This window comes from Paraburkholderia elongata, assembly GCF_013177735.1.
Taxonomy (GTDB): domain Bacteria; phylum Pseudomonadota; class Gammaproteobacteria; order Burkholderiales; family Burkholderiaceae; genus Paraburkholderia; species Paraburkholderia elongata.
Genome location: NZ_WOEZ01000052.1, coordinates 1 through 57,671, shown reverse-complemented (window position 1 = coordinate 57,671; position 57,671 = coordinate 1). Strand labels below are relative to the sequence as shown.

Genomic DNA, 57,671 nt, shown 5'->3' with positions numbered 1-57,671 from the left:
ACCTGGTCCCCCTATCATGTCCACGAACTCATCCCAATCGAACGCTACGCCGATCGTGACCGAGCTGCGCGTCGTGCCCGTCGCCGGCCGTGACAGCATGCTGATGAACCTGAGCGGCGCGCATGGCCCGTTCTTCACGCGCAATATCGTCATTCTGCGCGACAGCGCCGGCCATACCGGCGTCGGCGAAGTGCCGGGCGGCGAGAGCATTCGTAAGACCATCGACGACGCGCGTCCTCTGGTTATCGGTCAGTCGATCGGCAATCTTCAAGCTATCCTGAACAAAGCGCGTACGCAGTTCGCCGACCGCGACGCTGGCGGCCGTGGTCTGCAGACATTCGATCTGCGCACCACGATTCACGCGGTGACGGCGCTCGAAGCCGCCTTGCTCGATCTGCTCGGCCAGCATCTGGGCGTGCCTGTCGCGGCACTGCTCGGCGAAGGCCAGCAACGCGACGAAGTGGAAATGCTCGGTTACCTGTTCTATATCGGCGACCGCAAGAAAACCGATCTGCCCTATGCTAGCGGCGCGCAAGGGCGCGACGATTGGGAGCGCGTGCGTACCGAAGAAGCGATGACGCCCGAGGCGGTGGTGCGACTTGCCGAGGCAGCGCAAGCGCGCTATGGCTTCAACGATTTCAAGCTCAAGGGTGGCGTGTTGCCCGGCGACGCCGAAATCGAAGCGGTCACGGCGCTCGCCGAGCGTTTCCCCAATGCCCGCGTCACGCTCGACCCGAACGGCGCATGGTCGCTCGCGGAAGCGGTGCGCCTGTGCCGCGACAAACACGACGTGCTGGCTTACGCGGAAGATCCGTGCGGTGCGGAAAACGGCTACTCGGGCCGCGAGGTGATGGCCGAATTCCGCCGCGCGACCGGTTTGCCGACGGCGACCAACATGATCGCTACCGACTGGCGTCAGATGGGTCACGCGATCCAGTTGCAGTCGGTGGATATCCCGCTTGCCGATCCGCACTTCTGGACCATGCAGGGCTCGGTGCGTGTCGCGCAGATGTGTAACGAGTGGGGGCTCACCTGGGGCTCGCACTCGAACAATCACTTCGACATTTCGCTCGCGATGTTCACGCATGTCGCGGCTGCGGCACCCGGCAAGATCACGGCGATCGACACGCACTGGATCTGGCAGGACGGTCAGCGCTTGACGCGTGAGCCGCTGCAGATCGTCGGCGGCAAGGTGAAGGTGCCTCAGGCCGCCGGCCTTGGTGTCGAGTTGGATATGGACGAGATCGAGAAGGCGCACGCGCTGTATCAGCAGCATGGTCTTGGCGCACGCGACGACGGCGTGGCCATGCAGTACCTGATTCCGAACTGGAAGTTCGATAACAAGCGCCCGTGTCTGGTGCGCTAAGTCTCCCATGATCCGGGCGGCGGTCCGTGGGGCCGCCGCAAGCTGCTGCGATCAACTACCGCAGTTCCGCCACACTCAACTCCGGCGAAACACAACGTGCGAGATGCGCTGCACGAGCAACGCGGCCGCAAGTGCCGCCACCGCCGTCAGCCACACACCGATATGAATTGACTGCACCAGTGCATCGCGTGCCGTGTCGATCAGCGCCAACGTATTGAGCCCCGACGGCTTCATATCCGCAATCAGTTTCAGACGCAATGCTTCGTCGATCAGGATGCGCAGATCGACGAAGCGCGGCTGCCACTGTGATACGGCCGGCTCGCCGAGCACGCTCATCGTGCGCGTGACCACACTGCGGTAATGGTGCGAAACCACCGTTGCCACAATGCTCGTGCCCAGCATCCCACCCACCATCCGCGTGGACTGCAGCAGCGCGGTCGTGATGCCGAAGCGCTCACGCCCGGCAATCTCCTGGCCGAACACATTCAGATTGTTCAGGATGAAACCCAGGCCGATGCCGACGGCCGCCATCGGCAATTCGATCCATACGTGCGGCGTCTCCGGATTGGCGAACGCCAACGCGATCGATGCGAACAGCAGCAGCGCGAACCCAATCGAGAGAATCCGCGTGGGCTTCTTCATGTGAATGACGATGCGCGTATTCAGCAGGCTGCCGAGCGCGATGCAGGCGGCGATCGGCGTAGCGAGCAGACCGGCTTGTTGCGGCGACAGTCCGAAGCCGCCTTGCAACAGCAGCGGCGCGAAGAAGATCAGCGAAAACATCACAAAGCCGGACAGGAAGCCGAGTATGAACAACGTGACGAGCTGCGCATCCTTGAACAGGTCGAGCGGAATGATCGGATGCGTGGCGCGTTTCTCGCACACCAGCAACGCGATGGCGCCCACGATCACGAATGCTGCCAACGCCAGGGTGCCGGTCGTCAGACCGTCTTTAGGCACGGCTTCGATAAGAGCCTGCAGGCCGCCCAACACGGCGGCCACCAGCGCTGCGCCGAGCCAGTCGATCTTGACCTCGCCCTCGTGCGGCCGCTGGAAGTTGGGCAGATGCGCCCAGGTGAAATAGAGCGCTGCGGCGCAAACCGGCAGGTTGATCAGGAAGGTGGAGCGCCAGCCCCAATGCTCGCTCATCCAGCCACCCAGCGACGGGCCCGCCGCGGTGCCGATCCCGTAGGCGGCTGCCATCACCACCTGCCAGCGCACCCGTGCGCGCGGATCGGGGAAAAGGTCCGGGATCGACGCGAACGCCGTGCCCACCATCATTCCGCCGCCGACGCCTTGCAAGCCGCGTGCGATCACGAGGAACAGCATGTCGTTCGCGACGCCGCAGAGCACCGACGCCACCGTGAACGTGATGACCGCGGCGATCACGAAACGCTTGCGGCCGAAATAGTCGCCGAGACGGCCGAACACAGGAACGGTCACCACCGACGCCAGCAGGTACGCGCTGGCAATCCATGCGTAGTACTCGAAGCCGTGCAGCTCGGCGACGATCGAAGGCAGTGCAGTGCTGACGACAGTCTGGTCGAGTGCGACCAGCATATTGACGAGGCCGATGCCGAGCATCGCTAGCAGGGCGTTTCGGAAAGGCAGGGCAGTCGCGGTCGTAGTCGCAGTCGAGTTCACGGGTCTGGAAGAGAAGGGCTTTTCAGGGTGGGCGCCGCGCGGCAGAGCGCGGGCCAAGGTCTTAACCGCTATTGTGTCCTATAGATGTCTGACCTCTTGTTGCCAATTATACGGGTTTTCCCTTATTCGAGACTATTTTCCAGGCATTCAGCGCGAAAAAATGCCGTGCGCGCGGGCACGGCAGGGTGGATGCAATTCGATATGTGACGTCTGTTGACGACCACTTATTCAGCGTTTCAGTCCGTCGTGCCGGCGGCGAATGGGTCTGCGCACCCATATCCTGTGTCGGCACGCTGCAATATGCCGCCGGCGCTCAGATGTTGATCTGACCACCCATTTCCACCACGCGGTTAGCGGGCAGGCTGTAATACTCGGCCGCCTGCGCCGCGTTTCTTGCAAGAAACGCGAACAGCTTCTCGCGCCAGAGTGGCATCGTTTTGCTTTCACCGGTCGCCATGACGGTGTCGCGCGCGAGGAAGAACGACGTATCCGCAGGTTCGTACTTCCAGTTCGGCATCTGCTTTTGCGCCAGTTCGAGAATGAAGGGAACGTTCGGAATCTCCATGAAGCCATAGTGAACCGTGACGGCGTAGCATTCGTGCCCGAGGTCCACCACCGTCGCTTTGCGCTCGTCGGGAACATGCGGAACGTTGTCCGTCGTACCGGCAAGGAAGATGTTGGTCTGATGCATGACGCCGTTGTGTTTCAGGTTATGCAGAAACGCGGATGGCGCCATGTCGACAACCCCACCTGGAAAAACGGCCGTGCCGTTCACACGCGGCGGCGAGTGTGCGCCGTCGCACAGGGAGTGAATCAATGCCACCAGCGGCATATTGTCGGTTTTCATCTTGTCGACAATCGTTTCACGTCCCTTATGCCAGGTTGTCATCACGGTGAATAACACGCCGCCGGCGAGCAGCGGAAACCAGCCGCCTTCAAGTACTTTGCTAACGTTGCTCGACACGAACACCGCGTCGACCAGGGCGAGGGGGAGGATGACAGCCGCGGTTGCAAGCGGCTTCCAGCGCCACAGGCAGTGAGTGATGAAGTACATCAGCAAGGTGGTCAGCAGCATGGTCGATGCCACTGCGATACCGTAAGCCGCCGCCAGATTGTCGGAGGATTTGAAGAACACCACGAGAAAAACGACGGCCGCATAAAGCGTGACGTTGATGAACGGGACATACACCTGCCCGATCTCGTGCGTCGACGTGTGCACGACCGGAATGCGCGGCAGAAAGCCGAGTTGCACGGCCTGCTTGGTCATCGAAAAGGCGCCCGAGATGACGGCCTGCGACGCGATGATCGTGGCCGCCGTGGCGAGCAGCACCAGCGGCACGAGTGCCCAGTCAGGAGCAGACTGAAAAAATGGTTGAGCGATCGCCGAGGGCTTTTCCAGAACCAGCGCCGCCTGACCGAAATAGTTCAGCACCAGGCTGGGTAGCACGAGAAGCAGCCACGCGAGACGGATCGGTTTTTTGCCGAAATGGCCCATGTCGGCGTAAAGAGCCTCGCCGCCGGTCAGCGCCAGAAAGACCGAGCCCAGCACGACGAACGCGGTGGCCGGCGCCTGTGCGACGAATTTGACGGCATAGAGCGGCGACACGGCCTGCACAATGGCCGTATGCGTGACGATATGGGATACGCCAAGCGCCGCCAGTGTCACGAACCATACGATCATCACCGGCCCGAAAACCGTGCCGACCGCGCCCGTGCCGCGTTTCTGAAGTTTGAAAAGACCGGTGAGAATGACGAGCGAGATGGGGACAATCCATTCGGTCAGATGCGGGTCCACGAGTGTCACGCCTTCCACTGCGGATATCACCGAAATGGCCGGCGTGATCATCGAATCGCCGTAGAACATGGCCGCGCCGAATACCCCGAGCGTCAATAAAACGCCGCGCAATCGCACGGGCGCGACGCCGGATGCAAGTGCGGTGAGCGCCAGGATGCCGCCCTCACCTTCATTGTCCGCACGCATCACGAAACTGACATATTTCAGCGTGACGACAATGATGATCGACCACAGAATTAGCGACACAATGCCGAACACATTGGTTTGCGTGATACCGCCTGCCGCCTTCAGGCATTCGCGGAGCGTATAGAGCGGGCTGGTTCCGATATCACCGAACACAACCCCGATGGCGCCGAGCACAAGGCCGGGTGCAGCTTTCTTTGCAGAAGAGGCCGCGCTGAGAGCAGTGGAGGACATAGGGGGTTCTAAGTTGAGCGATACGTGATTGAAAGGAGGGTTCGTGAGATTGCCTCGTATGCTACCGACCCTACCTTTCAGAACAACTTTCAATGACTGCGGCATCGCATTGGCCACACCGGCAGAGAATTGTCTTCTTCCACCGCAGTGAAATGCGTACCCTTACAGTGTGGTCAATCGGTCAAAGTGGTCACGCCAACGCGTATATGCTCGCCGCTCGCCGATCCCTTTCACCCGTCTCGGGGAGACTTCATGATCACGTGGATACATGCAGGTCCATCCATCGTCGCGTCATTTCTCGCGTCCCTGGTGGAGTTCGTGGAAGCGTTGACCGTCATCCTTGCGGTTGGGTCGATACGAGGCTGGCGTTCAGCACTGACGGGTGCGGCGGCCGCCATGCTCGTACTTGTGGTGCTGGTCGTTGCGCTCGGCCAGTCGTTGCTACAGGCGCCGTTAGTCGCGGTGCGACTGCTCGTCGGCACGCTTGCGCTGCTGTTCGGTGCGCGCTGGCTGCGCAAAGCCATGCTGCGGGCAACAGGGGGAATACCGCTGCACGACGAGCAAGCTGCCTTCGAAAAGGAGACGGCAGCGCTGCGCAAGTTCGGCGGCACACGCCGCGCCAGGTGGGATGCCATTGCCCTCGCGACTTCGTTCAAGATTGTGATGCTCGAGGGCATGGAAGTCGTCTTCATCGTCATCGCGCTCGGCGCCAGCAGTCGTCAAATGGGTCCGGCGTCGGCCGGCGCGGCCGCCGCCCTTGTGCTCGTTTGCGGGCTGGGCGTCGTGTTGCATCGGCCGTTGGCGAACGTGCCCGAAAACACGTTGAAGTACGCGGTCGGCATCCTGCTCTGCGCATTCGGTACATTCTGGGCAGGCGAAGGCCTCGGCCTCGTGTGGCCCTCGGGCGATCTGGCTATCCTCGTCCTCGCTGGCGGTTACCTGCTCGTGTCGCAGGCGCTGATCTTCGCGTGCCGCCTGTACCGGGCACGTGTGCCCGCCAACACCCGGAGCCCGCGGGCAGCCGCGGTGACTCACCCACCGCGCCATGGGATCGTGCGAGTCTGGCAAGAAGTTCTGGGGCTATTTGTTGACGATGGCTTGTTGGCCGCCAGCGTGCTGGCCTGGATCGCAACAATGGCGGTGCTCACGCGCGCGGCTGTGGTCAATCACGCGTACACGCCCGGCCTCCTGTTCGTCGGCGTGGCCTTCATCCTTGTTCTGAGTGCGGGACGCGCTGCTGTACGTTAGCGGCGGCGCGTGTCGCAGCCACCGCCTTGATTTCAACAAAAAGCGTTGGCCTCGCCAATGCGGCCACGCCGAGGATGGTCCAGGCCGGGGCATCCACCTTGATATAGCGATCCTTGATCTCGCGAAATGCCGCGGCCACGGTAGTCTCGGATGAACTAGTCGTTCTGGTGAAACACCAACGTCTGGAAACGTCCCGATAAACAACGGAAAAATGTTGAGGTAGCATCAGCGAACGCAACAGGGGAGAAACCGGTGTTTCGGAGAATTAGATCTCGCATAAGTACGATCGGTGCTCCTCTCTCCAGTCTGCTTCTCAGCGATCTGCTGACGGTCCTGGCAGACATGATTGGCTTCATCACACTCCCTTGGTGGATCGTTCATCGGGGCGGCGCGCATGACCTGGCGATCTACAGCGCAAGCATTGCCATCACCACGATTTTTGCAATGCCCCTGCTTTCGCCACTTGGGGATCGCTATGCAAAGAGACCGCAGATTGTATGGGGTATCTGCGCCTTAACGGTCGTGGCCTTTACCTTTGCTACGCTCGCCTCGCTGTCCGACTATCGACTTACGCTCATCATCTGCATAGGCGTAGTCACCGTAGTGGCGAAAGCCTTCATCGATCCGGCCAGCTCCACAATTTCGGCTGAACTTGTTCCGGCGAATCGTTTGGCCGAGGCGCTTCGTCTTCGCAAGTCAACGCAAGCGGCTGGTCGTGCCTTGGGACCAGCCTTGGCTGGTGCAGCACTGGCCTTAGGCGGTATCGCTGCAACATTTTGGCTGAACGGCATCCTGCTCGGCTTGGCGGCCTATGTGACTTTGCAGCTTCCATCTGAGTTGCCGCATTGCGAACACCCGCGCGGGTTGGCGCAGTGGTGGGAAGATCTGCGCGCCGGACTGCATGCCAAATGGATCGTTCCACTGGAGCGTGGTTGGACACTTGTCAATTTCCTCGTCTGGATATTCCAGGGGCCTGCAGTCGGCATGCTGATCCCGCTTAAAGTTCAATCACTCGGGTTGTCGGGTCTCTGGTTGGGTGGTTGCGAAGCGGCCTTATCTATAGGTTTGCTGCTCGGCAGCTTTCGCGGTTCTGACGCACTGGTACGCCGGTTCGGCCGATTCAATGTCCGGGTTGGGGCCGCTATGTGCGAGGGACTGGCACTTGCCGCTTCGGGCTGGGCGCATTCACCCGTCATGCTGGTATTGGCGCTCACCTGTGTGGGTTTCGCCAATGCATCAATGGGACTCGTCGGCGCGACTCATCGCTCATTGGCTATCCCGCAGAATTTCCGCGTACGCATTCTCGCTGCCAGCATGATGACTACGCAGATTGCAGGCATTCTTGGACCCATGATCGCGGGCGTGGCCCTCACCCACTGGGCGGTGGGGGAAGTCTATACTTGCTTCGGTCTTGCCACTTGTCTGCTCGCTTTCGGCTTCGTCCTTATACCGCGATCGCGCGAATTCTTTGCGCTTAATCACGATCAAGTGAAGGATTGGTTTCGTCACGAATATCCCGACGCGTTCAAGCCTGCAGTGCCCGCATCGAAACAGATTACTTAGATCGTGACCTACGGTCGATCGCACCCGTCGAAAGCAGACGTTCGAGTCCTGTCGCGAAGCCGACATGACGCGATCTGAAGGGGCGATTTTTTTGAACGTCACGTTCAGCATGCGTTTTCACACGACCTCGCCGAAGAACTGCCTGTGAGCGCTTGGCACCGTTGGCCGTTGTCTGGACCCTGTTTGTTGCGCTTGTATATGCGCGCTTCAGTCGCCAAACATGGCTTTTATGTCGCGTCCCGTCTGCTCGGCTTCCTCAATTAGCCAGTCGAGAAATTGCCTGGTTGCAGGGGAGTCTGCCGCAGTTCGCTTCCAGCAAATGAAGTATGGGAACGGCATGGGTAGGGCGACCTTGAACGGCGCGACAAGTTCGTGTCGCTTGATGCTATCAATGGCAAAAAAGCCCTGTCCCAACGAAATGCATCTTCCCCGAATTGCCGCATCGATTGCCATGCCGGAAACGGAGTAAGTGAGTGGCGCCAACCCCTCGGGCAGAGGCACGCCAACCGCATGCAACCAGTGTCCCCACGTTGGTGGCGACATGTTTGCCCATCCCCACTCGACGTGAATCAGCGGGTAGCGCAAGATATCCGCCGGTTGCGAGATTGGTTTTTCCGCCTGCAACAGCGAGGGTGCAAACACGGGTGCAACCCTGTCCGTAAAGACGACGTGATAGGGCGTTCCGTCATTCGGTAGTGCCCCATACGTTAGCCGGACGTCGGCACTTCTCGCGCCGATACTGGTTTCGTGGTCGACGACCTCGACATGGACCTGCACGTGAGGGCAGATGGTGTGCCACGTGTCCAATCTGGAGGCAAGCCAATGGGTCGCGACTGACGGAAATGTCATCAGGGTGAGCCGGCGGCCCGTCTGTGCCTTGAGCGCCGCCTGGGCGCTATGAAAGCACTCGAACCCCCGGGAGATGTGCGAGTGGTACAGCTCGCAGAGCGGGGTCGGTCGCAGGCCCGTGTTTTCCCGCTCGAAAAGCGCGACCCCGAGAAAGTCTTCAAGGACGCGAATCTGCTGACTAATCGCACCGGGCGTCACGTGAAGCGCCTCGGCGGCGGCCACGACGCCCCCGTAACGAATGACGGCATCGAATATCTGCAAGGCTCGAAGAGGAGGAAGGCGGTTCATGTCGTTGACCTGGCAAATGCCATCGTGAAGCCAGTCTAGCAAAGACTGATCTCCGCCTCGACGTCCAACAGCGTCATGCAATGCCGCACGCTTACGGCTTCACATCGGTCTTGAACCACTTTTCCGACAACCGCGTCACGGTACCGTCTGCTAGTGCTGCCGTGATGGCTGCGTCAAATTTTGCTTTCAGATCCGTATCCTGTTTGCGAAACCCAAGACCTTCTCCCGGCCCCCAAACCGCGCCACCGATCGTTGGTCCGGCGATCCGGATTCGGGCGGTGTCTTTGTTGTCGGCGATTCCGGCGTAATAGGTTACGTCGTCGAAGGCCATGTCGACGCGTCCGTTGACCAGGTCGAGGTCACGTTCGGCCGAGGTCTTGTAGAGGCGTACGGAAGTGATGTCCTTGAAGTTGTCGGTGATGAACTTGGTGTACACCGTGCCGGATTGAATGCCGATCGATTTCCCTCTCAGTTGATCGCGCAGCGGGGCGATCATGGGGCTGTCGGTTTTGGGGTCGCCAGTCAGCTTGAGGGAAGAGGTTTTTCCTGTCGTGTTCGCCAATCCATGTCCATCTACCGTCGCGAATGCGGCCGGCGTCGCAGCGTAGGGCTTGGAGAAGGCAATGACCTGTTGACGTTCTGGTGTGATTGCAAGGGCATCCATCACAACATCGAATTTGCCGGCCTGCAGGCCGGTAATGAGGCCGTCAAAGTCCTGGGCGACTGTTTCGCATTGCAGGTTGACCCGCTTGCACAGATTGTCGATTAATTCCGGTTCGAATCCCGAGATTTTTCCGCTCGGCAAGGTCAGATTCCACGGAGCATAACTGCCTTCCAGGGCAACCTTCACGGTCTTCCATTCCTTTGCTTGAGCGCCGTTTCCTGCCAGTGCCAGCACGCCGAGAAAGGTGACGAGAGAAGTCTTCAGGACTCTTGTGGAAATCGTATTCACATTACACCTCCATAGTGTCGAATCAAGGTTGTGTTTGGATCGGAAATACTCGGATCGCCACACTCCGCGGCATTGCGGGCGCTACCGGCTTCAGCTGTGCAATGTGCCGGCGATGTTTTCCACGATGCTCAGCAAGTCGCCCTGTTCGACGAGCCGGTGGACTCCCATCATGTCCGGATAGAAGAACCGATCGCCTTCTGCTGTCGGGGCAACCTGTCGAATTCGCGCATACACCGCCGCGGTTGCGGGTGATGCGTCGGCTGGATCGAAGAAGTCCAGCGCCTGGGCGGCGGTGAGCAGTTCGATCGCCAGCACGTGCTGCAACTTCTGCGAAGTTGCGTAGGCTTTTCGTGCCGCGTGATAGGCGAAGCTCACGGGGTCTTCCTGGTTGCCGCACGTCGGCACGCTGTCGACGCTTGCTGGTTGAGCAAGGGTGCGCATCTCACCCAGCAATCCGGCCGCCGTGTACTGAATGATCATGTAACCGCTGTTCAGCCCCGGATCCTTCGCGAGGAACGCGGGCAGTTCGCTGAAGGACGGGTTGACGAGCCGGTCCGTCCGGCGCTCCGAGATCTTCGCGAGCGTTGTCATGGCGATGCAGAGGAGATCGCAAGCAATGCCGACGAACGTACCGTCGAAGTTGGCGCCGGATATCGCGGTACCATCCTCGCCGTCGGGATGGATGACAGGGTTGTCGCCGCACGACCCCACTTCATCGAGAATCGCGTCGTACGCGTCCTTGATCGCCCGCTTGGACGCCCCGTGTACCTGAGCAATGCCGCGAAGGCTGTAGGCGTCCTGCAGTCTGTAATCGGCAAAGCGATCGCATAGCGCACTTCCGGCCAGCAGCCGCCGGATGTTGTCGGCCGTGTTCCTCTGATCGACATGTTTCTTGACGGAGTGATACCGGGCATCCAACGAGCGCGTGGTTGCCTTGAGCGGCTGCAGGGACATCGATGCGGCAATGTCCGCAACCTTCGAAAGCTCGATCGCGTTGTAAAGCGCCAGCATCCCGATCGCGGTCACTGAGGTGGTGCCGTTGGTGAGCGAAAGCCCTTCCTTGCAGCGCAAGGAGTGCGGCTTCAGCCCCGCTCGCTCCAATGCTTCGGCGCCGCTCATGCGTTCACCGCGGCAGAAAGCTTCTCCTTCGCCAATCAGCACGAGCGCCATATGTGCCTCGGGCGCGAGATAACCGACCGATCCGTCGCCCGGCGCGAACGGCGTGATGTCGTTGTTCAGCAGCCCGGCGATTTGCTGCAGCAATTCGAGGCTTACGCCGGAATAACCCTTGCCGAGGCTGATCAACATCATCAGGAGCGTGGCTCGGACAACTTCGCGAGGCAGCGGTTCGCCGACCGAGACGGCATGGGAGCGCACGATATTTCGCTGAAGCTGCTCGGCGTCGTTCGGGCTGATGACGCGTGTCGAATTTGCGCCAAAGCCAGACGTCACGCCATAGACAAGCCGGTTCTGGCTCAGAAAAAGATCGACCAGGCGGCGCGAATTCAACACGCGCTCGCGATAGACTGGCGAGAACTTTATCTGTGCGCCATGTCGGGCTACGGCAATGAATTGCTCGATCGAAATATCGGATTCTCCGAGCTGAACTTCGGATATCTTGCTTGGTCGAGATTCGATGTGCGCCAAATTCATTCTGAATGTCCTCTGTCGAATGCATGAAATGAAGTGGGTGGAAAAATCAGCTTCAAAGCGCGATGTTTGCCGGAGATCATTGCAGGGCAGAGTAGCGTCGGCGGTGTTGGTGCACAAACGATTTGATTTGAGTTCCGCGTTTAGTTTTTCTAAAGTCGGATTTGTTGCGTCATGTTGAATTTGACTGTCTAAAGGATGAGTTCTGTTTAATTCGATAAAATAATTTTCTCGGATTTTGGACTGGTACCAGAAAATCTCGATATTTCGATTCAGTCGCTAGCCGATCTGATTGCGAACATAGACAGGATCAGCCGTAACACTGCTTAGATAACAGCGCTGTAATCAACCGGACGGTTTCTGGTAAGGACACGCGATTTATTCTACAGACCAGTGCGCCGGCGTTTGATTTTGCCCGGGCGCCCGTGCGATGCCAATGACTCGCACAGAGTTCGACAACTCGGCCGACGGAGTAGATATCCCGTGTCCTTTCGCCATTCCGCCCCTTCGTATTACCCCACCAGCCGGCCGTCCCGCGATCACCGGAAGATGCGATGAATCAGCTTGCGTCGATACGCGTCTTCACCAAAGTCGCGGAGTGCCTGAATTTTGCGGAAGCGGCCAAGCAATTGGGTATTTCCAATTCGGTCGTTACCCGCAGCGTGGCGGCGCTCGAGGAGCATTTGGGCGTGCGCCTGATCAATCGGACCACACGGCGTGTTTCGCTGACAAGCACCGGGCAATCCTATTGGGAGTGTTGCGTCGAATTGCTCAAACAACTCGACACGATGGACGAGTGCATTGCGTCCGCCGTGGGGCAGCCGGCCGGTTCGCTTAAGATCGCGGCGTCATCGCTCTATGCGACGACGGACCTGCCTGACGTGCTGGCAGCATACCGCCTGAAGGAGCCGCGCATGAACTTCGAGTTGACCGTGTTCGACAATATGAGCGACGTGGCGCCGCACGAGTTCGATGTATGTTTCAGCGCCGAGCGGCGCCTGCGCGATTCGTCGCTTATCTGCCGGCTGCTCGCGCAGACTCGCGACGTGATCGTTGCGAGCCCCGCATATCTGGCGAGGTGCAGGCCGCCGCGCACACCGGCCGAACTCGCGTCGCACGACGTACTGGTCGCCTCCGATGCGCCAAGCCGCTATTGGGAATTCCGCGATGCGCACGGCACACAGCGCGTCGTTGTGCGGCCGATTCTGAACATACAAAGCCCGTTGGTCGTTAAACGGGCTGTGCAGGCCGGGCTCGGGATCGCACGGCTTTCCCAATCCGTGGTGCAGCAAGAACTCGCGGACGGCAGTCTGCGCGCGCTGCTGAGCGACGCGACGCTCTGCGCCGACGAGCGTACCGTATGGCTGCTCTATTCCGGGCAGCCGCACATGGCGCTCGCGCTGCGCAGCTTCGTCGACTTCGTCGTCGAGCGCTATCGTCACACGCCAGCGGAAAGCAAGCGGCAGGGTGCGATAGCCGTCGGCTCGCTACAACACCAATCGGGCAATACTGAATTGCTGGGGAGCCGCATTTTGTAGGTCCTAAAGTGCGTGAACCTGACGCCGCATATCTGTGCCGCCGCGCTGTTGACGCGACGAAATACCGGCGAGGTCATCATACCCACAAGGATCTGCATTCATGAAAAAACTCCTGATTGCCGCGGCTGCTAACACGGCGCTCGGCTGCGCGCTTGTCCCGATGAGCGCGATGGCGCAAAGCAGCGTCACGCTGTACGGCTTGATCGACGAAGGTCTGAACTACACCAGCAACTCGGGCGGGCATTCGAACGTACAGTTGGAGAGCGGCTTTGCGCAGGGCAGCCGCTGGGGCTTGAAAGGCACCGAAGATCTGGGTGGCGGCACCAAGGCCATCTTCCAGTTGGAGAACGGCTTCGACGTCAACTCGGGCAAACTCGGCCAAGGTAGCCGGATGTTCGGCCGGCAGGCATACGTGGGTCTCAGTTCCGCGCAATTCGGCACGCTGACGATGGGCCGGCAATACGATTCCGTTGTCGACTTCCTCGCGCCGCTCACGGCGAACGGCAACTGGGCGGGCTATCTGATGTCGCATCCGTACGATAACGACAACACCGACAACTCATTCCGCCTGAACAACAGCGTCAAGTACACGAGCAACACTTATGGCGGCGTGACGTTCGGTGGCCTGTACGGTTTCAGCAACCAGGCCGGCGGCTTCGCGAACAACCGTTCATATAGCCTTGGCGCGCAATACGTCGGCAGCTCGGTGACCGTGGCGGCAGCGTACATGCAGATCAACAATCCGGGCGGTACGTCAGGCGGATCGCTTGCAGCCGACGACACAGACTTCTTTGCCGGACGCGAACAGGTTTGGGGTGCGGGCATCAACTATACGATCGGTCCGACGGTGCTTGGCTTCGTGTACAGCCATACGAGCCTGAACAACGCGACGGGGTCGGTGTATGTAGGAAACTTCGCGAACACGGCGAGCTCGTTGAAGTTCGACAACTTCGAACTCAACGCCAAGTATCAGTTCACGAAGAGTGCCTATGTCGGCGCCATGTACACCTACACGCTCGGGCATTTCGACAGCAACGCGGGTAACTCGAAGCCAAAATGGCAGCAATTCGGCTTGATGGCGGACTACAACCTGTCGCTGCGTACGGACGTCTATGTGCAAGGGCTTTATCAGCACGCTTCGGGCGGCAGCACGGTGGCGGCGCCGCTGAATACCGCCTACATCACCGGTGCTGATGCGCCCTCGACGAGCGCGAATCAATTCCTTGCGCGTGTCGGCATCCGGCACCAGTTCTAATGTCAACGTCACGTGTCGACCTTCCCGGAGATCCAGTGGTCATGAGTGGCACAGACTCGCCGCTTACAGTTGCGGGGGCAGCCGCAGACTCGGAGCATTGAATGCATTGATATAAATTACCGAGTACTTTCAGCGAGCTTTTGACGCAACGTCTTCGCGGCCTGAACCATATTGCTCAACGCGGCTTCCGTCTCGGGCCAGCCGCGTGTCTTCAGGCCACAGTCGGGATTGACCCAAAGCCGTTCGGCCGGCACCACTTCGCATGCTCGTTCGAGCAACTGCTGCATCGCATCGGCACTCGGCACGCGCGGCGAATGGGTGTCGAACACGCCCGGTCCAATACCATTCGGATAGGCGAACTCGACAAAACCGTCGAGCAGTTCCATCGAGGAGCGCGAGGTTTCGATCGTGATGACGTCCGCATCCAGATCGGCGATCGCGGGAAGAATGTCGTTGAACTCGGAATAGCACATGTGCGTATGAATCTGCGTGGCGTCGGATACGCCGCCCGCGGCAATCCTGAATGCGCGCGTTGCCCATTCCAGATACGCTGACCGGTCTTCTTTGTGTAGCGGCAAGCCCTCGCGGAAGGCGGGTTCGTCGATCTGAATGATCCGGATGCCGGCTTTTTCAAGGTCGATCACCTCGTCGCGAATCACGAGCGCCAACTGCAGCGCCGTGGTCGAGCGGGGCTGGTCGTCGCGAACAAATGACCACTCGAGCATCGTCACCGGTCCGGTCAGTACGCCTTTCACCAGGCGGTTAGTCAGATCGCGTGGCAGGCGGCGTCCACCATCATGGGTTCAGGACGATAGACGTCACCGTAGATGATCGGCGGCTTGACGCACCGCGAGCCGTAATTCTGGACCCAGCCGTTTTCCGTGAACGCGAAGCCCCAGAGCTTATCGGCAAAGAATTCAACCATGTCGTTGCGCTCCACTTCACCATGCACGAGCACATCGAGTCCCAGTTCTTCCTGCTTGCGAACCACGCTTGCCGTTTCGGCGCGCATCCGTTCAAGGTAGTCGAGTGCTCGCATCTCGCCGCGCTTGTACGCCGCGCGAGCTTGCCGGATTGCCGGTGTTTGCGGAAACGAACCGATCGTGGTGGTCGGCAGCAGGGGGAGTTTCAGTGAGTGCTGCTGCACGCGGCTGCGGACAATGAATGGGCTCTTGCGGCTAGCCATCGCATCGGCGATGCCCGCGACCTTTCTTTGAACGAGGACGTTCATGACCGAGCCCGAGGCACGTCGTGCGTCGAGCGCGGCATCCGCGGCAGCGAGCGCTGGTTCAGCGGCAACCGGGTCGCGGAGTGCGAGCGCAATCGTGCCGAGTTCATCGAGTTTCTCGGTCGCGAATGCGAGCCATAACTTGAGCTCGCCGCCGAGTTTCGTTTCGGAAGCGAGCGTGACCGGCACATGAATGAGCGAGCATGACGGTGCGATCCAGAGGCGCTCACCGCGTTCCGCGTGCAGCGCATCAAGCGAGCCGACGATTTCCCCCAAGTCTGCGCGCCAGATGTTCCGGCCGTCGATCACACCCGCCGACAGCACCTTGTCCGCGGGCAGCGCGGTTCGCCATACGTCGAGTTGTTGCGGCGCACGGATCAGATCGATGTGGACGCCGTGCACGGGAAGTTGCGAAACCATCGCTGCGTGGTCGGCCGCCGTGTCGAAGTAGGTCCCTAGCAAAACCTTGACGCCCGAGACCCCCAACACGTCATACGCTGCCGAGAATGCCTCAAGCCATTCCTCGTTGAGATCGAGGCACAGGGCCGGCTCGTCGAGTTGAACCCATTCGATACCGCGTTCTTTGAGTGTCTCGAGAATGCGCATGTAGCGGATCACCAGCTTCGGCAAAAGCGACAGACGGTCAAAGCCAGGAACAGGACTCTTGGACAGCCACAAGTAGGTGATCGGCCCGATCAACACCGGCTTGACCGGCAGATTCAACGCGAGCGCTTCGTCGATCTCATCAAAGAACCAGTCGACTCCGCCATTGAAGGTCGTATCAGGTCCCAGTTCCGGCACCAGTTAGTGGTAGTTGGTGTCGAACCACTTGGTCATTTCCATGGCCGGTTGTGCTTTGTTGCCCCGCGCGAGCTCGTAATACTGCGTCAGCGAAAGCGTCGCCGGCTCGAACCCGAAGCGCTCCGGCAACGCGCCGAGCAGCGCGCTCAGGTTCAGCATCTGATCGTAGTAAGCGAAGTCGCCGACCGCGACGAAGTCCAGCTTCGCCGCGCGCTGCAATTCCCAATGCCGGATGCGCAATTCCTTTGCGATGCCCTTCAGACAGGCATCGTCGGATTCGCCACGCCAGAACGATTCCTGTGCGAACTTCAATTCGCGCTGTGCGCCGATGCGCGGAAAACCAGAGATGTGGGTGCGGGCCATAGACATTACGCCGTTGCGCGCAGGGTTTGTGCCGCCGCGACCATATTCTTCAGCGCCGGGATCACCTCTTCCCATGTGCGCGTTTTCAGACCGCAATCCGGATTGACCCACAGGCGCTCCGCCGGGATACGCTCAGCCGCCTTGCGCATCAGTTGCACGATGTGCTCCTGGCCAGGAATGTTCGGCGAGTGAATGTCGTACACGCCCGGTCCGATTTCGTTTGGGTAGTTGAAGTTGTCGAACGCGTCCAGCAACTCCATATCCGAGCGCGACGTCTCGATGGTGATCACGTCCGCATCCATATCGGCGATCGACGCGATGATGTCGTTGAACTCCGAATAGCACATATGCGTGTGAATCTGCGTTTCGTCCTGCACGCCATTTGCCGTGATGCGGAAGGACTCCACCGCCCATTGCAGATAGTCGTTCCATTGCGATTTGCGCAGTGGCAGACCCTCACGCAGCGCTGCTTCATCGATCTGGATCACACGTACACCGGCTGTTTCCAGGTCCAGCACTTCTTCACGAATGGCGAGTGCCAACTGGTAGCACGACACCGAGCGCGGCTGGTCGTCGCGCACGAACGACCAGTTCAGGATCGTGACGGGGCCGGTCAGCATGCCTTTCATCGGCTTGGCCGTCAGCGATTGTGCATACGTGATCCACTCGACGGTCATGGCTTTCGGACGGCTGATATCGCCGAACAGAATGGGTGGTTTGACACAACGGGAACCATAGGACTGCACCCAGCCGAACTGGCTGAACGCGTAGCCGTCGAGCTGTTCGCCGAAATACTCGACCATATCGTTACGTTCTGCTTCGCCGTGCACGAGCACGTCGAGGCCCAACGCTTCCTGTTCACGCACGCTGCGGGCGATTTCTCGCTGCATCACCGTCTTGTAGCTGGCTTCGTCCAGTTCGCCGCTCTTGAACTGGCTGCGTGCCTGGCGAATTTCGGCGGTTTGCGGGAATGAGCCGATGGTGGTGGTCGGGTAGGCCGGCAGCTGCAACAAGGCGGACTGCTTCGCCGCGCGTTGCGGATAGGCGCTATCGCGACGGCCCAACGCCGCATCGATCTTTGCGATCGCGGCCTTGACCGACGGGTTGTGCACGCGCGGGGACTGGCGGCGGCTCTCAATAGCCGCGTGGTTTGCGGCGAGCGCAGCTTGTACGGATTCCCGGCTGCCGTTCAACGCCTGAGCGAGGATTTTCAGTTCATCGAGTTTTTGCAGTGCGAAGGCGAGCCACGTTTTAGTTTCCTGATCGAGCTTCTGTTCGCTGTTCAGGTCGACCGGTACATGCAGCAACGAGCACGTCGGCGCGATCCACAGCCGCGATTGCAACACGCGATGAATCGGCTCCAGCCAATCGAGTACGGCGTTGAGGTCGGCTTTCCAGATGTTGCGCCCATTGATCACGCCGAGCGACAACACCTTATCGGCCGACAAGAGCGCAACAGCTTGCTCGACTTCCGGTCGTGCATTGATCGCGTCGATGTGCAAACCCTGAACCGGCAACTTGCAGGCAAGCTCGAGGTTGTCCTGCAGTTGACCGAAGTAAGTCGCGAGCAACAGTTTGACCTTGTCGGTCTTCAGCGCGTCGTAGGCCGTGACGAAAGCCTTCTGCCAGTACGCATCCAGTTCCGTGACGAGCGCCGGCTCGTCGATCTGGATCCACTCCACGCCTTGTGCCGCCAACTGCTCAATCAAGGCCACATAGACGGGCAACAGGCGCGGCAATAGCGCGAGCTTGTCTGAATCGTCCTTCGGCTTGCCGAGCCATAGATACGTGACCGGGCCGATGATCACGGGCTTCGCCTTGACGCCGAGCGCGCGGGCTTGCGCGAGCTGATCGACGAGACGTGACGCGTCCAGCGAGAATTCCGTCGCCGCACTGAACTCTGGCACGATGTAGTGGTAGTTCGTATCGAACCATTTGGTCATCTCGCCCGCCTGCACGCCGCAGCTGCACGCTGAATCATGGGCGGAGCGGCCGCGCGCGACGCGGAAATAGTTGTCCAGCTGATCGCCTTCGAAGCCGCGGACACGTTCCGGGACATTGCCGAGCGTAAAGCTCATGTCGAGGACCTGATCGTAGAACGAGAAGTCGCCGACCGGCACCTGATCGAGTCCTGCCTGGTTTTCCCAGTGGCGTTGGCGCAGTTGCGCGCCCAGCGCCGTCAATTCGTCGCGTGACGATTGACCCTTCCAGTAGCCTTCCTGGCCAAATTTGAGTTCGCGTGTGGCGCCGATACGGGGGAAGCCCAGGTTATGTGTTGTCGCCATGATGATGAACCGCTCCTGATCCTGATTGGATGAACGGGTCGATCATAGGGGGAACGGGCCATGAAATATAATGGCATTATTTCATTGATCGATAAACTTTCTTCATGGATCCGCGATGCTGGAACGAACTCATCTGGCGATCATTCGGGAGGTGGACCGCCAGGGCTCCCTGACGGCCGCCGCCAATGTCCTGTGCGTGACTCAGTCGGCGCTGAGCCATACCGTCAAGAAGATGGAGCAACAGCTTGGAACCGCGGTATGGGATCGTGAAGGCCGCAGCTTGCGGCTGACCCAGGCCGGCCAGTACCTGCTCGCGCTGGCGAACCGCGTGCTGCCGCAGATGGAACACGCGGAAGACCGGATGAAGCAGTACGCGCAGGGCCAGCGAGGCACACTGCGTATCGGCATGGAATGCCATCCGTGCTATCAGTGGCTGCTCAAAGTCGTGTCGCCTTATTTGAAGCGCTGGCCCGACGTGGATGTCGACGTCAAACAAAGATTTCAGTTCGGCGGAATCGGCGCGCTTTTCGGATACGACATCGACGTGCTCGTCACACCGGACCCGTTGAAAAGGCCAGGATTGCGCTTTGAGCCGGTATTCGACTATGAGCAGGTGCTTGTCGTTAGCGAAGATCATCCACTGGCGAATGTGGCTTACGTTACGCCCGAACAGTTGGCAACCGAGGTGCTGATCACCTATCCGGTCGACACCGACCGGCTGGATATCTACACCCAGTTCCTGACGCCGGCTAACGTCGTGCCGAAGCGGCACAAGGTAATCGAAACGACCGACATCATGCTTCAGATGGTGGCGAGCGGGCGCGGTGTTGCTGCGCTACCGCGATGGCTGGCGGAGGAGTACGCGGACTCGATGCCGCTCGTGCCGCTTAAGCTCGGTAAAAAGGGTATTTCCAAGCAGATTTATCTCGGCATCCGCGATGCGGATGAGGCAATCGATTATCTGGCGGCGTTCGTCGCACTCGCTCGCGAGTCTGACTGGGGTGCCTCAAGACTTCGCATTTAGCGGACGCCGGCTTGCGGCAAGAAGTCGTAAGGGTGCTCTCAAGAACGAAAAAGTATTGTTGCTCTTGCGTACAGAGGTATTGCGAAAGAAAATCTTGCTTGCGCGCCGCACATCGGCGACACATTGAGTCAGGAAAATATGCCGGAATGTGTGATAAAAACCGGGTATTAATAGAAAAGCCTGACTGAACATGCCGTCGGATTGTGATGGCGGATAAGAATTTAACGAATTTAACCAGGCGTCGTTCCGCCGCGGAGGCGTTGTGATTCGAAACTGGCTTGGCGGGGTGTTGTTGGCAGTGTGTTTCGTAAGCAATGCCTTCGCGGGCGGACCGGATTGTTCCCGGCCGTTTACGCTTGGTTTGCACGATCACGGCCTGCTCTATTCGCTCGACACCGATAGCGGTATCGACAAAGACTTTGCCGATGAGTTGATCCGGCGTAGCGGTTGCCAGATCAAGGTCAGTCTGATGTCACGCGCACGTATCTGGACACTGATCGAGTCGGGCGCACTCGACTTCAGTCTTTCCGGAATTGCGAATGACGAACGCAATCAATACGCTTCGTTCGCGTGGTACTTCAGTAATAAATACTATCTGCTCGTGCGCAAGGATGCCGGCATCCATAACGTCGCGGATTTCGAACACAATGAACGCGCCCAGCTCGGCGTGATCCGCAGTTTTCGCTACAGCGCATCGGCTAACGAACTGGTCGACAGATTGACGTCGGAAAATCGGGTAAGCCTGGCAGGCGGGCTCGAGCCTCTCTACCAGGCGCTTATTCTTCGGCAGATCCAGGGCATGATTATCGAGCCCTTCGATTACCCCGCGCTGGATGAGAAAAAGATCCGCGACGTGACGACGATCGTTGAGTTCAACGATCCTTCGGTGCCGCACGGTCTGATCATGTCGAAGAAAGCGCTGCCGGCCGCCGAACGGGAGAAGTGGCGGGCGCTGGTAGATGAAATGCGTGCTGACGGTACGGTGCGCCGTATCTTCGAAAAGTACTTCAGGCCAGATCTGGCCGATTCCATGGTCAACTTCAAGGCGTCGCCGTGATCCGGGTACGCTCTGTCCTGTTGCCGTTGCTGGTTTTATCCGCTTCGCTCTGCGTGACCTGGATAGTGTGGAATCACGAACGGCAAGCGACTCGCAAAGAGCTTCGCACCCAGTTCAACTACACCATGAGTGATACGGTAGGCCGCGTCGAACAGCGCATGGCGACCTACGAACTGATGTTGCGAGGCGTGCAGAGCCTGTTTGCCGCGAATGGAACGATCGATCGCGACAGGTTCCGGCGCTATGTGAGCGCGCTCAATCTTGACGCGAACTTTTCCGGGGTTCACGGCGTAGGTGTGGTCGAATGGGTGCCCGCGGCGCGTAAAGCCTCCCATATAGCGGACACGCGCCAGGGCGGCATTCCAGACTACACGATTCATCCGGACGGGCTGCGCGAGGATTATGCCCCGATCATTCAGCGCGAGCCCTTTATTGGCCTCGCACGCAGCTCGCCCGGCTTTGACGCCTGGAACGAACCGGTGCGGCGCTCTGCGATGGAGAAGGCCCGCGACTCCGGCATGGCGGCACTCTCGGGAAAGGTGCGCCTTGCGGTCGACATGGGCGCAGACCCGCGGCCAGGTTTCATCATGTACCTTCCGATCTACGCTTCCGGAAAGGCGCAGGACAACCTTGTACAGCGTCGGGCGAACATTATCGGTTGGGTCTATGCGTCGTTCCGTATGCACGATGTGATGGCCAGTCTCTACGGCGAGCAGCCACCCGGCGTCTCGCTGGCCATTTACGATGGTGTAGAGCCATCGGAGGCAGCGCTGCTGCATCGCACTTCAGATGCAGACAACCGGCATGCGCCCGCACTCATCTCCGCAAACGAATATCTGGTTGTGGACGGGCACGACTGGATGCTCTCGATGAGCGCCTCGGACGAGTTCCGATCCCGGTTGGGACGTAATGCGGAGGCATTAATTGCCGGCACTGGCACGGGCTTGAGTCTTCTGCTGGCGCTTCTGACCTGGCTCATGATGACAGGGCGGGGGCGTGCCATGCGACTGGCCTCGGCGATGACGCGGGAGTTGCGCGAAAACGAGGAGAAATTTCGCGCCATTGCCGACTGCACGGTGAACCTGGAGATCTGGTGGGGACCGGACGGCAAACCTCGCTGGATCAATCCCTCGGTTGAGCACTACACGGGCTACACGGTCGCCGAATGTATGGCGATGCCCGACTTCGCCCGCACGCTCATCCATCCGGAGGACCTTTCGCGCGTTGCGCCGGAATTTAAAAAGGGGCTTCAGGGTTCTCGTGGCGACGATCTTGAGTTTCGTTGTGTGCGCAAGGATGGATCGCTGCTCTGGCTGTCGGTCTCCTGGGTTCCGATTAGCAATCAGAGAGGAGACTTCATTGGTTTTCGTACCAGCGGCCGCGATATTACAGAGCGTAAGAAGTCGGGGGAGAAAATCCGGGAACTTGCCTTCTACGACACGCTTACCCGTTTGCCCAATCGCGCGCTTCTTCTGGATCGGCTGAGGCAGTCGATGGTGGCCAGCCGGCAGAACAAGGTCTGCGGCGCCCTGATGTTCATCGATCTCGACCACTTCAAAACGCTGAACGATACGCTTGGGCACGACAAAGGCGATCTGCTCCTGCGACAGGTCGCGTATCGTCTGTCGAGTAGTGTCAATGAGGACGACACGGTCGCCCGGGTCGGCGGTGACGAGTTCGTCGTGGTGCTGGGAAATCTGAGTCTGGATCAAGCAGAGGCGACAATGGAAACCGCGGCGGTGGGGGAAAGAATTCTCGCCGTGTTGGGGGCCGCCTACGAGCTCAATGGTGTCCAGTTTCGCAGCACCGCGAGCATAGGCGTCACCGTATTCAATGGGGAGCAGACGTCTACCGACGAGCTTTTCAAGCAGGCCGATCTTGCCATGTATAAATCGAAGGAGCGCGGCCGCAATGCCATGTGCTTCTTCGACCCTGCGATGCAGACGGCGGTGCTGAGGCGAGCCGAGCTGGAGGTGGGGTTGCGCAACGCGATTGAGGAGAACCGGATTGTCCTTCACTATCAGGCGCAGGTCGTTGACGGTAATTACATAACCGGTGCGGAAGCGTTGGCGCGCTGGGAGCATCCTGAGCGCGGCCTGATACCCCCAGGTGAGTTTATCCCGCTCGCTGAGGAGTCGGGGCTGATTCTCGAGATGGGGCGAACGGTATTGGCGTCCGCATGCGCTCAGCTGGCCTTGTGGGCGACGCGGCCATCGATGGCGCATCTGTCTATCGCAGTGAACGTCAGCGCCCGGCAATTTCGCGAGCCTGACTTCGTAGACGGTGTGCTCGCAGTCATCAACCGGACTGGGGCGAGGGCGGACAGGCTGAAGCTCGAGCTAACCGAGAGTGTTCTCGTTGAGAACGTGCAGGACATTATCGAAAAGATGAGCGCCCTTCGCGCGCGAGGCGTGACTTTCGCTCTGGATGACTTCGGGACTGGCTACTCTTCGCTGTCTTACCTGAAAAGATTGCCGCTGGACCAGTTAAAGATTGACCGGTCGTTCGTGCGCGACATTCTGGTCGACCCCAACGACGCGGACATCGCGAGAACCATCGTAGCGCTTGCCCGAAGTTTTAACCTGGGTGTCATCGCCGAGGGCGTCGAAACCGAAGCGCAAAGAGATTTTCTTGCCGTAGCAGGATGTCATGCCTATCAAGGTTTCCTCTTTTGCAAGCCGCTTCCGATTCAGGGTTTTGAACAGTTTGTGAGCCAATTCAGCTCCCGGGACCGGACAGAAGATTGGTCGACGGGGAGTGATGAGAGAAACGTTGGTTCCGGTACTTTAGGCTGATCTGGCTAATGTAATGGCATGTTCGGGGCATGCAGTCACGCACAAGCCGCATGCACGGCACGCATCGGCGTTTGGCGTGTACGCGACTTTCATTCCGTGCACGCGTAGCTTGAACTTCTGCAGCCCTCCCAACTGCTGGTAGTCGGCCGTGTCGATCCTGCGGATTTCGAAAACGTCCTCGGGGCAGACCACTGCGCAATCGCCCTTGCCCTCGCACCGTTTCAAATTGACCACGGGAGCAATCACGCCTGCGGCCGGCTTGCATGTGGATGTCGACGCGTTGCTCACGCTCGGTCCTCCTGGCGCTTGCCATCAACTGACGATAGGTTCTTCTGAAAGTTTTCGCGCTCCTCCGGCGTCATCCGTTCCCACCGACGCCAATGCCGGCGTCCGTGGCAACCGCCGTGCCCTCGAAATCCGCCAAAGAGAATTCGGCTCAGGATCAACAGGCCCATTGCGTGCAGATAATCGATCGAACGGCCGCCAATGAATAGTGCAGGGACAACCCAATTCCATAGCGCCATCACCATCCATCCCAGCACAGCAATGCCCACCAGAACCAACAGTGCTTTGCCGAAGCATCTCAGTTTGAATCTCATCTATCTGCTCCTTTAGATATCCAGTTCGTCATACACGGCTTGCAAGCGAACGCGTAGATGCATTACTGCGTAACGCTTGCGTGCCAATAGCGTATTCACGCCGACGCCGCTCTCGGATGCCAGCTCCTTGAAGCTGCGCCCTTCGAGTTCGTGAGCGACGAAGACGTCGCGCTGATTCGTTGGCAATTCGTTGAGCGCGTCTTGCAGGGTTTCCAGCAGCACTGACCTTGCATAAACCGCTTCCGGGCCGGCGTCGGTTGCCGGCAGGGCGAGATCCAGTCGATAGTCTGGGTCGTCGGGGTCGTCGACCATGTCGGTCAGCGGTTGCTCCCGGCGCTTGCGAAAGCGGTCGATGATGCTGTTTCGCGCCACGCGAAACAGCCACGCGCTAACCTGTTCAATCGGGGCGGGGAGCCGGTAGGCTTGCACGAACTCGTGGAATACGTCCTGCAAGATGTCTTCAGCCTCGCCCTGGTCGTGCACCCGACGCCGGATGAAATTGCCGAGTTTCGACCGCTCGCGCAACACAGTTGCAGTGATGTCGTTATCTCGTTCGATCATCGAGTTCGGGGTGCGCGGCGGTTCCATACGTCTGTAGACGTTTCATGATTAGAATTATTGTCTGTGACGTGAAAATCTTCCGCGAGCGCCCGGGCATCCGAGCGCCAACAGTCAGCTTTACGAATTCGCTTGCCGACTTTGACGACAGGAGAACCAGCGCCGCGCCGCCGCGGGCTCTTGCACAACCTCGGCAACTTCGCGCCACCACTTTCCGCCGTGGTGCGGCGCGCCCAGATCCAACCGCTCACCCATACGAGGCGTCGAGAGCGGAATGCTGCGCGCGGCGGTGAGCCCGACCACGCGCTCGTAGGGTTCTTGCCAGCGATGCATCGCGAGATCGAACGTGCCGTTGTGAACCGGCACCAGCCAGCGCCCGCGCAGATCGACGTGTGCTTGTACGGTCTCGTCGGGCTGCATGTGGACGTACGGCCATTGGGCATCGTAGGCGCCCGTTTCGAGCAGCGTCACGTCGAATGGACCCAGCCGCTCGCCGATGGTCTTGAAGCCGTCGAAGTAGCCAGTGTCGCCGCTGAAGAACACGCGCAGAGCGTCATCGACGATCACCCACGAGGCCCACAAGGTGCTGTTGCCATCAAAGAGACTACGGCCGGAGAAATGCTGCGCCGGTGTTGCCGTGAACGCCAAGCCGTCGATCTCAACGCTCTGCCACCAGTCGAACTGCCGTACCTTCGAGGCCTCGATACCCCACTCGATCAGGCGGTCGCCGACACCCAGCGGCGTCAGAAACACGCCCGTCCTGGCTGCGAGTGCAAGCACTGTCTCGCGGTCCAGATGGTCGTAGTGGTCGTGCGACAGAATCACACCGGAGAGCGGTGGCAAGTCTTCGAGCGCAATGGGCGGTGCATGGAAGCGCTTCGGACCGAACCGCCGGAACGGCGAGGCACGTTCGGCGAAGACAGGGTCGGTCAGCCAGAACTGACCACGCAGCTTGAGCAGCATGGTCGAATGTCCGAGGCGGTAGAGGCTCCGGTCAGGCGCAGCGTCGAGCTGTTCACGCGATAGTGCATCGACGGGCAAGGCGCCCGCCGGCACCGTGCCGTCCGGTTTGTTGACCAATATATTCCATACGATGCTCAAGGCCTTGCCGATTCCTTCAACAGGACGCGGCTTGACGTTCCGAAAGCGCTCGCCGTCGTGCTGAGCCGACGTGTCGAACAATTCACGCCCGCGTCGCGCTGCCGTCAGACCCAAGGCGCGGCGAATAGAACCGGTGAACGATGTCATGCAAACCGCCTCGATACAGAAAGTAGACTGTCGAGTGTAGTTTATTTTTGAGAAAAGTAAACTGCCCGGTGTAAAATTTAACGATGAATGCCAGTGATACCCCTCTCCGCCTGACTGACCGCAAGCGTGCCGCCGTGATTGAGGCGGCCATCGAAGAATTTCTCGCGGCCGGCTTCGACGCGACCAGCATGGACCGTATCGCAGCGCGCGCGAACGTCTCGAAGCGTACGGTCTACAACCATTTTCCGAGCAAGGAAGCGCTATTCGCAGCGATCCTGCGGCAGCTGTGGGAGTCGAGTGACACGGGAGAGGCGCCGGCTTATTCCGCCGTGCATCCATTGCGGGCGCAGTTGCTCCAGCTTCTGTTGAAAAAGCTGAGCCTGTTGAATGACGAGGCGTTCCTGTCCCTCGCGCGCGTTGCGATCGGGGCGGGAATTCATTCACCGGAGCGCGCGCGCGATATGGTGGCTCGCATGGGCGAGCGCGAAGAAGACTTGACGGTGTGGATTCGCGCAGCCGCTGCCGATGGCCGCCTCAAGACGTCGGACCCGATGTTCGCCTCGCAGCAGTTGCAAGGCCTGGTAAAAGCGTTCGCTTTCTGGCCGCAGGTGACGATGGGCCAGCCACCTCTCAGCGTGGAGAAACAAAGGCAGGTCGCGGAATCTGCTGCCGATATGTTTCTTGCGCGCTATGCATGACTCGCTGGCGAAGAGAGGCTTTACGCGTCTTTCAGCCAGGGCATTTCCACAGGTGACACCACCAGACGCCGGGATTCCCGTTTCAGTTCGAAGATGAACCCGACCAGGATCATGGAGTCGGCATACGGGATCGGGAATACGTGAGGATTTTCCGCGGTGCGTAGCGGGTGCGCCGGAGTATCCGCTGTCGTCGCGGCGTTCTCGCGGACGCTTTCCAGCTCGTCAACCATGGCCTGCCCACTTACTTTCTGGACGCGGCTACGCAGGTCGCTGAAGGGTTCGATGCGCGCCCCGTCTTCGTTGTATTCGGGCACTTCATAGATGAACCAGGACATGTGCGTCTCCAAGGAAAAGGGCAAGTATTCTAGCAGCGGGCATAACGCCTCGAAGTATTCCTTACTCCAGAAATCGAGTCGCACTCAGTCCCCATAACAAAAAAACTGAGACAAAAGTCTCATCCGGTCCGATGCTGCACTGCGGTGTGATCTTCCGGAACCCGCATGCTAAAAGTCATCCTAAGCGTGCCACTCAGCGATACGCGCAGAGCCGACCGGAGACATTCATGCCCTATGTTCCGCAAGTGAGACACATCGACCGGATCCGCAGGTTGATCGAAGGCCGAACGCCTGATCGCGGCGGCGATGCAATGCGGCTGGCTTCGTCGTATTGGCGCTCGCTCGAGCAATATCATCTCGATCCTGGCCTGACAATGGGGCCGCGTATTCTGACCGCGCCGGAATTACGCGATGTACAACACCGGGAAGAATCGGTTTTACGGGCGTCCGGAGAGTGTCTTTCGCGTCTGCATGAGACGGTGCGCGAAGCGGACTACTGCGTGATGCTCACTGACGCGCAGGGCGTGACGATCGATTATCGCGTTGACCGGGATCGGCGCCACGACTTCAAACGAGCGGGACTTTATTGGGGCTCCTGCTGGTCCGAGCAGGAAGAGGGAACCTGCGGCATTGCAGCCGTGCTGCTCGATTCCCAACCGATCACGGTTCATAAGACAGATCATTTTCGCGCCGCGTTTACCACGTTGACCTGTAGCGCTTCGCCTATCTTCGGGCTGGAAGGCGAACTGATCGGCGTGCTGGATGCGTCGGCGATTCGCTCGCCCGACGAACGCGAAAGCCAGCGTCTGATCAACCACATCGTGCGTCACAGCGCGGTGTTGATTGAGGACAGTTTCTTTCTCAACGCGACCACGCATTGCTGGGTTTTGCTGGCGCATCGGAATCGCCACTACGTGGAAGCCCAGCCGGAGATTCTGATCGCCTTCGATGCGCGCGGCAATGCGGTCGCGGCAAATCGCCGGGCTAAGGAGTGCGTGCCGGGCCTTGATCGGCTGCCGCGACATGTCACCGAGCTATTCGATGTCCGTGCCGAACGTCTTCTGGATGTCAGGCCTGGGCGCGACATGGTCTCGATGAAATTTGTGGGTAACGGCTCGCCTCTTTATGCACGTGTTCGTCCGCCCGTCATTCGCGCGCAACGGCAACCTGCGCCGAAGCCCCGGGATCCCGCCACGCAGGCGCAACCCACACTCACCGATATCGACGCCGTAGAGCGCGACCGCATCGTCGCCGCCCTGACGGATGCGAAATGGCGCCCGGACGAGACAGCCAAAACCTTGGGTATCTCGCGCGCGACGCTTTATAGACGGATCGCGAAGTTCGGCATTGTCCCGCCTCACCGGCGCTAGCGGTCCACGCTTATCCAGCGGGCGAAGAACCCGCGCATTACTTCGACGTTTCACTAATCCGTATCGAATGGAGGAGCAGCCATGCCTGAAAATAATGCAAGCCAGACTATTACACATGTTCTGGAGTCCCTGGAATCGGCGCTTAAACGCGGTGATACCGCTGCGGCCGTCGCGTTGTTTCAACCTGAGTGCTATTGGCGCGATCTGGTCGCTTTCACGTGGAATATCAAAACCATGGAAGGCCGAGACCAGATCGCCGCCATGCTCGACGCACAACTCGACGCCATTAAACCCACCCGGCTGAGGGTTGCTGAAAATGAAGTGCCGACCGAAGCCGGCGGTGTAGCACAGGCGTGGATCACGTTCGAAACGGAGGTCGCCCGCGGCAGCGGTTTTATCCGCGTGAAGGATGGCCTGATCTGGACTCTGCTGACCACCATGGGTGAACTGAAGGGCCATGAAGAACCCAAAGGCAAGCGCCGTCCGATGGGCGCGGAACATGGCGCACGCATGGATCGAACGAGCTGGAAGGAACGTCGTGAAGCCGAAGCGCACGCGCTGGGTCGCGCGGAGCAACCCTACTGTCTGATCGTGGGTGGAGGGCAGGGTGGGATTGGACTGGGCGCGCGTCTGCGGCAGTTGGGTGTGCCGACGATTATCGTCGATAAAAATCCACGCCCTGGCGATGCCTGGCGCAACCGTTACAAGTCACTGTGTCTGCATGATCCGGTTTGGTATGACCACATGCCCTATTTGCCGTTCCCGGATAACTGGCCGGTTTTCACGCCCAAGGACAAGATCGGCGACTGGCTTGAGATGTACACCAAGGTCATGGAATTGAACTACTGGGGGGCGACCGTTTGCAAGTCCGCGCGATACGACGAAGCGAAGGCGGAATGGGTGGTCGAGATTGAGCACGACGGCGAGACGCTGACGCTGCGGCCAAAGCAGCTTGTGCTTGCTACGGGCATGTCGGGTAAGCCGAATATCCCCTCATTCAAAGGCATGGACGTGTTCAAGGGCGAGCAGCATCATTCATCGAAACATCCGGGACCCGACGCGTACAAGGGCAAGAAAGTGGTGGTGATCGGCGCGAACAATTCGTCGCATGACATCTGTGCGGCGTTGTGGGAGGCGGGCGTCGACGTCACGATGGTTCAGCGTTCGTCCACGCATATCGTCAAATCGGATTCGCTGATGGAGCTTGCTCTCGGCGATCTTTATTCCGAGCGCGCGGTGGCGTCTGGCATGACGACGTCGAAAGCCGACCTGACCTTTGCGTCGATCCCGTACAAGATCCTGCACACGTTTCAAAAGCCCGTATTCGATGCGATCAGGGAACGCGACGCGGAGTTCTACGACCGTCTGGAAAATCGGGGTTTCATGCTCGACTTCGGGGATGACGACTCGGGGCTCTTCATGAAATATCTTCGGCGCGGGTCGGGTTACTACATTGATGTTGGCGCCGCCGACCTTGTAGCGGACGGCAAGATCAAGCTGAAGAGTGGCGTGGATGTGGTCGAACTCAAGGAACACTCTGTCCTGCTAAGCGACGGCACCGAGCTGGAGGCGGACCTCGTCGTCTATGCAACCGGCTACGGATCGATGAACGGCTGGGCCGCCGATCTCATCTCGCGTGAAGTGGCGGATAAAGTGGGGAAAGTGTGGGGGCTGGGTTCGAATACGACAAAAGACCCGGGGCCGTGGGAAGGCGAGCAACGCAACATGTGGAAGCCCACACAGCAGCCTGCCTTGTGGTTCCATGGCGGTAACCTGCATCAGTCGCGCCACTACTCGCAATATTTATCGCTGCAATTGAAGGCGCGCATGGAGGGAATTGCAACGCCGGTTTATGGCCTCCAGGAAGTGCATCACCTTTCCTGACGCCGGCGTGTGGTCGATGCGCGCGCCCATTCGGGCCCATGGTTTCTAATACCGGGTGGGCGCGCGGCATTGGGTGGTCAGTTGCGACGGTTGAAAAAGCGGGCCGTTTGCATGACGTTGCTGCATCTATCGCCCGGGATTCTACGTATCCGGCTGTATGTGGTATCACCCATTCGTGAAACTTAATGCGCAACCTGCTCTGTAAAGTTACCGCCTATGTTCTGCTGGTAGTCGGATTGACACCAACGGCACAGCCCATCGACATTCAGGAATATCTTGCGATTAAAGGGCCTACGCCGCAGGCCACCTTTAACTACGGCGCCGCCCGATCGCAGGTGGTCGAATTTTTTCGCCCTGCAGGACGTGGCCCGTTTCCCGTGGCAATCCTGATTCACGGTGGCTGCTGGTTGAGTGAGTACGGCGGATTGGAGCAATTCCGGGCGCTTGCGGCAGCACTCGCGCGACAGGGCGTTGCAACGTGGAGCATTGAATACCGACGGGTCGACGAAGCGGGCGGCGGTTATCCCGGTACCTTTGAGGACATTGCCGCTGCCGTCGACATGCTGGGCGCGAAAAGCGCACAACTTGGGCTGGATCCTCTTCGTGTCATTGCCGTGGGGCACTCGGCTGGTGCCGACCTTGCACTGTGGGCGGCAGCCCGGGGAAAAATCCCCGAGTTCAGTCCGTTGTTCGAGAAGAATCCGCTGCGTATTCCGACAGTCATCAGCGTGGGCGGACTGCCAGATTTGCGTACGGACGCTGCAACTATCGCCCGGTCCTGCAGGATCGCCACGACGTCACTGACCGGCACGCCAAGCGACGCGCGGCCCGATGTGTTCGCTGATACCTCCCCAGCCGCGATGCTGCCCGATGGCGTCGATACGATCGGGATCAACGGTGCTGAGGACACCATCGCGCCGCCCTATATTGCGCAGGCTTACGCCGCGCTCGCCCGGCAGAAGGGCGACCAGGCCCGCGTAATTGTTGTGGATGGGGCAGACCATCTCGACGAGGCAACGACGTCATCGACGGTCTGGCCGGTGCTGGACGCTGCGATACTGGAAGCGCTTCGCATCAGAAAGTGAAGCGGTCCACGCATCATAGTAAGCTTGCCGCACGACGACGCCCTCTTTCGTTACGCCATTTTCCAAAAAACTTATGGACGAACCCATCGTTACGGCATCGCCATCTTGGGCCATGAACAATCGTCACGCAATTGTAATCAGATGACGTGCGGCGCCGGGTGGGTCTATCGTGCGGTCATGTGCGCGAGCATCGGCGGCGCCGGACTGCTTACATGCATGCGTGTCGCCGCTGCAGAGGGGGAGGGCGTCGTCACGCTGTACGGCGTATTGGACACCAGCATCGAGGTAACCAATCCCGGCTCTGGATGGACTCCACGTCTTGACTCCGGTGCCTATCGAGGCTCGCGGGTCGGGTTGAGCGGCAGTGAGCCAATCGGTGCCGACACCGCGGTGGTGTTCGTGCTGGAAAACGGCTTTGGTAGCAACGACGGCACACTCCAGACGCCCGGGGTTCTCTTCAATCGTCAGGCATGGATTGGGACGCGTAGCACGTGGGGAGAGGTAAGAGTGGGTCGGCAATACTCGCCGCTGTACATACCGTTCAAAGGCGGTCTCGATGCGTTTGGTGCCGGCACGATTGCGTCAGGACTCAACAACCTGTCGAAGATCACGCCGTACGCGAATAACGCGATCACTTATCTTTCGCCGTTTGTTGCCGGATTCGACGGCACGGTCATGTTCGCAACGCGCGATCCATCGGAAAACGACGGAAACGGTATCGACGGATACTACGTTACCGCCGAATATCAGATCGACACGCTGAAGCTTCTCTATGCACGCCAGCAGACCCATGGTGACGGCGCACTGCGCGCAAATCTCGGTGGAGCAACGTACGGGACTGAAAAAATCCGTGTATGGCTTGCCTTCTTCAATGGCGAAGGCGGTACGCCGCTATATCACGGCGCGGGCGCTTCCATTTCGGCTCAATACAGTCTTTCTCCGCACGCCAGGGCCGCTGTCGGCTATGCGCACGTGCGCGATTTTACCGGGACAGATGCGAGCGCCAACCAGTTCAGTGCGGCCTTCGAATATGATCTTTCGCGCGCCGTGCTGTTCTATTTCAGCGCGGCCTATCTGTCGAATCACAACGATGCACAATTTACGCTGCGCGGTGTCAACGTGACCGGGTTGCCGCCCGCTTATCCCGGGGCGCCGGTCAAGGGCGTGCAGCTTGGACTGGTCGAGCGTTTCTAATCGGCGCGAGAGCCCTGGTTCGCCCGGCCATGGAGTAGAGCGGACAGGGGGCGTGTCGTTTGCCTGCCGGCGCGATGCCCGCCTGTTTGACGTCGTTACGCGGCCTGCGTCTGGGCGACGCCGCTGCCGTTCGCCGGCTTTGACCGATCTGAGCGTCACCGCACAGACTTGCCGGATTATCCATACGATTCTGAAGTCTCAACGCTCTGCTGCCTCATGTTCTTGAGCTTCTTGCGCAATCCAGCAGAACGATCGCGCGACTACGATGAAACCGTCCGTTCTCCGCATGCTGACCGCCCTAGCGTCGCTGGGTGTGGGATTCTCTGCGGCCGTGTGCAATGCCTATGCACTCGACACACCGATGAACTGCCAGTCGAGCCCGCATGATTTCATTGCTCCGCTTCTGGACGAACAGTCGATCGATCCAAAGCCAATGCGCATAGAAACGAACTCGGTCAACGCATTTCGTCCCGCGCGCGGCAGCAACCTGACGGCATTCGGCTTTCATGTCTATGCTGTCTTCGGGTATGAGCCAAACGATCCCATCTTCAAACAAGGCAGCGGCCAGCCGGCTAATTCCTCAACGTATGGCGTGGTGGTGACCGGCTCTGCCGCGTCGGTCGAGGCGAGCGTACGACGGGCAGGCAGCGATGCGCTCATTCGCGAAGTCGTTCCATTTTTTCTCACGGCCGTTTTCTGCAACGGGCATTGAGGCCGGTCGTCATTCATTCAGCTCGTCCGTTCCTGCAGCAGTGCCATTGCGCGCTGTGCGAGCGGAGACAGATAAGCCTCCTTTCGAAACACCACGCCGATGTGCCTGCGCAAGTCGAGTTCGTTAGTGTCGAGGTTGAGCGCGCGCAGTCCCTCGAGCGCGTCAAACGATTCAGTGCCAGCTACGCAGAGCATCGCGGTGCCGCGCAGCAGATGCAGCAGCGAGGTGCTGCCGAAGTCGGTTTCTACGCGCAGTTTTGGCAGGTCGAGACCAAGCCTGGCGAAGGCCGCGTCCACTTGCTGACGAACGGGTATGGTCGGCCCCGGTAGCAGCCATTCCTGATCCGCCAGATCGGCCAGCCGCAGATCGCGCTTCGCGTGCAGCGGATGCGACTCATCGGCGAGCACGGACAGGCTGTCGCGAAAGAGTTCGACGAACGACAGTCCATCTGCATCCGGTTTCGGCTCGGGCGCCACGATCAGGTCGACTTCACCCGCAACGAGTAAATCGACGAGGTCGCGCGCAAGCCGGCGCCGCAATCGCAGGCGTGCAGCCGGTCGTTCCTTCAGCAACTGGCGACATGCGCCCAGAACGAGCGCCGCCGGCACGGTCGGCGAATAGCCAAGACTCAGCACGCCCTGTTCGCCGCCGCGGATCGCGTGCATTTCCTTCAGCGCATCCTCGTATTCCAGTGCAATCCGTCGCGCACGCGCGAGGAATAGCGAACCCGCCTGGGTGGGCGCGACCCCATGCGCCGTGCGCTGGAACAGCGCGAGGCCGGTCTGCGCCTCGACACGCTGGATGGCTTTCGTCAGCGCCGGCTGGCTCATGCCCAACGCCTCCGCGGCCTTGCCGATGCCGCCGTGCTCTTCAACCGCAAGCAGGTAATCCAGATCCCGCGTCTCCATGGGTATTCCTGTTGGCTATGGCTTTATAGCCAACGCCGCATTGTAGTGATGACATGCATCTTACAGACTAACGCCAGCATTGATAAAGGAGACACCGATTGGGCTTTGCTTACTTTCTGCGCCGCGCCGCGCGTTATTGGGGCGACAACGTTGCGGTTATTCATCGCAACCGCGAGTTGACGTACCGTCAGCTCGACGAGCGCTCGACCTTGCTGGCGAATGCACTACTCGGCTTGGGGCTTGCGAAAGGCGACCGGGTTGCGGTTCAGGCCCGCAACTGCACGGAGCTGGTGGAAATCGAATGCGCGCTATACAAGGCAGGGCTCGTCAAAGCCGCGCTGAATCCGCGCTTCACGGCGCACGAAGCGGCTGACGTCGTCGAGAATTGCGCGCCGCGCGTCATGATCGCAGGCGAGGGATTCACGGCTTACGATCGTGCGTCGCCCGGGTTCGGTACGGTCGAGTCGTTCATTTCTCTTGGCGTTCCTGCGAACGGATACACCGATTATGAAACACTGATCTCGCGCGCCAGCCCGCATTTGCCCGAGGTCGTGTTGTCTTCCGAAGATCTCGCGGTGCTGCATTTCTCCTCCGGCTCGACCGGCAAGATCAAGGCAGCCATGCAGACCTACGGCAACCGCCTCGCGTCGCTGCGCAAGATCCTGCTGGGCATGGATCGCCCGGCGAAATCCGGCGACCGGCTCGCGCTGATCGGCCCGGTCACCCACGCGTCCGGCATGTTGATGCAGCCGTATCTGTATTCGGGCGCCACGCTCGTCTTGTTCGACACGTTCGAGCCCGCGCACTTTCTGCGGGAAATCGAGCGGCTGCGGATCACGCACGTGTTCATGGTGCCCGCGATGATCAACATGCTTCTCAACGATCCCGCGCTGGACACGGCCGATCTGAAGAGCCTGAAGATGCTCGGCTACGGTGCGGCGCCCATGGCGCCGGCGCGTATTCAGGAAGCGTGGACGCGTATCGGTCCGGTGCTGTCGCAAGGTTACGGCGCGAGCGAGTCGACCTCGGGCGTCACGCGTCTTTCTATTGCCGATCATGCCGACGCGATTGCACATCGCCCCGAGCGGCTCGCGTCGTGCGGCCGTCCCACGGGCGAGACTGAAGTTCTCGTCGTTGACGAACACGGCCGCGAGGTCACCGGGGATGCAATGGGCGAAATCGTCGTTCGCGGCGCGGATGTGTTTCAAGGCTACTGGGGCGCGCCGGAGCTCACGCGCGAAGTGCTCGTCGACGGTTGGCTGCGGACCGGCGATCTCGCGCGCGTTGACGAAGAAGGGTACATCTACCTCGCCGATCGTCAGAAGGACATGATCATTTCCGGCGGCTTCAACGTTTATCCGACCGAAGTCGAGGCCTCGCTCTATCAGCATCCCGATGTCATGGAAGCGTGCGTGATCGGCGTGCCCGATGAGAAGTGGGGAGAAAGCGTGAAGGCCGTCGTCGTGCTGAAGAGCGGACGTAACACGATTGCGGACGAGATCATCGCCCATTGCCGCGCGCGGCTCGCTGACTACAAGCTCCCCCGTACTGTGAACTTCGTTGCCGATCTGCCCAAGAACGCAAGCGGAAAGATCGCCCGCAAGCTGGTTCGCGAGCAGTACTGGCAGGGCGTTTCGCGTCGAGTCAATTGAAGAGGATGGCTATGTTCGATTACCTGAATAGTCCGGCGTTCGCCGAAACCCGCGCGGGCATTCGCCGCTTCGTCGCGGAAGAACTGCGGCCGATGGAGCAGGAACTCGGCCTCGGCAGCGAGGACGTCTGGCCGCGCGAGACGCTGCGCCGCGTATGGCGCCGTTCCGCCGCACTCGGTTTCTACGCGGCATGCCTGCCCGTCGCACTGGGCGGCAAGGGGCTCTCGATTCTCGAACAGTGCGCTCTCAAGGCGGACCTTGCGGCCTCCGGTTCGGCGCTCGCGCCGCATGTGCTCGGCGACCTCGGTGGTCCGCCGCGTGTCGGCAACATGCTCAAGTACGCGAGCGCGGATCAGATCGCGCGCTATTTCGACCCGGTGATTCGCGGCGAGAAGTCGACCTGCTTCGCGCTGACCGAACCGCATTCCGGTTCGGACGCGCAGAGCATTTCCACCACGGCGGTCGTGGACGGCGACGAACTGGTGATCAATGGCGTCAAGCATTACATCAGCGGCGCACCGTTCGCAGATTTCGCGATCGTCATGTGCGTGACCGACGCAACGACCACGCCGCCCGCCATCACCGCGGTGCTCGTCGACCTCGATCTGCCAGGCGTGACAGTGGAACAGCAATACGTGCCGATGTCGGGACAGCACATCGATGCCGACATCTGCTTCGTCGACGTCCGCGTGCCGCGCGCGAACGTATTCGGCGGCGAAGGCAACGGGTTCAAGCTCGGCATGTCGCGCATCAACGTCAACCGGCTATTGCACTGTCCGACGATGCTCGGCCTTGCCACCGCGGCCTATGAAGCATCGCTTAATTACGCGCGCACGCGCCGGCAGTTCGGCGGCCCGATCGCACGGTTTCAGGCGATCCAGCACATGCTCGCCGATATGGCCGCGGCGCTGTGGGCATGCGAAAGCATGATCGCGCAGACGGCCGCGCTCGCCGATGCAGGCGCCGATCTGCGCATGAAGGCGGCAGCTTGCAAGCTGTTCGTGTCGGAACGCTGCTTCGAAATCGCGGACAAGGCCGTGCAGATTCACGGCAATGTCGGGGTGACGCGCCATCATCCGATCGAGCAGACGTTCCGCAAACTGCGCATGTTCCGTGTCTTCACCGGCACGAGCGAAATCCAGCGCAATACGATCGCCCGCGTGATTCTCGACCCGGCCGGCACTGCGGCATGACAGGGCAGCTCAGTACGCTGTCACACGTCGCACTTTTTGCAAGGAAACGATGCAGATGAAACCGGACTGGTCATGCCTGAACGGCGTCAAGATTGTCGATCTGAGTCAGTTGTTGCCCGGGCCGCACGCCACTTCAATGCTGATGCAATTAGGTGCGGACGTCGTCAAGGTCGAACCGCCGGGCAGGGGCGATCCGGCGCGGCAACTAGGAGGCTCGGTTTTCGCGCAGCTCAACCGCGGCAAGCGCTCTGTCGCGCTCGATCTGAAGAGTGCCGCCGGCAAGGCGACGTTTCTCGATCTGATACGGGACGCGGATGCGGCCGTCGAAGGCTTCCGGCCAGGCGTCATGCAGCGGCTCGGACTCGACTACGCCGCGCTCGCCGAGGTGAACCCGCGCATCGTCATGTGCTCGATATCCGGGTTCGGGCAGACCGGACCGTATTCGGCGCTGCCCGGCCACGATCTCAACTATCTGGCGCTAGGCGGCTTCTGGTCGATACCGGTTCAAGTCAACGACCGTGTCGCGCGTCCACGGGTTCGCCTCGCTGACTATGCGGCTTCGAGTCATGCTGCGCTCGCGCTGGCCGTGGCGGTTCTCAGTGCGCGTCAGAATGGCCGTGGCCAGCATCTCGACGTGTCGATCCACGACTGCGTGATGGCGTGGACGGCGCCCGCCGCGTGGACGTCGCGCGACTATGCAGAGGAACCCCTGGCATCGCCGACGGTCATGCCCGAGAACGACATTTTCGAAACCCGGGACGGGCGGCATCTTGCGCTGGGAATTCTGGAAAACAAATTCTGGCTGACCCTGCGCGAAGCACTCGGTGCCGACTACCCGGCGTTGATGGACGATCGGTTCGCATCGCGCCTCGGCAGGCAGCAATTCAAACGCGAGGTCAACGCGCTGCTTGTGCACCTGTTCTCGGCGCGCACGCTTGCCGAATGGCTCGAAACGCTGAGCGCTTTCGATCTACCGGTTTCGCCGCTGCTTGACGTCCACGAGCTGTTTCTCGATCCGCACGTGCGCGAACGAGGCATGGTCCGCGAGTTCGCTCACGACGGATCCATGGCGGCGCGCTTTCCAGTGAAGTTCTCCGCAGGTCTGCCCGACGCAGGCGACACCGTCCCGCTGCTCGGTCAGCACGACGGCTGAGGCAACGCAATACCAGGGACGCAAAGACGTTCCGACAATCATGGAGACAAATCGAATGGCAAGCGAACAAAGCCGGTATCGGCCCTGGCGGGCGTGGTCCATCGCGATCATGCTGGCTTTGATGATGCTCGTGAACTTTCTGGACAAGGTCGTGCTTGGCCTCGTATCCGTGCCGATGATGCGCGAGCTTCATCTGTCGCCCACGCAGTTCGGGCTGATCGGCGGCAGCCTCAACAGGCTGTTCTCGATCTCCGCAGTGCTCGGCGGGCTCGCGGCGAATCGCGCGTCGACAAAATGGCTGTTGTTGCTGATGGCCGGCGCATGGACCGTGCTGCAATTACCGATGCTCGTTGCCGGCTCGATCTGGAGCGTTATCGCGTGCCGTGTCCTGCTCGGCGCGGGTGAAGGGCCCGCGTCGCCGGTGGCCGTGCATGCGCTCTACAAGTGGTTTCCCGACGCAAAGCGCAATCTGCCCGTCGCGGTACTTCACCAAGGCAGCGCCCTCGGCCTGCTGGTGGCCGGCCTGACGATTCCGGCTATTACCGCCCATTGGGGTTGGCGAGCCAATTTTCTCGTGCTGTCCGCACTCGGCAGCCTGTGGTGCGTCGTGTGGCTGGTGTTCGGCGCCGAGGGGAAACTGTCGAGTCCGGTGCGATCGGGCCATACCGCGCGCGTTCCGTATGGACTGCTGCTGACGGATCGAACGGTTCTAGGCATTTTCGCGGGGCATTTCGCTGCAAACTGGATTCTCGCGATGACGCTCACCTGGACGCCGACCTGGCTGCAACTCGGGATGGGCTATTCGCCCCAGGTGGCGGGCCGCATGTTCGCGTTGTTCGTGGCAGTCACCGCGCCGCTTAGCTTGGGCCTGGCCTGGCTGTCCCAGCGCCTGCTGGCGCGCGGCGTGCCGTCGCGGATTGGGCGTGGCGGCTTCCTGACCGTGACGCTCGTCGTGGCGGGTGCGCAGCTTGCCTCGCAGGCGTGGCCGGGTCTCCCACCGATGCTCAGGTTCGTCTTGCTGACGCTCGGCAGCGGCATGACGCTCGTGACGTATTCGATCGGGCCGGCCATGCTCGGCGAAGTGACACCTGATTCGCAGCGGGGCGGCATTCTCGCGCTGAGTAACGGTTTTTCGTCGCTCGCCGGACTCGCCGCGCCGATCGTGACCGGCCTGTTGATCGAAGGCGCCGGCCGGTCGACTGCAGTCGGGTTCGAACAGGCGAGCGTCGCGAGCGGCGTGGTGCTGCTGGGATGCGGCGTGCTCTGCGCTTTCTGCCTCGACCCGCAACGCTCGCAACGCCGACTTGCTATCGGCACGACACGTGTGCCGAGGGAGCTCAACCTGGTCGAACGGAGCTGACGGCACCAGAAAGACTGTTTCTTGTCGCGTACCTCTGGATACGCGACAGTTTTCTACTTTATTAGTTATCCATATGAATATACATAAAATAATCAAGGAGACGTATGAAGAAGGTCTTGTATGCGACGCTGATGAGCGTGCTTTCCGGTGCGGCCTATGCGCAATCGAGCGTCACGCTGTACGGCGACATCGGTGGAGGCGTCCGATGGACGAACGGTGCCAAGGGCGGCAGCGTAGTCGGCTTCAACAACAATATCATCGCCGGCAATCAGTTCGGTTTTACTGGCAAAGAAGACCTGGGCAACGGTCTCAAGGCAACCTTCAAACTCGAGGGCGCATTCAATAGCGGCACTGGCGCGGTAAAGACCTCGGGTACGCTGTTTTCTCAGGCGGCCTTTGTCGGTTTGACCGGCGATTTCGGGCGCCTGACATTCGGCAGGCAACTGAACGCCAACGAAGACTTTGGCATTCTCATCGATCCGGCCGGCGGGCGAGGGCAATCCATTGCAATCGAACCCGGCGTTGTATACGGCGCGAGCTATTTCACACTCGATTCGCGGTTCAATAACACCATCAAGTACCTCGGGCAGGTGGGCGGATTTCGCTTCGGTGCCAGCTATTCGCCAGGCGGCGTGGCCGGCAACTCGCGCGCCGGCACGAACTTCTCCGGCGCCGCCATGTATCAATGGGGACCGGCGCTCGGCGGCGTGTCCTATCAGAAGACCTGGAACGCCACCGCAATGCAGTGGGCGCAAACGTTCCAGACCGGCGGCACGTTGCAGGTCGGGCCGGCGCGCCTTTACCTGAACTATGCCGACCTTACGGTCACCGGCGCGGCGCCCGGTGCGCCCCGGCGCCGCGACAAAATTCCGGGCGGCGGCCTGGTGTGGGTCGTCACGCCGTCATTCCAGGTCACGGCGGCGTTCATTGACGATATCGCCAGCGACCTCGGCAACGTTCAGTCTGCCAGCGGCCACAAGATCACGACTTTTGCGATCGCCGAATATTTCCTTTCCAAGCAGACCGAGCTTTATGCAGAGTTGGATCGCAACGGCTTCTCGGGCGCTTATCGCTATGACCCAGCGAACATCACGGCCCTTGGTCTCAATCCTGGCGGCCATACATTGACCGGCGTTTCAGTCGGCCTGATGACCCGTTTCTAGGCATTCGTGGCGACGTGATGAGCGTTCATATTCCCTACTTGTTCACATTGACCGAAGGAATGGCATGATTTACCCACACCAAAATCTGCATGCCCTGGTTGCCGCGACGCTTCTCGCATTCGCCGGCAACGCCATGGCGCAGGCCACGCCCGCCCCGGCAGAAGGGGCGTCCGTCAGTGCCTCTGCCGTAGTCTCCACGAAGGCCTCGAAGGCCGCGGACAGGAAGCTTGCCCACCGTGTTGCTACCGTGCTCGAAAGGACCCGCGGACTGAACGCGGCCCGCATTCTCGTCAAGGTTCGCGACGGGCATGTCACGCTAAACGGCTCGGTAACCGATAACGAGCAAGTTTCGATGGCTGCCGATGCCGCAAAGCAAGTCGACGGCGTCAAGACTGTGGAGAATTTCATCCGCGTTTCCGGGCCGTCGCTCTAGTGGCATTGAGAAACCTCGTATCGTGCTGCGTCGAGCCTGGCTGCTTCTGATGCGAAGACAGCAATGACAACGACGAACCTGCAAGACCGTTCACCAAGAGAAAACGTATGAACATCAGCACACTTTCAGCGGCTCCGACAATCCGCTTGCACGTCGCCATGTCCGCCACGCTTGTCGGCACGATATTGCCGACAGCCGCGCATTCGCAAATGGCCGCGCCCGCCACGGATCCCGTTGAACTCGGCGTCATGCAAGGTTTTCCTCCGCCGGCGGACAAGCTGGTCACGAAAGCGAACTCCATGCGCTTTCCCAACCTTGTCTGGGCGCTGCGAAACACGCGCATGATGATACCGACGGCCAATGTCGAGCATGCGCGTGTGCCGATGCCTTTGCCGGCAGCGTCCGCGCTCGATCCTGAGAAAGTGCAGTTCACCGTGGATGGAACGACGTTGAGCATGAGCGATTATCTGCGGCGAACTTATACCGATGGTTTCATCGTCATTCACGATGGAAAGATCGTCTACGAGGGCTATTTCAATTCCTATACGCCGCATCAGACTCACGCGTGGGCCTCCATGACCAAATCGGTGACCGGACTGATTGCCGCGCAATTAATCGACGAGGGGAAGCTCAACCCGCAGGCGAAACTGTCCACGTACGTACCTGAATTGGCGGGCACCCCTTTTGGTGATGCCACCGTGCAGCAGAACCTCGATATGGAAGTGCCGGTCAGTTATCCGGCGGATCTGCCACCGGATCTGGGTCTCTTTGGCGCCGTAGGATTCATTCCCCGCCGCAGCGATGCACCGGACAGCATCTACGATTTTCTGAAGGTGACACACGCAACGCCGAATGCGACAGCGGGTGAGGTGTGGTACTACCAGAACGGCTCGCCGGAAGCGGTCAGCTGGGCGCTTCGGCGCATTACCGGGTTATCGTGGAGCGAGATGGTATCGCGCTCGATATGGCAAAAAATCGCTGAAGATGATGGTGACGTCGTCGTGGATCGCACGGGAACGGAGATGGCAAGCGGCGGTTTCAATACGACGCTGCGCGACGCCGCACGCTTCGGTGAACTAATGCGCAAGGGGGCGGCCGGCGCTTCGACGCTGTTCCCGGTTTCGTCGATTCTCGCTGCATTGAAGCCAACGGATAACGCTGGCGCATTCGCGAAGGGCAATCTTGCCGCAGGCCGGCCCGGCTATTCCTATCACGACTACTGGTACCAGGTGAACGACGGTGACAGGTCATTCGCTGCCGGCGGGCGATTTGGCCAGTCGATTCTCGTGAATCCCCAAGCTGGAATCACGATCGTCAAGTTTTCATCGTATCCGGATCAAGCCGCGCGCCCGACGAGCGCGGCAGCGGGCAAGGCCATTCCTCGCGCGCCGCTTGCTACTGCGCAAGCATTGGACGCGGCGGCGCGTGCGATCAAGGCCGCCCTCGGATCTTGAACACAGATCCGTGAGCGAGTCTTTCTATAGCGCCTTTCCCCCATCCTGATCAATCAGCCCTTCGCCCACGCGGCGGCCGTGGCAACCGCGAAGTCCCGATAGGATCTTGGCTGCCGCCCGAGCAGCGCAGCCAGGCGATCGACTTCAGCTTTCGAAGCGACTGCGCCGTCCTGTTGATAGCGGCGCATCATCAGGCGCATGTCGTAAGCGAGCCAACCCGGCGCGACCGCCTTGAGACGCTGTTCAAGCGTGTCGAGATCATCACCCCCGTAGCGGACCGGACGTCCCAGTGCCTCGGCCCAGATCGCAGCGATGGTGTCCGACGTCAGCGCATCAGGACCGACGAGTTCGTACGTTTCACGGGGCAGCGGCTTGGCGGCGCGCTCGCGGCGCAGGAGTTCGCGTGCCGCAGCCTCGCCGATATCGCGGACGTCGACCATCGAAATACCTTTGCCGCCAATCGGCATGCCGTAGACGCCGTGCGTCAGCAGCGGGTCTTTCTGCCTGACGTCGTTCTGGATGAAATAGGCGGGGCGCAGCACTGTCGCCGGCAGGTCGCTGTGCTCGATCATGCGCTCGACCGTGTGCTTGCCGGTGAAGTGAGGCACGTCGACGTACTCCGCGCCCTTGAAAACCGACAGGTAAACAATGCCTTTCAAGCCGGCCTCCCGCGCGATGCTGAGGGTCTGCAGGGCCTGTGTCAGTTCGTCCGCGGCGTTGGGGGCTAGGAGGAACAGCGTGCTGACGCCGTTCATTGCGCGCCGCACTGCGTCGATGTCGGACAGATCGCCCTTGATCGCGGTGACGCCAGCAGGGAATTGGGCCTTTTCCGGCGAGCGGGTCAGTGCCCGCACTTCGGCGCCGCTGCCGTTCAGATGGTCGAGAACCTGCTTGCCGATCACGCCCGTGCTGCCAGTTACGAGGATTGCCATGACTTTCTCCTGGGGTTGAATGGACTGGGTTAGTCCGTGAGACGAACAATAGTCGTTCCATTGATAGGCCGAAAGTGCAAGAATCCAGACGCCTCGTCTCGTATATGGAACGATCATGGATTTGACGTCGCTGGCAGATTTCAATGCGGTCGCATTGCACGGCGGCTTCGGGCCGGCCAGTCGGGCGCTCGACCGTCCCAAGGCCACGCTGTCGCGGCGCGTGGCCGAGCTGGAGGAAGACTTGGGCGTGCGGTTGATCGAGCGGGGCGCACGCAGGCTGCGTCTGACCGAGGAAGGTCTCGCACTCCACGAGCGCACGCTGGGGCTGATGGCGGAGATTCAGGAGGCGGGCGAAGCGGTCGCATCGCGCGCGCCGGTGCCGCGCGGGCGCTTGCGCATCAGCGCGCCGGTCGTTTTCGCGCATGTCCTGCTGTGTCAGATCGCTGCGCGCTTTGCGCTGGCCTATCCGCAGGTCGAGCTCGAGATCATTGCTGAAGACCGCGTCGCGGATCCGGTGGAGGACGGCTACGACCTGGTGATCCGTATCGATCCACCGGATGACGAGCAGCTCATAGGGCGGCGCATTCTCGGTGACGAGCGTCTCGTGGTCGCTTCGCCGACCATGTCGATACCGTCGATTCCTGCAAGCGAAGCAGACGAGTTGCAGGTGCCGGCGGTCATGTCGATCGCGGCGCCACCGGGCGTGCTCTGGAACATGAGGACACAAGGCGGCGGTGTGAGGGTCATCAAACCGATGCCGGTGCTGCGGATGTCATCGCTATTGATGGTGCGCGAGGCGGTGCTACAGGGCGTGGGCGCGGCGCTCCTGCCTCGCTTGCTGGTCGAACAGGATGTGTCGACGGGACGGCTCGTTTGCTGGGGAGCGGAAGCGGGTTCGCCCGTGGAAATCTGGGCGCTTTATAGTTCGCGCCGTTTGCTGAGCGCCAAGGTCCGCGCGTTTATGGACATGCTGAAACCGGACTCGGTCAGGTTCTGACGGGCTGCTCCTTGAACAGGGCAAGCGTGCGGCGCATGCGATACGCAATGACACGAACTTGAGCGATACTCGCGAACTTGCGAATGGCAGGCAAAAATATGCTTGCTGAATTTCCCCCGTTTCACTCGATGATTTACGGTGATTTATGTTATCGAGGGACAACTGTCAGGAGAGCATCACTCATGGTTAAGAAACGAATCCGTGCTGCGCTGCTTGGCGTAGTGATCACCGCGATCACTGTGATTGCGCCAGCGTGTCAGGCGCAATACACCACCGACTGGCTGGCGAACACATTCGGAACCCAGGCCGCTCACGTGGGTAATGCCGCGCGCTCAATGTGGGTCGCGCCTGAAGGCGTGATCTATACGGCCTCCCTATGGGATGAAAACGAAGGTGGCGTCGCGATCTACCAGAACGGCAAGAGCATCGGCTCCATTGGAATTAACAGCGAGTTTCAGGGTGGGGCCATCACGGGGAATGCCACGTCGATCTTCGCTGCCTTGCAGTACAGCACTGCGTACGGCAGCGGGGCGGTAGGGCGATACAACCGCGCGACTCAGAAACGCGATCTCCTCATCCCCGCGAGCACATGGACCGCTGTCAAGCGGGCCGATGTCATCACCGGACTCGCAACAACCGGCTCTCTCCTTTATGCGAGCGACTTCTTTGGCAATCGCGTCCGGGTCTTCTCCACCGACGGCGTGTGGCAGCAGGACATCAACGTAGCGAGTCCCGGTGCACTCGCTTTGGATGGCGCGGGAAATCTCTGGGTAGCGCAGCAGAGCGCGGCCGCGATCGTCGAATTCAGTCCGGGCGGCGCTCTGCTGAACACCATCCAGATGTCCGCAGCCTCGCGACCGTCCGCGCTATATTTCGACGCATCATCAGGACAGCTCATGGTCGGCGACCAAGGTCCCGACATGAATATCAAGCTCTACAACGTCTCGGCCACACCGACCCTGGTCGGCACGTTCGGCATTCAGGGCGGCTATCTCGACAACACCACCGGCATCAAAGGCCAGGTTGGCGACAAGCGCTTCACGCGTGTTGCCGGCATCGGCGAAGACGCAGCCGGCAACCTGTATGTGCTCAACAACCCATGGGGCGGAGGGTGGGACCTGGGCCGCAATGGCGGCACCGACCTTCACGCGTATGACAGTGCCGGCAACCCGCAATGGAAGCTTCAGTCCCTCAACTTCGAGGCGGTCGCCGCGCCGGACCCGGTTACGGACGGCGCCTACTTCTATGGTGGCACCAACATTTACACCGGCACTTCTGGAGGCACCTTCGTCGCGAACACCGTTGACCCGTTCAGCTATCCGTCCGATCCCCGCCTCAACATGAACGATACGCAGCGCGACGAGCACTTCGGTCAGCTCGTCAGCGTCGGCGGAAACCGGATCCTCGTCGCGTCCGGACAGAACCCCGGGATCTTTTACTTCTTCCATTTCAACCCGGCGAGCGGTTACATCGCCATTCCGGACGCGTCGATTCCAGGTCCTGCGTTCAATACGACCCGACAGGTCACAGGCGGATTTTGCATCGATAGCCGGGGAGACGTGTGGGCCGGTCTGGACAGGACGAATCACATCTACCACTACCCGCTGACCAGCTTCGATGGCAACGGCAAGCCGACATGGGGACCCGCCATCGCCATCTCCATTCCGCAGACCATCCGGCCATTGACACGCATCATTTACCTGCCGGAGAGCGACACCATGATTCTCGCGCAAGGTATCGCCGGGAGTTGGGACTGGACGGCGATGCAATCGAGGATCGAGGTGTATCACGGCTGGAGCGCGGGCAACACGACGAAGCCCAATCCGGTGATCAACCTCACCAGCGCCAATCCCAAGTCGATCACGGCCGCCGGGAATTATCTTTTTGTCGGCTACGTGCATACGGTGCCCAACATCGACGCCTTCAATCTCACGACGGGTCACCTCGATACGACGCTGATCAACTCGAGTGCGGGTACGGTGGACGTGGGCAACGACGTGGATTCGATGTACGGCCTCAGGGCGTACCTCAGATCGGCCGGTGAGTACGTGATCACGAAAGACAACTACAACGGTTCCAGCCTTATTGTTTATCGCTGGACGCCTTGATCGATTTACTTCAGTGGGGTCAGACGAGAAAAGTTGCGGTGCGTGTTCCACGCTTCGTTGAATTCGCATCGCTCAGTTCTCGCTGCCTATGCATCTACTACTCGGTCGTATTGATATTAATAATATAAAAACGAGCCGCGCTATCCTTTGCTTCGCAGATTTATTTTCCTTCGAAAAGAGCCAAGAACTTGCGTTTTCCGCGCCGCGGTGAGGCAGAGATTTTCCGTTTCCCCTCCTTTGGAAAACCGTCGGAAGCGTTTCCCGGAAGATTCTTGGAACTACTACTTATCATCCATTGTCGTGGTCACGTTACACAGGTGAACCGTTTATAATTCGTCTGCCAAAAAACTGGCTGTAAGTAATGCCGGGCATGCGCCGGAAACCGCATCAATCAAGTAAAGGTTGCGCGGGTAGGCGTGTTCGCGGCGCTGGGTCAACATCCATCATACGAACGGGTTGCGAATGAGTCGAGCGACTTTAACGCTACCTGTCAGCGATTTTCACAGGTATTGCATTGCCGGAATTGGGCTCGAAACCTAATTAGTTTCGGGTTCAGGACGCGCCTGCCGCGTTCTGGATTCGACTCGACCGCGATCGAGGCCGCCCGGTTCGCCATATATCGCCGATAGAATTTTATCAAGCAGACATTTTTTTCTGATAGTAAGTATTACGTAATAATCATCTGTTGACCAATGAAAGATCGAAATGCTGAGCGCGCTGTCTCCTGGCGGTGCTCAGCGTGCGTCCGAATGCCTAACGGTATCTGCCAGCGGATAACGTCACATCGGACGCGCCAGCTTCATCAGCAATGAACGCAATCATCGCGTTCGCCGCTTCAACTCTCTCTGTACTCAAAAACGCCAAGGCGGGACGGCCTAGTTCGATCTTGCTCAATCCTCGGGGATAACCTGCTCTTTAGCGATACATACGCACAATGACGAGAAATTTCAAACTTCTAGGGATTGCGGCTGCAACCGTGTTTGCATGGTTTGGTGCAGAAAACGCGCAGGCTCAAGCGAGCACCATCACCGTCGCAGGACTGCAATACAAGTTGTGCGCACAAGAGAACGACACCTGCAACTTCCTTGGAACAGCCTCGGTGGTGTTCGGTGCGGTTCCGCCCGACGCGCCGTCGGTCATGTTGACGGCCCCCGCTACCTTTAGCAACGGCGTCGGATGTTATGTCGGCGGGGTCTCACAGACAGATCCTGCATTCGGCTACGGCAAGTCATGCTGGATGAGAGCGGTTGCCGCTAGCCCGGCTCCGACACCGACACCGACTCCGACACCGACTCCGACTCCGACACCGACGCCGACGCCGACGCCGACACCGACGCCGACGCCGACGCCGACACCGACGCCGACGCCGACGCCGACTCCGACACCGACTCCGACTCCGACGCCGACTCCGACTCCGACGCCGACTCCGACTCCGACGCCGGGCAGCTCGACCCTCTCGTGCGGCACGCCCACACACACAGCTGGCGGAACCGCCAACGGAGTGATCAGCGCCGACACCCCCACCACCGACGGCATGCGCATTTTCCAGAACAAGGCACCGTTCAAGCTCGCGATTACGACGAACGCACCGAGCGCGGATACGGTCATCTGGTCCGTCGCGGACTCGAATGGCGCGATCAAGACGCAGGGTAGTTTTGCGGTTGGCGCCGGCGTGCAAACCAACTCGATTCCATGCACGTCGACGTGGTCAGGCTATGGCGCGCTTACCGCGACGCTGCGCTCGAACGGAGGCACGTTGCCGAACACCGGAACGCGTCCGGTGGGTATCGCGACGTTTGGCGTGTTGCCGAACCTGACGCCGGTGCTGGGCACCGTCACGTATGCACATCAGGATCAGCACCGCTTCGGCATGCAGGGCTTCAACGGCAACATCGCCGCGCTGCATGATCTGGGCATCTCGTGGACCATCGACGACCGGGAGGTATCGGCCATGGAACCCAATGGTCCCAACACGTACACGCCCAGCGTGAATGACCTCGACCCGTTCTATAAGGCTAATCCCGATCAGATGCGCATCGTGCGTCTTGACGGACTGCCTGCATGGGATTCGAAGACGGGCCAGTTCAACGACAGCTACTATGCGCCGTCGAACATGCCGGAGTTCCAGAGCTTCATGGCCAAGGTCGGCACCGATACGAGTCTGATCCGCGCTGCGAACTACCCGAACCAGCAAAAGAATTACTATCAGGTGACGTGGGAGCCGAGCCTCGGCTGGGCGGATAGCGACGCGAACTTCGTCGCCATGTATAAGGCCGCTTACCAAGGCATTCACTCGACCGATCCGAATGCCGTCGTGATGGGCACCGGCAACCCGTTCCCTGCGAATTGCGACACTTGCACGACCGGCTATCTGCAGAAGTTCGGTGCTTTAGGCTTGTGGAACTACATCGATGCGGTCTCGACGCATGGCTACTGGAATGCCGGCACCTATCCGGCTCATCCGCCCGAATTGCAGGACTCCGATCCGGATCCGGCGAATCAGGCCAACGCGCTCGACAACCAGATGACGCAGTTGCGTTCGGTGATGCAGGCGGGCAAGCCGAACATGAAACTGTTCTTCACCGAAGCTGGCACGAGCTACGATCCGGGTCTTAACTACGGCCCCACGGTGCCGTCGCAGAATCAGTTGTTTGCCCACGCCGCAGTTGGTGTGCGCTCGCACATCCTTGTGCTTGGCGGCGGCGCACAGTTGACGACGCTGTTCTATGGTGCTGACTATCCGGGCGAAGTGGGATACGGCTCGTTCTTCGACCTGGATGACGCACAAGGCGCCTATGGAGCATCGAACCTCTCGCCGAAGCCCGAAGCGATGGCCTTCGCGACGATGACACGTGTGCTGGACGGCACGAATACATTGGGCCGGGTCACGGGTACGCCATCCGGAACCTTTGCGTATGCGTTCCAGCAACTCGGCAACGGCAAGGTGGTGACGGCTGCATGGGCGCACAACAATGCGCAGTGGCCCGCGAGCAGCGGCCTTTATAGCCAGACGTACTCGACCAGCTATTCGCTTCAGGTCGACAGCGCCGGTACGTCGGGCAATGTGACGAAGATCGATGGTTACGGCAATGCCAGTACGCTTGCCTATACCAACGGCAAAGTCACGCTGACTCTCACCGAGGTGCCGCAGTACATCGTATCGAACAACGCGACGGTTGCCAAAACCAATGCGACTGTTCCGGTCGGGTATATGGGCCAATAAGTGGGCCAATAAGGCTGAGTAGTATCGACGCGCCGCTGGCGAGCGTGGCGGCGCGTCGATCAACGTGTTCCGATTAAGGGCCGATTGCCGGGCCCGTTGCCCATGCAACGATCAGGCAGAGCAGCGGCATTGTCGCCACAATCAGAAACTGAAAGCTTCTATCCGCGCCTTCTCAGGCTGCCGCGTCTCGCAGATCTCTTATGTGTTGGTATACGGTTGCGCGCCCCATCCCCAGCACGTTTGCCACATAGTTCGCGGCACTTTTCCCCTTGAATGCTCCTTCGGCCCAAAGGGCTTCCACTAGTTCGCGACGATGGTCGCGGGTCAGTGAGTTCAGCGCCAGCTGGCGTTCCTGAAGCCATGCGTGAAGAAACGTGTTGATGCGTTCTTGCCAGTCGTCCTTGAACAACTCTTCAGGCTGCTTGACCACGCCGGCGCCGGAGATCACGCGGTCGATGACATGTTTCATGTCCTCGAAGACCGCAATGTTGTAGTTCACGCACATCACACCAACGGCAACGCCGGCGTCGTCAAAGAGTACCGTGCTGACGCAGCGCATCCGCCGGCCGTCCCAATTGATTTTCTCGTAGGGGCCGATCGTGCCTGACTCCACCGTATGGTCGATTTCTTCCAGTGCCGATTCGTCGCCCAGTTCACGCTTGGACAGGTTATTGGCTATGTAAGCAATGGTCTGGCTTTGCAAGTCGTGAATGACGATTTCAACGTAGGGAAAAAAGAGCAGTGCGATGCCGTCGGCGACACGGCCGTATCGATCCAGAAGAAGTCTGCGTGCGGCCGATGTCTTAGTCTTTCGCATAGGGATGGGTGAGATCTACGTGTCTGAATAGTTCGTTGGCGATCGCCACGTCTTCAAGTCCGAGTCCGATCGAGCGAAAATAAGCGTGCCGTCGCCAGGAGGGTTTTCTGGCTGCGCCGGACACCAGCTCAGGCAGGTCGCCGAGTATGCTTTCCGGCGACCAGTCATGCAACTGCGCCGCCAATTTCATTTCCCCCGCGCTGGCAGGCGTAGTTTGCCGGTAGTCGCAATAAACATCCATGTCTCGAAGCCACGCGGGTGGAATTTCGTGAGCATTCGCGACGTTCGTGCTGATCGACGTGATGAGCGCCGGCTTTGTCAGCATTTCTTCCGATAGTACCGGCGTGCCTGAGGACGTGCACAACGCCACCACATCGGCATCGCGCAAACAATCTTCAAGCTTGGTGCAAACCTGCACACGGTCACCAAGGGCAGTGATTGCCGCGCGCTTCGCCTCGTTCCCCGCAAGCCCGGGTGAAAACACACTGATCGAGTCCCATGGCCGCAACGCCGCGAGATGGCGTAAATGAGCCTGTCCCACCGCACCGGCGCCGACGATGGCGAGCCGGCGCGCGTCGGGCGCCGCAAGGTAATCCACCGCTAGTGCGGTTGCACCGGCGGTGCGCTCGATGGTGAGCAGGCCCGCGTCGCACCACATCAAAGGCTGCCCCGTTTCCATCGACATCAGCGCGGTCCACGCCGTAATGACCGGTTTCGATTCGGTCACGATGTACGGCGACAACTTGGCTCCAAATACCTTGGCGTCCGCCATGACTCCGAGGTACGTAATGAAATCGCCGGCCCCTTGCGGAAAGGGGGTGAAGGTCTGAGACGGCTGCACCGCGGCGTCGTTCGCCAGCGCGAGAAACATGCGTGTCAACGCACCGCGCACATCGAGATGGGGTAGTGCTTTACGCACCGCGTCCTGCTGGACGATCAACAGGAATGCTTTGTCTGTGCTGCTCATGGGCCTGCTCTCCACATCGTTGCCGGCTTGCGGCGTCAGCACAATTCTAAAGTCAAAAAGTCCAGTTTGGACTTTTATTTTGAAAATCGCTTGCATTTGTGGATGTCCAGAATAGACTGTTGTTCCAGAACGAGTGTGAGAAGCCGGTTTCCTTTGCATCTCACGCGGCTTCTCGAGGTTGCGCCGTTAGCGACCGTTCGCGCCCTGAATTCGCGACCCTTCAACTACACCGGGAACCACCATGTCTCTGAAGCTTTCACTCCCACTTCTCGTCGCTGCTGCGCTAATCGGTTCGGTTGGCACCGTCAGCGCAGAAACTCAAAGCACCTTGCGTTTCGGCATCGAGGCAGCGTATCCGCCGTTCGAGAGCAAGTCGCCGACCGGGCAATTGCAGGGATTCGACGTTGATGTCGGCAACGCGGTTTGTGCAAAGATGGGCGTGAAATGCGAGTGGGTGGAGAACTCGTTCGACGGCCTGATTCCCGCATTGCAGGCGCGCAAATTCGACGTCATCAATTCCGCTATGAACATCACGGACAAACGCAAACAGTCCATCGATTTCACGCCGGCGATCTACGTGGTGCCGATCGTGATGGTGGCAAAGCGTGGTTCCCCCTTACTGCCGGATGTGAAGAGCCTGCAGGGCAAGCGCGTCGGCGTCCTGCAGGGATCGTCGCAGGAAGATTTCCTCAAGGCCCACTGGGCGAATGCCGGCGTATCGATTGTCTCGTACCAGGACCAGGATCAGGTGTATGCCGACCTCGTTGCCGGACGCCTGGATGCTGCCGTCCAGGAAGCGCAGACTGTTGAGGATGGTTTCCTGAACAAGCCGTCAGGCCACGACTATGCGATTGTCGGCCAGCCGCTCAGCGATCCGGCAACGCTTGGCGAAGGAACAGGTTTTGGCCTGCGCAAGGGCGACAAGGCGTTGGCCGGAAAGATCGATGCCGCGCTCAACGCTTTGAAGAAGGACGGTACGCTCAGCAATCTTTCGCAGAAGTATTTCAAGCGCGACATTATCGCGAAGTAATGTATGGATTTCGATGTGATCGTGCTGGGAGCCGGGATCGTCGGCGTGTCGTCGGCGCTGCATCTGCAGGATCGCGGACGCCGTGTGGCCCTCGTCGATCGACGCGGCCCCGGCGAAGAGACCAGCTTCGGCAATGCAGGTTTCATCGAGCGCTCGTCGGTGGTCCCTTACGGCTTTCCACGCGATCTCGGTACGCTGCTGCGTTACATGCGCAATCAATCCACCGACCTTTACTGGGACCACAAGGCCTTGCCGTCTTTCGCCACGTGGCTCGCGCGGTTTTGGTGGGAGTCGTCTCCAGAGCGGCTCGAGGCTGCCGCGCGCGACATGCTGCCGTTGATCCGCGAGAGCGTCGCCGAGCACGACGTGCTGATCGGGCGTGCGGGCCTCGAAAGGCTCGCACATGACGGTGGCTGGCTCGAGGCATTTCGCACGCGAACGGAATTCGAACGGCAGGCGGCAGCCGCCGAAGTGACGGCGAGTCAATATGGGTTGCGTGTGGCGCCGCTCGACGCCGCGCGGCTTCTGGCGCGCGAACCTGGCTTAGGCGCCGGTTTTTGTGGCGCCTTGCATTGGCAGGACCCGAAGAGTATTTCCAATCCGGGGGCGTTGACGAAGGGCTATGCGCGACTGTTCGAGGACGGCGGCGGCACGCTTCTGACCGGAGAGGCGACCACGGTACGTCTGGATGCCGACGCATGGACCGTGCAGACGTCGCAAGGCTGGATCAGTGCCAAAGAAGTGGTCGTGGCACTCGGCCCGTGGTCCGACAAGGTTTTTGCGCCGCTCGGATATCGCATACCGTTGCGCGCGAAACGCGGTTATCACATGCACTACGAGGCCACGAAGGCGATGCTCTCGGTACCGCTTGTCGACACGGAGAGAGGGTACGTCGTGGCGCCGATGGAAGGCCGTTTGCGCTTGACGACAGGCGTTGAAATCGCCCGGCGCGACGCCCCACCCACGGGCATTCAACTCGCGCGCGCGGAAAACATCGCCCGGCCGGTATTTGGTCTGGGCCCCCGGCTGGACGAAGCGCCGTGGCTCGGATGGCGTCCTTGTACGCCGGACATGCGGCCCGTCATCGGACGAGCGCCTCGCCATCGAGGACTCTGGTTCGCGTTTGGCCACAACCACCACGGATTGACACTCGGTCCCGTGACGGGCCGTTTGCTGGCGGAAATGATGACGGGCGCCCAGCCTTTCGCCGATCCTTATCCGTTTCGTCCTGAGCGGTTCCGGTAAGTGACCGCACCGCCGCCAAGTTGGCCGGGGACCGTGCGTGGCTGTTTCTTCGCCGCCCTACACTTCGCCAGGGTTTGAGTCGCACAACCAGCGCAGCGAGCACCGTCTAGCTAGCGCTGCTTGATGGTTCAGGGCGGCGTTGGCGGGTCGCATCGATCGGCAGCACTGCCACTACGATGGCGCCGATCACGAGCAGTGCCGCCGCGTAGAGCAATCCCGCCGAAAAACTATGCGTCAGATCTTTCAGCCAGCCCACCACGAGTGGATTCAAGGCCGAGCCGATATTGCCGGTGGCATTAATCACTGCGATGCCGACCGCGCGGGCTCGGAAACTCAGCGCGTGATCGGGCGTCGTCCAGAAGATCGACATGGCGGTGTACGATCCTGCCGACGCCAGGCAGATACCCAGCATCTGGACCACGGGGTTCGCCGAGTAAGCCGTGCAAAGCCAGCCAGCAGCAGAGAACAGCATTGGCAGCATGAGGTGCCATTTGCGCTCCTGCTTGCGATCGGAGCGCCTCCCCCACCAGATCATCGCTACGATGGTGCAGATTTGCGGGATCGCAGCCAGCAGACCGATGGTGCGGTTGCTGGCGTCCGCGCTAAAGCTTTTCACGATCAGTGGTGTCCAGACCGCGACCATGGCGAGCGTATTGACGAGACAGAAGTAGGCGAGCGCAAACTTGATCACGGTCGGTGAGACGAGTTCTCTGAGAAGGCTTCTTTGTTCCGTTGCCGACGTGCGCGGCACGGGGTCTGCCTGGTGCTCCGCGGCAAGCGTCCGCGACAGCGTGCGCTTTTCATCGGCGCTGAGCCAGGTTGCCTTTTCCGGGGCGTCGTGCAGATAAGCGAACACAACCAGTCCCAGGATCGCCGAGGGCAAGCCTTCAAGAAAAAACAGCCATTGCCAGCCCCTGAGTCCGAGGGTGCCGTCCAGTGCAAGGATGTATCCCGACAGGGCGGAGCCGACGGCGGCTGTCACCGGCATCGCGATCATGAATAAGGCGTTGGCTCTCGCGCGATATGCACTGGGAAACCAGTAGGTCATGTAGAGCAGAACGCCCGGCAGAAAGCCCGCTTCTGTAACGCCGACCAAAACGCGCAGCAGGTATAACGTGCCGGGGCTGGACGCAAACATGGTCGCCGTGGATGCCAGACCCCAGGCGATCATGATGGTGCCGATCCATTTCTTTGCACCAATGCGCGCCAGGACGATGTTGCTCGGAATGCCGAAAGCGATGTAGGCGAGATAGAACAATGTCGTGGCCAGGCCGAACTGCACCCCAGAAAGCCCCAGGTCCTTCATCATCGTCAGTCCGGCGAATCCGATATTTATCCGATCCAGGAACGAGAAAAAGAACAGAACAAAGAGGAACCACAGCAAGTGCCGCGAGACTTTTGCCATGACCTGCTTTTCGAGTGTGGCGGGGTCCGGTGCGGCGTCGTTCGAAGGCGTTCCACGCAACAGGCCGCGGTCGGCCGATGGGGTCGTTTCCATGTAGGTCGTCTCCACGATGAGGACTATGTCGAGCGCCGGCGCACTCGATGCAATCGCGTCAGTTTCGTCCGGGAGGCGAAGTATGGCGATGACGGAAGTATGAAGTGCCGCCAGTTCGCGATGTCCCCAAAATGGGTACAACATGACGGGCGCGATGGGCTAGGGGAAACCCGCGGCGTCACGCGCCAGCCTGAGCAGCCGGCGTCGGGTTGGCAGGACAGTTCAGGGTTAGTTTTTGCCGGGAGCCAGGCACAAGGCGAACAACTGACGCTGGCTTGAAATGCCGAGGCGGCGGTAAGCGCGCTTCTGGTAGGTCACGACGCTGGAGGCCTTGACGCCCATCAGTTCGCCGATTTCTTGCGCGGTGCGGCCCTCCAGAACGCCGCAGAGCACATCGAGCTCACGCTTCGATAAGTCCGGGCAGATCCCACGGACCCGTGCCAGCATGAGCTGCGGAATACCGGTCTGAATTTGGCCACAAAGCGCGTAATGATGCCTGGCGGCGTGAGCGATCAGTGGAGCGAAGGCTTCGATCAGCGCGATTTCATCCGGGTGAAAATTTCCACGCCTACGGTCGCGATATAGATTGACTGAGAGCCAGATGTCCTGCGACGGCTGCAGCAAAAGGGAAAGCCGGCCCGACACTTCGGGCTGGTGATAACAAGCGGCCCGATAGCCCTCATGCAAGATGTCTTCGCTAGCTTGTTGGTGGAGCAGGACGGCCGAGCCGAGTTTCTCGGGACGGGCCGCCGAGATAATCGTCTGGTTGCCGTCTAGCGCGTAGAAGGTCTTGGCATACGTATCTGCCACATTGCGCAAATATCGGCCGCCGCGATGATCCGCTACGGAGATCGTTCTGGGGCGATTGCCGAACTCATAGGCAAACACGGTGCACTGTGAGATTCCCGCTGCATCCCCTAACAACTTCAAGACTTCCGCGGCAAATGCGTTGGAGTCGTCACACCCAATGGCTGAGACCAGGCTTGTCGCCCGCGAAAGCTCGGCGCAATCCGCTTGATTGACGGAATCGCGAGCACTGAAACCAGTATCTTTCTATCGACGCACAAGATGTGAGCCAGCAGGACGAATCCAGCTTTTATTCGCCATCCCAATAGCCCGCGCTTTTGCCGCCAGGACCGATAGCGTTGAAGCCGTCAGGACCATCGACCATCGCGGAATATTTGTTCGAATCCGGGTACTCGCAGATTTCCGGCGACTGCTGCGTGCTGATTGCGAGGTAGCGCAGCTCCTGATCGCTCGAATTCACGATCTGGTGCGCTGTCGTTGTATCGCCGGCTGGACAGGCGATCACATCCCCGGCACGTATCGGATGAAGCGTGTCGCCGATCCGCACCTCGCCCTGTCCACTCAACACGAAAAACATTTCTTCATTCACGCGGTGATTGTGGAATGGGAATGCACGCATTCCTGGCGCCAATGCGATGACGTTATAGCCGAGTTTATGCGCTCCCAAGCGGCGTCCCAACATGCCGATCTGTGGTGCGAAACGCGTCGTGGCATCGCCGGTCGGTGCGTATTCGGGCGGTAGCGGATGCAATTCGACGGAATCAATATTGATGATGCGATTGCTCATGACGGCCTCGGTCTCAAGAGGCTGTCGCAAAACATTTCTGCTGTGCGTCCAATTGAAGCCCGGGCGTTGATGTGATTGCTGGCGCGAGCCAACAAATCGAGGAAATCTGTCCGGAAAACATTGCGCGACCTCGTGGAGGCCGC

The 57,671-nt window shown here is 60.0% G+C and carries 46 protein-coding genes, 2 pseudogenes and 1 riboswitch; of the genes and pseudogenes, 27 read left to right on the top strand and 21 right to left on the bottom strand.

The genetic code is table 11. The features are described from left to right. Positions 1-16 precede the first annotated feature (16 nt). Positions 17-1,366 carry a glucarate dehydratase gene (gene gudD / locus GNZ13_RS11380; protein ID WP_172163664.1) on the top strand — a complete coding sequence of 450 codons (1,350 nt, stop codon included), beginning with the start codon at positions 17-19 and terminating at the stop codon, positions 1,364-1,366. Positions 1,367-1,441: 75 nt separating this feature from the next. Here gudD and GNZ13_RS11375 read toward each other — a convergent pair whose 3' ends face one another. Both GNZ13_RS11375 and GNZ13_RS11370 read right to left on the bottom strand, forming a co-directional pair. Then, positions 1,442-2,950: an MFS transporter gene (locus GNZ13_RS11375; protein WP_172163661.1), complete on the bottom strand. Its 1,509-nt coding sequence runs from the start codon at positions 2,948-2,950 to the stop codon at positions 1,442-1,444. A 373-nt stretch (positions 2,951-3,323) separates the two neighbouring features. Then, entirely contained in the window at positions 3,324-5,222 is a 1,899-nt protein-coding gene (locus tag GNZ13_RS11370; protein WP_172163658.1) for a potassium transporter Kup, read from the bottom strand. A gap of 252 nt (positions 5,223-5,474) precedes the next feature. Here GNZ13_RS11370 and GNZ13_RS11365 point away from each other — a divergent pair, with 252 nt between their 5' ends. Further along, positions 5,475-6,470 (top strand): COG4280 domain-containing protein, encoded by a 996-nt coding sequence (locus GNZ13_RS11365; protein ID WP_172163655.1) that lies wholly within the window; start codon positions 5,475-5,477, stop codon positions 6,468-6,470. On the opposite strand, the gene GNZ13_RS11360 is transcribed toward GNZ13_RS11365, so the two are convergent. Continuing rightward, positions 6,430-6,609 carry a RidA family protein gene (locus GNZ13_RS11360; protein WP_172163555.1) on the bottom strand — a complete coding sequence of 60 codons (180 nt, stop codon included), beginning with the start codon at positions 6,607-6,609 and terminating at the stop codon, positions 6,430-6,432. The two genes, GNZ13_RS11365 and GNZ13_RS11360, sit on opposite strands and share 41 nt — an antisense overlap. A 113-nt stretch (positions 6,610-6,722) precedes the next feature. Here GNZ13_RS11360 and GNZ13_RS11355 point away from each other — a divergent pair, with 113 nt between their 5' ends. Then, positions 6,723-8,033 (top strand): MFS transporter, encoded by a 1,311-nt coding sequence (locus GNZ13_RS11355; RefSeq protein ID WP_328807218.1) that lies wholly within the window; start codon positions 6,723-6,725, stop codon positions 8,031-8,033. Between the two features lie 207 nt (positions 8,034-8,240). Here the strand turns inward: GNZ13_RS11355 and GNZ13_RS11350 are convergent, their stop codons facing one another. From GNZ13_RS11350 to GNZ13_RS11340, 3 genes are all read right to left on the bottom strand, one after another. Beyond that, positions 8,241-9,170 (bottom strand): LysR substrate-binding domain-containing protein, encoded by a 930-nt coding sequence (locus GNZ13_RS11350; RefSeq protein ID WP_172163649.1) that lies wholly within the window; start codon positions 9,168-9,170, stop codon positions 8,241-8,243. A 91-nt stretch (positions 9,171-9,261) separates the two neighbouring features. Next, the gene (locus GNZ13_RS11345) at positions 9,262-10,098 is read right to left on the bottom strand and encodes a transporter substrate-binding domain-containing protein (protein ID WP_172163738.1); all 837 of its coding nucleotides are present in this window, start codon (positions 10,096-10,098) and stop codon (positions 9,262-9,264) included. A gap of 114 nt (positions 10,099-10,212) precedes the next feature. Then, positions 10,213-11,775: an HAL/PAL/TAL family ammonia-lyase gene (locus GNZ13_RS11340; protein ID WP_172163646.1), complete on the bottom strand. Its 1,563-nt coding sequence runs from the start codon at positions 11,773-11,775 to the stop codon at positions 10,213-10,215. Between the two features lie 551 nt (positions 11,776-12,326). Here GNZ13_RS11340 and GNZ13_RS11335 point away from each other — a divergent pair. Both GNZ13_RS11335 and GNZ13_RS11330 read left to right on the top strand, forming a co-directional pair. Further along, positions 12,327-13,310 carry a LysR family transcriptional regulator gene (locus GNZ13_RS11335; RefSeq protein WP_172163643.1) on the top strand — a complete coding sequence of 328 codons (984 nt, stop codon included), beginning with the start codon at positions 12,327-12,329 and terminating at the stop codon, positions 13,308-13,310. A 100-nt stretch (positions 13,311-13,410) separates the two neighbouring features. Beyond that, positions 13,411-14,565, top strand: coding sequence for a porin (locus tag GNZ13_RS11330; protein ID WP_456238723.1), 1,155 nt, complete (start codon positions 13,411-13,413; stop codon positions 14,563-14,565). Next, a riboswitch (cobalamin riboswitch) is annotated at positions 14,531-14,689 on the bottom strand. (Overlaps the previous gene by 35 nt.) Here GNZ13_RS11330 and metE (GNZ13_RS11325) read toward each other — a convergent pair. After that, positions 14,682-16,957: pseudogene (gene metE / locus GNZ13_RS11325) on the bottom strand (5-methyltetrahydropteroyltriglutamate--homocysteine S-methyltransferase). It overlaps the preceding riboswitch by 8 nt. A gap of 5 nt (positions 16,958-16,962) precedes the next feature. Further along, positions 16,963-19,242 carry a 5-methyltetrahydropteroyltriglutamate--homocysteine S-methyltransferase gene (gene metE, locus GNZ13_RS11320; protein WP_172163640.1) on the bottom strand — a complete coding sequence of 760 codons (2,280 nt, stop codon included), beginning with the start codon at positions 19,240-19,242 and terminating at the stop codon, positions 16,963-16,965. A gap of 115 nt (positions 19,243-19,357) precedes the next feature. Between metE (GNZ13_RS11320) and GNZ13_RS11315 the strand changes: the two genes are divergently transcribed. The 3 genes from GNZ13_RS11315 to GNZ13_RS11305 all read left to right on the top strand — a co-directional run bounded on the left by GNZ13_RS11315 (position 19,358) and on the right by GNZ13_RS11305 (position 24,118). After that, entirely contained in the window at positions 19,358-20,266 is a 909-nt protein-coding gene (locus GNZ13_RS11315) for a LysR family transcriptional regulator (protein WP_172163637.1), read from the top strand. 262 nt (positions 20,267-20,528) lie between these two features. After that, on the top strand, positions 20,529-21,323 hold the full coding sequence (locus GNZ13_RS11310) for a substrate-binding periplasmic protein (RefSeq protein WP_172163634.1): 795 nt from the start codon (positions 20,529-20,531) through the stop codon (positions 21,321-21,323). Beyond that, complete coding sequence (locus GNZ13_RS11305; RefSeq protein ID WP_172163631.1) at positions 21,320-24,118, top strand: bifunctional diguanylate cyclase/phosphodiesterase; 2,799 nt, start codon at positions 21,320-21,322, stop codon at positions 24,116-24,118. The genes GNZ13_RS11310 and GNZ13_RS11305 overlap by 4 nt, the downstream gene beginning before the upstream one ends. Here the strand turns inward: GNZ13_RS11305 and GNZ13_RS11300 are convergent. From GNZ13_RS11300 to GNZ13_RS11285, 4 genes are all read right to left on the bottom strand, one after another. Further along, complete coding sequence (locus GNZ13_RS11300) at positions 24,110-24,406, bottom strand: 4Fe-4S binding protein (protein ID WP_172163628.1); 297 nt, start codon at positions 24,404-24,406, stop codon at positions 24,110-24,112. The genes GNZ13_RS11305 and GNZ13_RS11300 overlap by 9 nt on opposite strands. After that, positions 24,403-24,717 carry a hypothetical protein gene (locus GNZ13_RS11295; protein WP_172163625.1) on the bottom strand — a complete coding sequence of 105 codons (315 nt, stop codon included), beginning with the start codon at positions 24,715-24,717 and terminating at the stop codon, positions 24,403-24,405. The genes GNZ13_RS11300 and GNZ13_RS11295 overlap by 4 nt, the downstream gene beginning before the upstream one ends. 12 nt (positions 24,718-24,729) lie before the next feature. Next, positions 24,730-25,305, bottom strand: coding sequence for an RNA polymerase sigma factor (locus GNZ13_RS11290; protein ID WP_172163622.1), 576 nt, complete (start codon positions 25,303-25,305; stop codon positions 24,730-24,732). 90 nt (positions 25,306-25,395) lie between these two features. Beyond that, positions 25,396-26,523 carry an MBL fold metallo-hydrolase gene (locus tag GNZ13_RS11285; protein ID WP_172163620.1) on the bottom strand — a complete coding sequence of 376 codons (1,128 nt, stop codon included), beginning with the start codon at positions 26,521-26,523 and terminating at the stop codon, positions 25,396-25,398. An 83-nt stretch (positions 26,524-26,606) separates the two neighbouring features. Here GNZ13_RS11285 and GNZ13_RS11280 point away from each other — a divergent pair, with 83 nt between their 5' ends. After that, the gene (locus GNZ13_RS11280; protein WP_172163618.1) at positions 26,607-27,221 is read left to right on the top strand and encodes a TetR/AcrR family transcriptional regulator; all 615 of its coding nucleotides are present in this window, start codon (positions 26,607-26,609) and stop codon (positions 27,219-27,221) included. Between the two features lie 20 nt (positions 27,222-27,241). On the opposite strand, the gene GNZ13_RS11275 is transcribed toward GNZ13_RS11280, so the two are convergent. Next, positions 27,242-27,556 carry a helicase gene (locus GNZ13_RS11275; protein WP_172163616.1) on the bottom strand — a complete coding sequence of 105 codons (315 nt, stop codon included), beginning with the start codon at positions 27,554-27,556 and terminating at the stop codon, positions 27,242-27,244. Positions 27,557-27,783: 227 nt separating this feature from the next. Between GNZ13_RS11275 and GNZ13_RS11270 the strand changes: the two genes are divergently transcribed. From GNZ13_RS11270 to GNZ13_RS11250, 5 genes are all read left to right on the top strand, one after another. Beyond that, positions 27,784-28,926 (top strand): sigma-54-dependent Fis family transcriptional regulator, encoded by a 1,143-nt coding sequence (locus tag GNZ13_RS11270; RefSeq protein WP_172163614.1) that lies wholly within the window; start codon positions 27,784-27,786, stop codon positions 28,924-28,926. An 81-nt stretch (positions 28,927-29,007) separates the two neighbouring features. Beyond that, positions 29,008-30,810 carry an NAD(P)/FAD-dependent oxidoreductase gene (locus GNZ13_RS11265; protein WP_172163612.1) on the top strand — a complete coding sequence of 601 codons (1,803 nt, stop codon included), beginning with the start codon at positions 29,008-29,010 and terminating at the stop codon, positions 30,808-30,810. Between the two features lie 185 nt (positions 30,811-30,995). Further along, positions 30,996-31,895 carry an alpha/beta hydrolase family protein gene (locus GNZ13_RS11260; protein WP_172163610.1) on the top strand — a complete coding sequence of 300 codons (900 nt, stop codon included), beginning with the start codon at positions 30,996-30,998 and terminating at the stop codon, positions 31,893-31,895. Between the two features lie 141 nt (positions 31,896-32,036). Then, positions 32,037-33,089 carry a porin gene (locus GNZ13_RS11255; protein ID WP_172163608.1) on the top strand — a complete coding sequence of 351 codons (1,053 nt, stop codon included), beginning with the start codon at positions 32,037-32,039 and terminating at the stop codon, positions 33,087-33,089. A gap of 265 nt (positions 33,090-33,354) precedes the next feature. Beyond that, entirely contained in the window at positions 33,355-33,801 is a 447-nt protein-coding gene (locus GNZ13_RS11250) for a hypothetical protein (protein WP_172163606.1), read from the top strand. A gap of 17 nt (positions 33,802-33,818) precedes the next feature. Here GNZ13_RS11250 and GNZ13_RS11245 read toward each other — a convergent pair whose 3' ends face one another. Beyond that, positions 33,819-34,709, bottom strand: a complete 891-nt coding sequence (locus tag GNZ13_RS11245) for a LysR family transcriptional regulator (protein WP_172163604.1) — start codon at positions 34,707-34,709, stop codon at positions 33,819-33,821. Positions 34,710-34,807: 98 nt separating this feature from the next. Here GNZ13_RS11245 and GNZ13_RS11240 point away from each other — a divergent pair, with 98 nt between their 5' ends. The 7 genes from GNZ13_RS11240 (at position 34,808) to GNZ13_RS11210 (ending at position 43,117) form a co-directional block, all read left to right on the top strand. After that, positions 34,808-36,361, top strand: a complete 1,554-nt coding sequence (locus GNZ13_RS11240) for an AMP-binding protein (RefSeq protein WP_172163602.1) — start codon at positions 34,808-34,810, stop codon at positions 36,359-36,361. Between the two features lie 11 nt (positions 36,362-36,372). After that, entirely contained in the window at positions 36,373-37,554 is a 1,182-nt protein-coding gene (locus tag GNZ13_RS11235; RefSeq protein WP_172163599.1) for an acyl-CoA dehydrogenase family protein, read from the top strand. Between the two features lie 55 nt (positions 37,555-37,609). Continuing rightward, positions 37,610-38,707 (top strand): CaiB/BaiF CoA transferase family protein, encoded by a 1,098-nt coding sequence (locus GNZ13_RS11230; protein WP_172163596.1) that lies wholly within the window; start codon positions 37,610-37,612, stop codon positions 38,705-38,707. Between the two features lie 55 nt (positions 38,708-38,762). Further along, positions 38,763-40,067: an MFS transporter gene (locus GNZ13_RS11225; protein ID WP_172163593.1), complete on the top strand. Its 1,305-nt coding sequence runs from the start codon at positions 38,763-38,765 to the stop codon at positions 40,065-40,067. A 104-nt stretch (positions 40,068-40,171) separates the two neighbouring features. After that, positions 40,172-41,230: a porin gene (locus GNZ13_RS11220; protein WP_172163591.1), complete on the top strand. Its 1,059-nt coding sequence runs from the start codon at positions 40,172-40,174 to the stop codon at positions 41,228-41,230. 64 nt (positions 41,231-41,294) lie between these two features. Next, positions 41,295-41,663: a BON domain-containing protein gene (locus GNZ13_RS11215; RefSeq protein ID WP_172163588.1), complete on the top strand. Its 369-nt coding sequence runs from the start codon at positions 41,295-41,297 to the stop codon at positions 41,661-41,663. 107 nt (positions 41,664-41,770) lie between these two features. Next, a complete protein-coding gene (locus GNZ13_RS11210; RefSeq protein ID WP_236001949.1) occupies positions 41,771-43,117 on the top strand; it encodes a serine hydrolase domain-containing protein in 1,347 nt (448 codons plus the stop codon). A gap of 53 nt (positions 43,118-43,170) precedes the next feature. Here the strand turns inward: GNZ13_RS11210 and GNZ13_RS11205 are convergent, their stop codons facing one another. Further along, complete coding sequence (locus GNZ13_RS11205) at positions 43,171-44,049, bottom strand: NmrA/HSCARG family protein (protein ID WP_172163585.1); 879 nt, start codon at positions 44,047-44,049, stop codon at positions 43,171-43,173. A gap of 115 nt (positions 44,050-44,164) precedes the next feature. On the opposite strand from GNZ13_RS11205, the gene GNZ13_RS11200 reads away from it, so the two are divergent. Both GNZ13_RS11200 and GNZ13_RS11195 read left to right on the top strand, forming a co-directional pair. Continuing rightward, on the top strand, positions 44,165-45,046 hold the full coding sequence (locus tag GNZ13_RS11200) for a LysR family transcriptional regulator (RefSeq protein WP_172163582.1): 882 nt from the start codon (positions 44,165-44,167) through the stop codon (positions 45,044-45,046). Positions 45,047-45,228: 182 nt separating this feature from the next. Then, entirely contained in the window at positions 45,229-47,154 is a 1,926-nt protein-coding gene (locus GNZ13_RS11195; RefSeq protein WP_172163579.1) for an NHL repeat-containing protein, read from the top strand. A gap of 1,253 nt (positions 47,155-48,407) precedes the next feature. Here GNZ13_RS11195 and GNZ13_RS53815 read toward each other — a convergent pair. Then, a complete protein-coding gene (locus tag GNZ13_RS53815) occupies positions 48,408-48,539 on the bottom strand; it encodes a hypothetical protein (protein ID WP_328807217.1) in 132 nt (43 codons plus the stop codon). 116 nt (positions 48,540-48,655) lie between these two features. Between GNZ13_RS53815 and GNZ13_RS11190 the strand changes: the two genes are divergently transcribed. Further along, entirely contained in the window at positions 48,656-50,377 is a 1,722-nt protein-coding gene (locus GNZ13_RS11190) for a hypothetical protein (RefSeq protein WP_172163576.1), read from the top strand. 172 nt (positions 50,378-50,549) lie between these two features. Here the strand turns inward: GNZ13_RS11190 and GNZ13_RS11185 are convergent, their stop codons facing one another. Both GNZ13_RS11185 and GNZ13_RS11180 read right to left on the bottom strand, forming a co-directional pair. After that, the gene (locus GNZ13_RS11185; RefSeq protein WP_172163573.1) at positions 50,550-51,194 is read right to left on the bottom strand and encodes a helix-turn-helix transcriptional regulator; all 645 of its coding nucleotides are present in this window, start codon (positions 51,192-51,194) and stop codon (positions 50,550-50,552) included. Next, positions 51,181-52,161, bottom strand: coding sequence for an ornithine cyclodeaminase family protein (locus tag GNZ13_RS11180; RefSeq protein WP_172163570.1), 981 nt, complete (start codon positions 52,159-52,161; stop codon positions 51,181-51,183). The genes GNZ13_RS11185 and GNZ13_RS11180 overlap by 14 nt, the downstream gene beginning before the upstream one ends. A 241-nt stretch (positions 52,162-52,402) precedes the next feature. On the opposite strand from GNZ13_RS11180, the gene GNZ13_RS11175 reads away from it, so the two are divergent. Together GNZ13_RS11175 and GNZ13_RS11170 are read left to right on the top strand one after the other, a co-directional pair. Then, entirely contained in the window at positions 52,403-53,191 is a 789-nt protein-coding gene (locus GNZ13_RS11175) for an ABC transporter substrate-binding protein (protein WP_172163567.1), read from the top strand. A 3-nt stretch (positions 53,192-53,194) separates the two neighbouring features. Beyond that, positions 53,195-54,436: an NAD(P)/FAD-dependent oxidoreductase gene (locus GNZ13_RS11170; RefSeq protein WP_172163564.1), complete on the top strand. Its 1,242-nt coding sequence runs from the start codon at positions 53,195-53,197 to the stop codon at positions 54,434-54,436. 106 nt (positions 54,437-54,542) lie between these two features. Here GNZ13_RS11170 and GNZ13_RS11165 read toward each other — a convergent pair whose 3' ends face one another. Then, a complete protein-coding gene (locus GNZ13_RS11165; protein ID WP_172163561.1) occupies positions 54,543-55,934 on the bottom strand; it encodes an MFS transporter in 1,392 nt (463 codons plus the stop codon). Between the two features lie 228 nt (positions 55,935-56,162). After that, a complete protein-coding gene (locus tag GNZ13_RS11160; protein ID WP_172163734.1) occupies positions 56,163-56,915 on the bottom strand; it encodes a helix-turn-helix transcriptional regulator in 753 nt (250 codons plus the stop codon). A gap of 12 nt (positions 56,916-56,927) precedes the next feature. On the opposite strand from GNZ13_RS11160, the pseudogene GNZ13_RS53810 reads away from it, so the two are divergent. Further along, positions 56,928-57,008, top strand: a pseudogene (locus GNZ13_RS53810) (Lrp/AsnC family transcriptional regulator); the annotation flags it as partial. Positions 57,009-57,030: 22 nt separating this feature from the next. Here the strand turns inward: GNZ13_RS53810 and GNZ13_RS11155 are convergent. Next, positions 57,031-57,528 (bottom strand): cupin domain-containing protein, encoded by a 498-nt coding sequence (locus GNZ13_RS11155; protein ID WP_172163558.1) that lies wholly within the window; start codon positions 57,526-57,528, stop codon positions 57,031-57,033. Positions 57,529-57,671 lie beyond the last annotated feature (143 nt).

Bases quoted from the DNA above. Each gene is read 5' to 3' on its own strand.
- GNZ13_RS11365 (WP_172163655.1), top strand. From the start codon at position 5,475: ATGATCACGTGGATACATGCAGGTCCATCCATCGTCGCGTCATTTCTC.
- GNZ13_RS11330 (WP_456238723.1), top strand. From the start codon at position 13,411: ATGAAAAAACTCCTGATTGCCGCGGCTGCTAACACGGCGCTCGGCTGC.
- GNZ13_RS11210 (WP_236001949.1), top strand. From the start codon at position 41,771: ATGAACATCAGCACACTTTCAGCGGCTCCGACAATCCGCTTGCACGTC.
- GNZ13_RS11175 (WP_172163567.1), top strand. From the start codon at position 52,403: ATGTCTCTGAAGCTTTCACTCCCACTTCTCGTCGCTGCTGCGCTAATC.
- GNZ13_RS11250 (WP_172163606.1), top strand. From the start codon at position 33,355: ATGAAACCGTCCGTTCTCCGCATGCTGACCGCCCTAGCGTCGCTGGGT.
- GNZ13_RS11155 (WP_172163558.1), bottom strand. From the start codon at position 57,528: ATGAGCAATCGCATCATCAATATTGATTCCGTCGAATTGCATCCGCTA.
- GNZ13_RS11200 (WP_172163582.1), top strand. From the start codon at position 44,165: ATGGATTTGACGTCGCTGGCAGATTTCAATGCGGTCGCATTGCACGGC.
- GNZ13_RS11285 (WP_172163620.1), bottom strand. From the start codon at position 26,523: ATGACATCGTTCACCGGTTCTATTCGCCGCGCCTTGGGTCTGACGGCA.
- GNZ13_RS11180 (WP_172163570.1), bottom strand. From the start codon at position 52,161: ATGAGCAGCACAGACAAAGCATTCCTGTTGATCGTCCAGCAGGACGCG.
- GNZ13_RS11340 (WP_172163646.1), bottom strand. From the start codon at position 11,775: ATGAATTTGGCGCACATCGAATCTCGACCAAGCAAGATATCCGAAGTT.
- GNZ13_RS11185 (WP_172163573.1), bottom strand. From the start codon at position 51,194: ATGCGAAAGACTAAGACATCGGCCGCACGCAGACTTCTTCTGGATCGA.
- GNZ13_RS11280 (WP_172163618.1), top strand. From the start codon at position 26,607: ATGAATGCCAGTGATACCCCTCTCCGCCTGACTGACCGCAAGCGTGCC.
- GNZ13_RS11205 (WP_172163585.1), bottom strand. From the start codon at position 44,049: ATGGCAATCCTCGTAACTGGCAGCACGGGCGTGATCGGCAAGCAGGTT.
- GNZ13_RS11165 (WP_172163561.1), bottom strand. From the start codon at position 55,934: ATGGAAACGACCCCATCGGCCGACCGCGGCCTGTTGCGTGGAACGCCT.
- GNZ13_RS11255 (WP_172163608.1), top strand. From the start codon at position 32,037: ATGACGTGCGGCGCCGGGTGGGTCTATCGTGCGGTCATGTGCGCGAGC.
- GNZ13_RS11335 (WP_172163643.1), top strand. From the start codon at position 12,327: ATGAATCAGCTTGCGTCGATACGCGTCTTCACCAAAGTCGCGGAGTGC.
- GNZ13_RS11225 (WP_172163593.1), top strand. From the start codon at position 38,763: ATGGCAAGCGAACAAAGCCGGTATCGGCCCTGGCGGGCGTGGTCCATC.
- GNZ13_RS11220 (WP_172163591.1), top strand. From the start codon at position 40,172: ATGAAGAAGGTCTTGTATGCGACGCTGATGAGCGTGCTTTCCGGTGCG.
- GNZ13_RS11215 (WP_172163588.1), top strand. From the start codon at position 41,295: ATGATTTACCCACACCAAAATCTGCATGCCCTGGTTGCCGCGACGCTT.
- GNZ13_RS11245 (WP_172163604.1), bottom strand. From the start codon at position 34,709: ATGGAGACGCGGGATCTGGATTACCTGCTTGCGGTTGAAGAGCACGGC.
- GNZ13_RS11275 (WP_172163616.1), bottom strand. From the start codon at position 27,556: ATGTCCTGGTTCATCTATGAAGTGCCCGAATACAACGAAGACGGGGCG.
- GNZ13_RS11290 (WP_172163622.1), bottom strand. From the start codon at position 25,305: ATGGAACCGCCGCGCACCCCGAACTCGATGATCGAACGAGATAACGAC.
- GNZ13_RS11375 (WP_172163661.1), bottom strand. From the start codon at position 2,950: ATGCTCGGCATCGGCCTCGTCAATATGCTGGTCGCACTCGACCAGACT.
- GNZ13_RS11295 (WP_172163625.1), bottom strand. From the start codon at position 24,717: ATGAGATTCAAACTGAGATGCTTCGGCAAAGCACTGTTGGTTCTGGTG.
- GNZ13_RS11265 (WP_172163612.1), top strand. From the start codon at position 29,008: ATGCCTGAAAATAATGCAAGCCAGACTATTACACATGTTCTGGAGTCC.
- GNZ13_RS11170 (WP_172163564.1), top strand. From the start codon at position 53,195: ATGGATTTCGATGTGATCGTGCTGGGAGCCGGGATCGTCGGCGTGTCG.
- GNZ13_RS11260 (WP_172163610.1), top strand. From the start codon at position 30,996: ATGCGCAACCTGCTCTGTAAAGTTACCGCCTATGTTCTGCTGGTAGTC.
- GNZ13_RS11195 (WP_172163579.1), top strand. From the start codon at position 45,229: ATGGTTAAGAAACGAATCCGTGCTGCGCTGCTTGGCGTAGTGATCACC.
- gudD (WP_172163664.1), top strand. From the start codon at position 17: ATGTCCACGAACTCATCCCAATCGAACGCTACGCCGATCGTGACCGAG.
- GNZ13_RS11370 (WP_172163658.1), bottom strand. From the start codon at position 5,222: ATGTCCTCCACTGCTCTCAGCGCGGCCTCTTCTGCAAAGAAAGCTGCA.
- GNZ13_RS11350 (WP_172163649.1), bottom strand. From the start codon at position 9,170: ATGAACCGCCTTCCTCCTCTTCGAGCCTTGCAGATATTCGATGCCGTC.
- GNZ13_RS11315 (WP_172163637.1), top strand. From the start codon at position 19,358: ATGCTGGAACGAACTCATCTGGCGATCATTCGGGAGGTGGACCGCCAG.
- GNZ13_RS11230 (WP_172163596.1), top strand. From the start codon at position 37,610: ATGAAACCGGACTGGTCATGCCTGAACGGCGTCAAGATTGTCGATCTG.
- GNZ13_RS11270 (WP_172163614.1), top strand. From the start codon at position 27,784: ATGCCCTATGTTCCGCAAGTGAGACACATCGACCGGATCCGCAGGTTG.
- metE (WP_172163640.1), bottom strand. From the start codon at position 19,242: ATGGCGACAACACATAACCTGGGCTTCCCCCGTATCGGCGCCACACGC.
- GNZ13_RS11235 (WP_172163599.1), top strand. From the start codon at position 36,373: ATGTTCGATTACCTGAATAGTCCGGCGTTCGCCGAAACCCGCGCGGGC.